At 68.5% G+C, this 55,111-nt stretch carries 59 protein-coding genes, 1 tRNA gene and 1 other RNA gene (2 of these 61 running past the window's edge); 31 read left to right on the top strand and 30 right to left on the bottom strand.

The features are described from left to right. From G020_RS0100580 to G020_RS0100555, 6 genes are all read right to left on the bottom strand, one after another. Positions 1-781, bottom strand: the 5' portion of a protein-coding gene (locus G020_RS0100580) for a sulfotransferase (protein ID WP_024328243.1). Its footprint begins 119 nt before the window's first position; only the first 781 of its 900 coding nucleotides appear in the window; its start codon is at positions 779-781; the stop codon falls past the left edge of the window. Continuing rightward, on the bottom strand, positions 778-1,617 hold the full coding sequence (locus tag G020_RS0100575; protein ID WP_024328242.1) for a sulfotransferase domain-containing protein: 840 nt from the start codon (positions 1,615-1,617) through the stop codon (positions 778-780). The genes G020_RS0100580 and G020_RS0100575 overlap by 4 nt, the downstream gene beginning before the upstream one ends. A 2-nt stretch (positions 1,618-1,619) precedes the next feature. Beyond that, entirely contained in the window at positions 1,620-2,354 is a 735-nt protein-coding gene (locus tag G020_RS0100570; RefSeq protein WP_024328241.1) for a sulfotransferase family 2 domain-containing protein, read from the bottom strand. Between the two features lie 64 nt (positions 2,355-2,418). Next, entirely contained in the window at positions 2,419-3,564 is a 1,146-nt protein-coding gene (locus tag G020_RS0100565; RefSeq protein ID WP_024328240.1) for a glycosyltransferase, read from the bottom strand. Then, the gene (locus G020_RS0100560) at positions 3,557-4,651 is read right to left on the bottom strand and encodes a glycosyltransferase family 9 protein (RefSeq protein WP_024328239.1); all 1,095 of its coding nucleotides are present in this window, start codon (positions 4,649-4,651) and stop codon (positions 3,557-3,559) included. Before G020_RS0100560 ends, G020_RS0100565 begins: the two co-directional genes overlap by 8 nt. After that, a complete protein-coding gene (locus tag G020_RS0100555; RefSeq protein WP_024328238.1) occupies positions 4,641-5,672 on the bottom strand; it encodes a lysophospholipid acyltransferase family protein in 1,032 nt (343 codons plus the stop codon). The genes G020_RS0100560 and G020_RS0100555 overlap by 11 nt, the downstream gene beginning before the upstream one ends. Before the next feature lie 140 nt (positions 5,673-5,812). Between G020_RS0100555 and G020_RS0100550 the strand changes: the two genes are divergently transcribed. The 3 genes from G020_RS0100550 to G020_RS0100540 are packed head-to-tail and all read left to right on the top strand — an operon-like array spanning position 5,813 to position 8,237. Beyond that, a complete protein-coding gene (locus G020_RS0100550) occupies positions 5,813-6,388 on the top strand; it encodes an SIS domain-containing protein (RefSeq protein ID WP_024328237.1) in 576 nt (191 codons plus the stop codon). Next, positions 6,385-6,957, top strand: coding sequence for a D-glycero-beta-D-manno-heptose 1,7-bisphosphate 7-phosphatase (gmhB, locus tag G020_RS0100545; RefSeq protein ID WP_024328236.1), 573 nt, complete (start codon positions 6,385-6,387; stop codon positions 6,955-6,957). Before G020_RS0100550 ends, gmhB begins: the two co-directional genes overlap by 4 nt. Continuing rightward, entirely contained in the window at positions 6,957-8,237 is a 1,281-nt protein-coding gene (locus tag G020_RS0100540) for a 3-deoxy-D-manno-octulosonic acid transferase (RefSeq protein ID WP_024328235.1), read from the top strand. Before gmhB ends, G020_RS0100540 begins: the two co-directional genes overlap by 1 nt. A 246-nt stretch (positions 8,238-8,483) precedes the next feature. Here G020_RS0100540 and msbA read toward each other — a convergent pair whose 3' ends face one another. Continuing rightward, entirely contained in the window at positions 8,484-10,277 is a 1,794-nt protein-coding gene (gene msbA, locus G020_RS0100535; RefSeq protein WP_024328234.1) for a lipid A export permease/ATP-binding protein MsbA, read from the bottom strand. A 104-nt stretch (positions 10,278-10,381) separates the two neighbouring features. Then, on the bottom strand, positions 10,382-10,879 hold the full coding sequence (locus G020_RS0100530) for a SprT-like domain-containing protein (RefSeq protein WP_018947449.1): 498 nt from the start codon (positions 10,877-10,879) through the stop codon (positions 10,382-10,384). Positions 10,880-11,019: 140 nt separating this feature from the next. On the opposite strand from G020_RS0100530, the gene G020_RS0100525 reads away from it, so the two are divergent. After that, the gene (locus G020_RS0100525) at positions 11,020-11,466 is read left to right on the top strand and encodes a hypothetical protein (RefSeq protein WP_024328233.1); all 447 of its coding nucleotides are present in this window, start codon (positions 11,020-11,022) and stop codon (positions 11,464-11,466) included. A gap of 68 nt (positions 11,467-11,534) precedes the next feature. Here G020_RS0100525 and rnd read toward each other — a convergent pair whose 3' ends face one another. The 5 genes from rnd to G020_RS0100500 form a co-directional block, all read right to left on the bottom strand. Then, positions 11,535-12,695 (bottom strand): ribonuclease D, encoded by a 1,161-nt coding sequence (gene rnd / locus G020_RS0100520; protein WP_024328232.1) that lies wholly within the window; start codon positions 12,693-12,695, stop codon positions 11,535-11,537. Then, positions 12,688-12,993, bottom strand: a complete 306-nt coding sequence (locus G020_RS0100515) for a DUF1244 domain-containing protein (protein ID WP_024328231.1) — start codon at positions 12,991-12,993, stop codon at positions 12,688-12,690. The genes rnd and G020_RS0100515 overlap by 8 nt, the downstream gene beginning before the upstream one ends. 83 nt (positions 12,994-13,076) lie before the next feature. Further along, positions 13,077-13,568: a rod shape-determining protein MreD gene (gene mreD / locus G020_RS0100510; protein WP_018947445.1), complete on the bottom strand. Its 492-nt coding sequence runs from the start codon at positions 13,566-13,568 to the stop codon at positions 13,077-13,079. Continuing rightward, positions 13,565-14,428, bottom strand: a complete 864-nt coding sequence (gene mreC, locus G020_RS0100505) for a rod shape-determining protein MreC (RefSeq protein ID WP_255349523.1) — start codon at positions 14,426-14,428, stop codon at positions 13,565-13,567. Before mreC ends, mreD begins: the two co-directional genes overlap by 4 nt. Before the next feature lie 81 nt (positions 14,429-14,509). Then, positions 14,510-15,556, bottom strand: coding sequence for a rod shape-determining protein (locus G020_RS0100500; RefSeq protein WP_018869798.1), 1,047 nt, complete (start codon positions 15,554-15,556; stop codon positions 14,510-14,512). A gap of 153 nt (positions 15,557-15,709) precedes the next feature. Between G020_RS0100500 and gatC the strand changes: the two genes are divergently transcribed. The 4 genes from gatC (at position 15,710) to hslO (ending at position 19,901) form a co-directional block, all read left to right on the top strand. Further along, positions 15,710-15,997 (top strand): Asp-tRNA(Asn)/Glu-tRNA(Gln) amidotransferase subunit GatC, encoded by a 288-nt coding sequence (gene gatC / locus G020_RS0100495; protein ID WP_024328229.1) that lies wholly within the window; start codon positions 15,710-15,712, stop codon positions 15,995-15,997. 78 nt (positions 15,998-16,075) lie between these two features. After that, positions 16,076-17,530, top strand: coding sequence for an Asp-tRNA(Asn)/Glu-tRNA(Gln) amidotransferase subunit GatA (gene gatA / locus G020_RS0100490; RefSeq protein ID WP_024328228.1), 1,455 nt, complete (start codon positions 16,076-16,078; stop codon positions 17,528-17,530). An 11-nt stretch (positions 17,531-17,541) separates the two neighbouring features. Beyond that, on the top strand, positions 17,542-18,978 hold the full coding sequence (gene gatB, locus G020_RS0100485) for an Asp-tRNA(Asn)/Glu-tRNA(Gln) amidotransferase subunit GatB (RefSeq protein WP_024328227.1): 1,437 nt from the start codon (positions 17,542-17,544) through the stop codon (positions 18,976-18,978). Next, a complete protein-coding gene (gene hslO, locus G020_RS0100480) occupies positions 18,975-19,901 on the top strand; it encodes an Hsp33 family molecular chaperone HslO (RefSeq protein WP_024328226.1) in 927 nt (308 codons plus the stop codon). Before gatB ends, hslO begins: the two co-directional genes overlap by 4 nt. A gap of 117 nt (positions 19,902-20,018) precedes the next feature. Here the strand turns inward: hslO and G020_RS0100475 are convergent, their stop codons facing one another. Continuing rightward, positions 20,019-20,765 (bottom strand): molybdopterin-synthase adenylyltransferase MoeB, encoded by a 747-nt coding sequence (locus G020_RS0100475; RefSeq protein ID WP_024328225.1) that lies wholly within the window; start codon positions 20,763-20,765, stop codon positions 20,019-20,021. Positions 20,766-20,922: 157 nt separating this feature from the next. Here G020_RS0100475 and G020_RS0100470 point away from each other — a divergent pair, with 157 nt between their 5' ends. Further along, the gene (locus tag G020_RS0100470) at positions 20,923-21,372 is read left to right on the top strand and encodes a hypothetical protein (protein WP_029681156.1); all 450 of its coding nucleotides are present in this window, start codon (positions 20,923-20,925) and stop codon (positions 21,370-21,372) included. Between the two features lie 84 nt (positions 21,373-21,456). Here the strand turns inward: G020_RS0100470 and prmC are convergent, their stop codons facing one another. The 3 genes from prmC to hemA are packed head-to-tail and all read right to left on the bottom strand — an operon-like array spanning position 21,457 to position 24,766. Beyond that, positions 21,457-22,323 (bottom strand): peptide chain release factor N(5)-glutamine methyltransferase, encoded by an 867-nt coding sequence (gene prmC, locus G020_RS0100465; protein WP_024328223.1) that lies wholly within the window; start codon positions 22,321-22,323, stop codon positions 21,457-21,459. Beyond that, positions 22,323-23,408 (bottom strand): peptide chain release factor 1, encoded by a 1,086-nt coding sequence (gene prfA / locus G020_RS0100460; RefSeq protein WP_018947437.1) that lies wholly within the window; start codon positions 23,406-23,408, stop codon positions 22,323-22,325. Before prfA ends, prmC begins: the two co-directional genes overlap by 1 nt. Beyond that, positions 23,405-24,766 carry a glutamyl-tRNA reductase gene (gene hemA / locus G020_RS0100455; protein WP_024328222.1) on the bottom strand — a complete coding sequence of 454 codons (1,362 nt, stop codon included), beginning with the start codon at positions 24,764-24,766 and terminating at the stop codon, positions 23,405-23,407. The genes prfA and hemA overlap by 4 nt, the downstream gene beginning before the upstream one ends. A 157-nt stretch (positions 24,767-24,923) precedes the next feature. Here hemA and G020_RS0100450 point away from each other — a divergent pair, with 157 nt between their 5' ends. The 10 genes from G020_RS0100450 to grxD all read left to right on the top strand — a co-directional run bounded on the left by G020_RS0100450 (position 24,924) and on the right by grxD (position 32,429). Further along, the gene (locus G020_RS0100450) at positions 24,924-26,645 is read left to right on the top strand and encodes a tetratricopeptide repeat protein (RefSeq protein WP_024328221.1); all 1,722 of its coding nucleotides are present in this window, start codon (positions 24,924-24,926) and stop codon (positions 26,643-26,645) included. Between the two features lie 5 nt (positions 26,646-26,650). Then, entirely contained in the window at positions 26,651-27,274 is a 624-nt protein-coding gene (gene lolB / locus G020_RS0100445) for a lipoprotein insertase outer membrane protein LolB (RefSeq protein WP_029681155.1), read from the top strand. Then, positions 27,274-28,149 carry a 4-(cytidine 5'-diphospho)-2-C-methyl-D-erythritol kinase gene (gene ispE / locus G020_RS14735; RefSeq protein WP_024328219.1) on the top strand — a complete coding sequence of 292 codons (876 nt, stop codon included), beginning with the start codon at positions 27,274-27,276 and terminating at the stop codon, positions 28,147-28,149. Before lolB ends, ispE begins: the two co-directional genes overlap by 1 nt. Beyond that, positions 28,140-28,214: transfer RNA gene (locus G020_RS0100435), tRNA-Gln, on the top strand. The genes ispE and G020_RS0100435 overlap by 10 nt, the downstream gene beginning before the upstream one ends. Before the next feature lie 30 nt (positions 28,215-28,244). Further along, positions 28,245-28,374, top strand: a non-coding RNA gene (locus G020_RS14840) — RtT sRNA. Positions 28,375-28,463: 89 nt separating this feature from the next. After that, positions 28,464-29,420, top strand: a complete 957-nt coding sequence (locus G020_RS0100430) for a ribose-phosphate diphosphokinase (RefSeq protein WP_018947433.1) — start codon at positions 28,464-28,466, stop codon at positions 29,418-29,420. Positions 29,421-29,549: 129 nt separating this feature from the next. After that, entirely contained in the window at positions 29,550-30,248 is a 699-nt protein-coding gene (locus tag G020_RS0100425) for a 50S ribosomal protein L25/general stress protein Ctc (protein WP_024328218.1), read from the top strand. Between the two features lie 23 nt (positions 30,249-30,271). After that, positions 30,272-30,868 carry an aminoacyl-tRNA hydrolase gene (gene pth / locus G020_RS0100420; protein ID WP_024328217.1) on the top strand — a complete coding sequence of 199 codons (597 nt, stop codon included), beginning with the start codon at positions 30,272-30,274 and terminating at the stop codon, positions 30,866-30,868. 31 nt (positions 30,869-30,899) lie between these two features. Beyond that, positions 30,900-31,994: a redox-regulated ATPase YchF gene (gene ychF, locus G020_RS0100415; RefSeq protein WP_024328216.1), complete on the top strand. Its 1,095-nt coding sequence runs from the start codon at positions 30,900-30,902 to the stop codon at positions 31,992-31,994. A 96-nt stretch (positions 31,995-32,090) separates the two neighbouring features. Next, complete coding sequence (gene grxD / locus G020_RS0100410; protein ID WP_018935295.1) at positions 32,091-32,429, top strand: Grx4 family monothiol glutaredoxin; 339 nt, start codon at positions 32,091-32,093, stop codon at positions 32,427-32,429. Between the two features lie 63 nt (positions 32,430-32,492). Here grxD and rnt read toward each other — a convergent pair whose 3' ends face one another. Continuing rightward, positions 32,493-33,179 carry a ribonuclease T gene (rnt, locus tag G020_RS0100405; RefSeq protein ID WP_018869815.1) on the bottom strand — a complete coding sequence of 229 codons (687 nt, stop codon included), beginning with the start codon at positions 33,177-33,179 and terminating at the stop codon, positions 32,493-32,495. Between the two features lie 229 nt (positions 33,180-33,408). Here rnt and aceE point away from each other — a divergent pair, with 229 nt between their 5' ends. The 12 genes from aceE (at position 33,409) to G020_RS0100345 (ending at position 47,028) form a co-directional block, all read left to right on the top strand. Then, entirely contained in the window at positions 33,409-36,072 is a 2,664-nt protein-coding gene (gene aceE, locus G020_RS0100400; RefSeq protein WP_024328215.1) for a pyruvate dehydrogenase (acetyl-transferring), homodimeric type, read from the top strand. A 27-nt stretch (positions 36,073-36,099) separates the two neighbouring features. Then, positions 36,100-37,464 carry a dihydrolipoyllysine-residue acetyltransferase gene (gene aceF, locus G020_RS0100395; RefSeq protein ID WP_018947427.1) on the top strand — a complete coding sequence of 455 codons (1,365 nt, stop codon included), beginning with the start codon at positions 36,100-36,102 and terminating at the stop codon, positions 37,462-37,464. Positions 37,465-37,480: 16 nt separating this feature from the next. Beyond that, positions 37,481-39,262 carry a dihydrolipoyl dehydrogenase gene (gene lpdA, locus G020_RS0100390; RefSeq protein WP_024328214.1) on the top strand — a complete coding sequence of 594 codons (1,782 nt, stop codon included), beginning with the start codon at positions 37,481-37,483 and terminating at the stop codon, positions 39,260-39,262. Positions 39,263-39,292: 30 nt separating this feature from the next. Further along, a complete protein-coding gene (locus tag G020_RS0100385) occupies positions 39,293-40,285 on the top strand; it encodes an OmpA family protein (protein WP_024328213.1) in 993 nt (330 codons plus the stop codon). A gap of 86 nt (positions 40,286-40,371) precedes the next feature. After that, entirely contained in the window at positions 40,372-41,595 is a 1,224-nt protein-coding gene (locus G020_RS0100380) for an argininosuccinate synthase (RefSeq protein ID WP_018947424.1), read from the top strand. Positions 41,596-41,638: 43 nt separating this feature from the next. Then, on the top strand, positions 41,639-42,406 hold the full coding sequence (locus G020_RS0100375; RefSeq protein WP_024328212.1) for a VacJ family lipoprotein: 768 nt from the start codon (positions 41,639-41,641) through the stop codon (positions 42,404-42,406). Next, positions 42,403-42,921, top strand: coding sequence for a hypothetical protein (locus G020_RS0100370; RefSeq protein WP_024328211.1), 519 nt, complete (start codon positions 42,403-42,405; stop codon positions 42,919-42,921). The genes G020_RS0100375 and G020_RS0100370 overlap by 4 nt, the downstream gene beginning before the upstream one ends. Further along, positions 42,918-44,318, top strand: coding sequence for a UDP-N-acetylmuramate:L-alanyl-gamma-D-glutamyl-meso-diaminopimelate ligase (gene mpl, locus G020_RS0100365; protein WP_024328210.1), 1,401 nt, complete (start codon positions 42,918-42,920; stop codon positions 44,316-44,318). Before G020_RS0100370 ends, mpl begins: the two co-directional genes overlap by 4 nt. After that, a complete protein-coding gene (locus G020_RS0100360; protein WP_024328209.1) occupies positions 44,315-44,950 on the top strand; it encodes a flavin prenyltransferase UbiX in 636 nt (211 codons plus the stop codon). Before mpl ends, G020_RS0100360 begins: the two co-directional genes overlap by 4 nt. Then, complete coding sequence (locus G020_RS0100355; protein WP_024328208.1) at positions 44,947-45,549, top strand: LON peptidase substrate-binding domain-containing protein; 603 nt, start codon at positions 44,947-44,949, stop codon at positions 45,547-45,549. Before G020_RS0100360 ends, G020_RS0100355 begins: the two co-directional genes overlap by 4 nt. A 57-nt stretch (positions 45,550-45,606) precedes the next feature. Beyond that, positions 45,607-45,999: a thioredoxin gene (gene trxA / locus G020_RS0100350; RefSeq protein ID WP_024328207.1), complete on the top strand. Its 393-nt coding sequence runs from the start codon at positions 45,607-45,609 to the stop codon at positions 45,997-45,999. A 96-nt stretch (positions 46,000-46,095) separates the two neighbouring features. After that, positions 46,096-47,028, top strand: a complete 933-nt coding sequence (locus G020_RS0100345) for an AEC family transporter (protein ID WP_024328206.1) — start codon at positions 46,096-46,098, stop codon at positions 47,026-47,028. A 3-nt stretch (positions 47,029-47,031) separates the two neighbouring features. Here G020_RS0100345 and G020_RS0100340 read toward each other — a convergent pair whose 3' ends face one another. The 12 genes from G020_RS0100340 to G020_RS0100285 all read right to left on the bottom strand — a co-directional run. Continuing rightward, entirely contained in the window at positions 47,032-47,304 is a 273-nt protein-coding gene (locus G020_RS0100340) for an HPr family phosphocarrier protein (RefSeq protein WP_024328205.1), read from the bottom strand. After that, on the bottom strand, positions 47,276-47,701 hold the full coding sequence (locus G020_RS0100335; protein WP_018869829.1) for a PTS sugar transporter subunit IIA: 426 nt from the start codon (positions 47,699-47,701) through the stop codon (positions 47,276-47,278). The genes G020_RS0100340 and G020_RS0100335 overlap by 29 nt, the downstream gene beginning before the upstream one ends. Positions 47,702-47,705: 4 nt before the next feature. Continuing rightward, entirely contained in the window at positions 47,706-48,593 is an 888-nt protein-coding gene (gene rapZ, locus G020_RS0100330) for an RNase adapter RapZ (protein WP_024328204.1), read from the bottom strand. Positions 48,594-48,598: 5 nt separating this feature from the next. Further along, positions 48,599-49,639 (bottom strand): HPr(Ser) kinase/phosphatase, encoded by a 1,041-nt coding sequence (gene hprK, locus G020_RS0100325; protein WP_024328203.1) that lies wholly within the window; start codon positions 49,637-49,639, stop codon positions 48,599-48,601. Between the two features lie 2 nt (positions 49,640-49,641). After that, entirely contained in the window at positions 49,642-50,106 is a 465-nt protein-coding gene (locus tag G020_RS0100320; protein ID WP_018947414.1) for a PTS sugar transporter subunit IIA, read from the bottom strand. Between the two features lie 4 nt (positions 50,107-50,110). Further along, the gene (hpf, locus tag G020_RS0100315) at positions 50,111-50,449 is read right to left on the bottom strand and encodes a ribosome hibernation-promoting factor, HPF/YfiA family (protein WP_024328202.1); all 339 of its coding nucleotides are present in this window, start codon (positions 50,447-50,449) and stop codon (positions 50,111-50,113) included. A 3-nt stretch (positions 50,450-50,452) separates the two neighbouring features. Beyond that, the gene (locus G020_RS0100310) at positions 50,453-51,976 is read right to left on the bottom strand and encodes an RNA polymerase factor sigma-54 (protein ID WP_024328201.1); all 1,524 of its coding nucleotides are present in this window, start codon (positions 51,974-51,976) and stop codon (positions 50,453-50,455) included. Between the two features lie 84 nt (positions 51,977-52,060). Continuing rightward, positions 52,061-52,801, bottom strand: a complete 741-nt coding sequence (lptB, locus tag G020_RS0100305) for an LPS export ABC transporter ATP-binding protein (protein WP_024328200.1) — start codon at positions 52,799-52,801, stop codon at positions 52,061-52,063. After that, entirely contained in the window at positions 52,798-53,340 is a 543-nt protein-coding gene (lptA, locus tag G020_RS0100300; protein WP_018947410.1) for a lipopolysaccharide transport periplasmic protein LptA, read from the bottom strand. Before lptA ends, lptB begins: the two co-directional genes overlap by 4 nt. Next, complete coding sequence (gene lptC, locus G020_RS0100295; protein WP_024328199.1) at positions 53,337-53,915, bottom strand: LPS export ABC transporter periplasmic protein LptC; 579 nt, start codon at positions 53,913-53,915, stop codon at positions 53,337-53,339. The genes lptA and lptC overlap by 4 nt, the downstream gene beginning before the upstream one ends. Continuing rightward, positions 53,912-54,448: an HAD family hydrolase gene (locus G020_RS0100290; RefSeq protein WP_018947408.1), complete on the bottom strand. Its 537-nt coding sequence runs from the start codon at positions 54,446-54,448 to the stop codon at positions 53,912-53,914. Before G020_RS0100290 ends, lptC begins: the two co-directional genes overlap by 4 nt. After that, positions 54,448-55,111, bottom strand: the 3' portion of a protein-coding gene (locus tag G020_RS0100285; RefSeq protein WP_024328198.1) for a KpsF/GutQ family sugar-phosphate isomerase. It continues 314 nt past the right edge of the window; only the last 664 of its 978 coding nucleotides appear in the window; its start codon lies beyond the right edge, outside the window — the gene reads right to left on this strand; its stop codon occupies positions 54,448-54,450. Before G020_RS0100285 ends, G020_RS0100290 begins: the two co-directional genes overlap by 1 nt.

Raw genomic sequence — 55,111 nt, 5'->3', positions numbered from 1 at the left:
GACGAAAAGCCGCGGCCGCTGCGGCCACCCGTTCGGCATCGGGGGGGCAGCCGCAGAACTCCAGGGCCTGCGGCAGCAGTCGCGCCGGATCCGTCAGCAGGTCCTCGTAGGCGATCTCCATCGCATTGGGGCCCAGGGCCCGGACATGCTCCCGGGCCCGCTGCAGGTAGCTTTCCCACAGGGAGAAGCCGCCTTCCAGCGTGCGGCACCGTACCTGTGGAGCGAAGCCGCGCCGCGCCGGGGCGCCGGGGTGGTTGCGATACCAGCCCCGCAGGGATCGATAGCGGCGCACGCGCCGGTCGAACACCCCGCGGCGGCGGGCGCGCAGGCTTGCCGCCACATCCACGCCGTGCCGCGTGATGTGCAGCACGCGGGCCTGCGGAAAGAGCTCCAGCCACAGCGGCAGGGTGTAGGTGTTGCGCGGGTCCTTCCAGCCCCAGGGCCGGTTCTGTCCGGGCATGCCGCCGCCGCGCAGACCGCGGCGGAACCCGAGGAAGCGCAGACTGGCGGGCCCGCGCACGACCCCTTCCATGTAGTCCAGCAGCCACGGCCTGAGTGTTTCGTCCTCCAGTAGCCAGTCGAACGACTCCGGGCGGTCCCAGGTCGCGGAGGCCTCGCGGAAGAGCCAGGCGTTGATCGCGTTGGTGAAGGCCGCCTCTTCGTTGCGGCTGGCACCGACCCCCATGAAGAATCCGGCTTGTTGCAGCACCCGGGTCAGCAGGCTGGTGCCCGAGCGGTGCATGCCGATGATGATGACGGGGGGGGTCGCACGGGTGGTCATGATGCAGCGCTGTAATAGCGGTAGCCCGCGTACCAGGGGTCCAGGCGCTCGTTGATGATGGCCTCGACGTATTCGAGGCTCTCGCCGTCGAGGTATTCGCGGTAGCCGCCGACTTCGCCCTTGCGGGTCTTGTAGCTTTCGGTGTCGTCGGCGTCGCGGGCGGCCAGCGAACTGCTCCCCATCGCGTTGCGGGATTCCAGCTGGCGCATGTTGTCGAAGCGGCCGAAGTCTACCGCGGCCCGGAGTGTTTCCGTGGATACGTCCTGCATGCCGATGAATTCGAGCACCCGCCGGAGCTGGCCAGCGGTGTCGGCGTGCAGGTCTTCATAGCGCAGCAGCAGGAAATCGCCCGGCACGTCACGGTTGCGCGCCCAGATGTTGTAGAAATCGACCAATGTCTCGATCCCGCCGCGCCGCTCCCTGACATAGTCTTCCATTCGGCCCTGGTAGTTCGCGTTGCGGCGGGTCTTCTGGAAATAGGACGAAACAAGGACATCCCGGGGGTCGCGGACCATAAAGACGACCTTGCGCCCCGCATAGTCACTCTTGTCCTGCTCCAGCTCCTCCGGGAGCAGAAACTCCGGACCGCCGTCGTGGTGCTGCAGGATGTAGGGGATGTCGCGCCAGGGGCGGGCATAGCCCCGCAGGCGCAGCGGCTTGCGCAGACGGATGCCGTAATGCAACTCGAGGGACTTGCTGAGGAGCACGACCAGCCAGGTCCTCCCGCATTTGGGGTAGGAGATCAGGTGGACGTCCGCACGCCGGCGCCGCCAGCGACGCCGGATATGCTGGATGCCGCGGCGCAGCGGGCCGCGATTGCGGGAAATGGCCGCCATGTTCAGCCGTCCTCGAAACGGTAGCCGAAGGCGGCGATCTCGCGCCGGCAGACGCGGTCAATGACCGCTCGGTCGGCATCACTCAGGATCTCGCGGTAGTCTTGCCGCCCCTGGCGAAAGCCGCTCTTGGCCCGCTGCTCGGGCAGCCGGATGTCGGTGCCGAGGCCCAGTTCCTGCTGCAGTTCCGTAAGTTCGTCATTCAGTTTTTCGTAGCGCAGAACCCGGTCCACGGCGATCTCGTCATCGATGGTGTAGTGATCCCAGTTGCTGAGCCAGTGCGGCTTGTGTTCCTCCAGCCAGGCGAGGTATTCGCTCAGGCTCGGGAAGTTATCGCGCCCCTTCTCTTCCCAGCGGTGTTTCTGCCACCAGTAGCGCGACAGGGCCCGGTCCCAGGGGTTGCGCTCGATGGTGAAGCGGAAATAGGAGTGCCAGATTCCGGGTCCGATAAAGGAACGGATCTGTGGCGCGCGAGCATGCTGTGGGTACTCGGTGCGCCGTCCCCGGAAGAGCAGCCGTCGCCATTCCTTCCATCCTCGGTGTTCGAGGGGGCGCTTGTGGCAATTAGTGGGGCCCTGACCGCCTTCGGCCCGGCGCAGCTCTTCCTCGCCGCGATTGGCGCTCAAAGGGGTGATGATGTCCTCGGGCCCGCAGGCGCGCGAAAGCCCGACTTCCAGGCTGGAGCCGGCGGTCTTGCGTGTCTTGATGAAGATGAAGCGATTGCGGTGCGAGATGATCACGATGAAGGGCCTTGTCGGGCGACTGGCTGGGTGGATTAGATCACAGGCGCGACAACGCGACCAATCAGTGGTCGGAGGATGCCGGCGGGTGAGCGAGTTCGAGTGCGGCCAGATACGCGCGGGCGGAGCGCGCCGCATCGAACGGGGCGGTGGCCTGTCGCAGGGTGTCCGCCAAGGGGGGGCTGTCCAGCAGCTGCTGCAGCGCATCGGCGAGGGCCGCGTCGTCGCCCATGGGCACGACCGGGCCGTGTTGGCCATGGTCGAGGATGTCGGCCGGGCCGGTGGGGCAGTCGGTAGTAACGGCCGGGGTGCCGCAGGCGAGGGCCTCCACCAGCACTGCGCCGGAGCCCTCGCGTCGCGAGGTCAGGGCGAAGGCATCGGCGCGGGCCATCCAGGCGTAGGGGTTGTCCTGAAAGCCGGGCAGGCACAGGTCGTCCATGATGCCGAGTTCGCGTGCCAGTCCTTCCAGGGCCGGGCGTTCGCGGCCTTCGCCGAGGATGATCAGACGGGCCGGGCGTTGTTGGCGGAGGTGCGCGAAGGCGCGCAGCAGGGTGGCGAAATCCTTGCGCGGCTCCAGGGAGCCGGTGCCCAGGATGACGGGGACCGCCGGGTCGCGGTTTTCCCCCAGCCATGGGTGATCGGGGTCCTCGCTGGCCTGCTGCAGCAGGTCCGGGGTCACGATCGGGTTGGGGATGACGTGCAGATGCGGTTGAACCACGCCGGCGAGTCGCCGCAGGTCCTCGCCGACACCGGCCGACGGGGCGATCACGGCATCCGCACGGGGATACCAGCGTTGCATGGAGCGCTGCAGGCGCCGGGCCCGGCGCCGGGGCAGGGCCTCCAGCGTGGCGGCGACCGACATGCCCATGCGGATCGCGACCGGCATGCGCGGTCGGGCCAGTGCGCGCGCGAGCAGCGCCGCACGATTGAGCCGGTGGCTGGCGGTGTACAGGGCGCGGGGGCGGTGGCGCAGGAGATATGCGATCAGCGCGGGCAGCACGGTGTTGCGGTGGGCAGCCCGCAGCGGGACATGGCGGACGTTTTCCGGCAGCTCGTCGATATACGGTCCGTGTCCGCGGATCGTCACCAGGTCGAATGGCCGGTCCACGTCCGCGAATTCCCGGACCAGGTTGGCCACCACGCGATCCACCCCGCTGTGTCCGGAGGTCGCGAAGAACAGGGCGACGGGGTGTTTGGCGCGATTACGCATCGAAAGATGTCGCCTGCCTCAGTGCATCCAGGCGCTCGGTGACCTCGGCCACCGTGATGCGCTCCATCACGTTCGGTTCGCGCACGCGCCGGCCCCAGCGCAGGTCTTCGGGCGGCTTGCCGAACGCGGCCCGGCAGGCCTCGGGGTACTGGTTGACCACCCATTGCCGGCTGCAATAGGGGCCGGTGCGGTCGGGGTTCGAGCCGGCGTACAGGCCGATCACCGGGGTGCCCGTGGCGTTGGCCATGTGGGCGGGGCCGGAGTCGGGCGAGACCAGCACCCGAGCGCGTTCGAGCACGGCCAGCAGCTGCTTGAGGTCGGTCCGGCCGACCAGGTTGGTGACGGGGTGCCGGCATTGCGCGGCGATGGCCTCGCCGTATTCGCGTTCCAGGTCGGTGGGGCCGCCGGTCAGCACGATGTCCATGCCATGGCGCTCGGCGGCGTGGTCGGCGACCGCCGCGTAGCGTTCCGGGGCCCAGTTGCGGAAGTTGCGAAAGCGCGCGCTGGAGCACGGGTTGATGGCGAGCCAGGGGCGGTCCGCGGGCAGGTAGCCGGCGGCCCAGGTCCGGGCTGCATCCGGCACCGGAATGTCCCAGCGCAGAAGGCGTTCGCGCACCCCGAGCGCCTCGGCGAAGCCGAAGAAGCCGTCGAGTACGTGTTCGCGCGGGCGATGGGCGATGCGGTGGCGGGTGAACAGCCACTGGAAGTCGCGCGCGCGCTGGCGGTCGAAGCCCAGGCGCTGGCGCGCGGGGACCTGCAGGCCCAGCAGGCTGGCGCGCAGCGAGACCTGCATCTGCAGCAGGACGTCAAAGCGGCGTCCGCGCAGGGCGCGGCGCAGGTCGCCGTAGGCGCGGCGGCCGCGGTTCTTGTCCACGACCACGAATTCGACCCCGGGCAGTCCTTCCAGCAGCCGGTGTTCCAGCCGCCCGATGATCCAGGTGATGCGGGTCTGCGGCCAGGCGGCCTGCAGGCTGCGCACCACCGGGACGACGTGGGTGCAGTCACCCAGGGCCGACAGCCGTAGCAGGCACAGCTCGTCCGGCGGGGCATTGATCAGCGGGCGGTCGGCCGAATACTCAGGAGGCATCGTCCGGGCCCTGTTCGCGGGCGGCCTTCTTGCGCTTTTTCTTCAGGGCCTTCTTTTTCTTGTTATTCTGCCAGGGCATGCGCCCGATATGCTTGGTGCGCAGGCCGGGATACGGGTCGGGTGCGTCCTCGGGCTGGGTCTTGAACCGCCGATGGGCCCAGAAATACTGCTGCGGCGCGTGCCGGACCGCGTCTTCCAGCACCGCGTTCATGCGGGCGGCGTCGCGGGCGCGATCCTCGCTCGGGTAGTCCTCCAGCGGCGGCCCCACCACGAACTCGTAGCCGTCGCCGGCGTCGTTTACGTAATAGAACATCGGCAGCACCCGCGCCCGGCCCATGTGTGCCAGCCGCGACAGGCCGGTGGTCGTGGAGGCCTGCATGCCGAAAAACGGCGCGAACACCTGCTCGGTGCGCCGCATGTTCTGGTCGCCGGCGTACCAGATGGTCCCGCCCTTTTTCAGCTTGCGCAGGATCCCGCGGATGTCGTCCTTGGAGATCACGCGTTCCAGCTTGCGTTCGCGGCCGTAACGCAGGGCACGTTCCAGCACCGGTTTCTTGTCCATGGGCTTGTAGATCGCGGCCATCGGTACCTGTGCGCCGAACAGCCGACCGGCCATCTCGATGCAGGAGAAATGCCCGGACAGCAGGATCACCGGGTCACCGGCCTCGTGCGCCGCCTTCAGGTGCTCCATCCCGTGGAAGCGGCACGGCACGCGATCCACCGCCGGTCCGCCGAACCAGCCCAGTGCCACCTCGGCCACCCCGCGACCGGTGTAGCCGAAGTTCGCGCGCACCCAGCGTTCGCGTTCTTCCGGGGCGAGGTCCGGGAAACACAGCTCGAGGTTGCGGCGCACCACGTAGCGCCGGTCCCGCGCCAGGTAGTAGAGCAGGTGGCCCAGCCCGGTGCCCAGGCGGATCGCCCAGCGCCAGGGCAGGCGGGCGAGCAGCCACAGCAGGGCGGTGGCCAGGGCCTGTCCCCAGTTGGCCGGATGCCAGGCTTGTTCGCGGCGTTGCGATGTCATCGTTGGTCGAAGTCGGGTGTCGAGTAGATAATGTTGCGCATTGTACATTCGGGACCGCCGGGACGGGGCGTCGCCGGTGGCCGTCTCCGGGGTCGCCCCCCGAAAGTGAGGAACGCGTGCAGGAAGGGATCGCAGCAGAGTTGCAGGCCGCCAGCCGGCTGTTCGGACAACTGGCCGAGGATGCGGAATTCCTCGGGGAGGTGGAGGCCGTCGCGCGGCGCTGGCTGGCCAGCCTGGATGCCGGCGGCCAGATCCTGCTCGCGGGCAACGGCGGCAGTGCGGCGGATGCCCAGCACATCGCGGCCGAGATCGTGTGCCGTTACCGCGTGGTGCGGCCGGGCGCGGCGGCGGTTGCGCTGACCACCGACACCTCGGTGCTGACGGCCATCGCCAACGACTTCGGTTACGAGCATGTGTTCGCGCGGCAGGTCGAGGCGCTGGGGCGTCCCGGCGATGTACTGGTCGGCTTCACCACCTCGGGCGAGTCGCCCAATGTGCTGCGCGCGCTGGAAACCGCCGGGCGCCAGGGCCTGACTACGGTCGCGCTGACCGGCGCGCGGGGGCTGCCCGCCGGCCCCGCGGTGGACCACCTGCTGGCGGTGCCGGACGCCGCGACCGCGCGGGTGCAGGAGGTGCACGGGCTCATCGGGCACCTGTTGTGCGCCGTGGTGGAAGATGCCCTGGTCGCCCGCGCGCAGGGCGATGCGGCCCCGTGAGCCGGCCGGCGCTGTTCCTCGACCGTGACGGCGTGATCAATGTGGATCATGCCTATGTGTACCGACCCGAAGACTTCGATTTCATGCCCGGGATCTTCGAGCTGGTGGCCCGGGCCGGTGCAGCCGGCTACCCCGTAGTGGTGGTCACCAACCAGTCCGGAATCGGCCGCGGGTACTACGGCGAGGACGACTTCGAGCGGCTGACGCAGTGGATGCGGGCCCGTTTTGCCGAACGCGGCGGACGTCTGGATGCGGTCTATCATTGCCCGCACCATCCGCGCGATGCGCTGGAGCCCTGGCGGCGCGACTGTCCGGACCGCAAACCCGCCCCGGGCATGCTGTTGCGGGCGCGGGACGCGCTGGACGTGGATCTGGCGCATTCGGTACTGGTGGGAGATCGCCCCTCCGACCTGGAGGCCGCGCGCCGTGCCGGTGTGGGCACGCGGCTGCTGTTCGCTCCGGAGCCCCCGGATGCGGAACAGGCGGCTGCGCTGCAGGCGGATCCGCAGGCACGCCGGATCCGTTCCCTGCAGGAGGCGGCGGCGCTTCTGGAGACGGAACGCTCCTGATGCGGCGCGCCGGCTACGCGGTCCTGTCGCGCCTGCTGGCGCTGGTCATGGGCGCGGTCCTGTGGCGGCGTGCCGCGCGCAATAACGTACCGGCGGCGCGACGCCTGGAATGGTTCGGCCGGGGTGCCACCCCGCCGTCGGGGGCGTGGTGGGTGCATGCCGCCTCGGTGGGCGAGGTGGAGGCCGCCCTGCCGCTGATACGGGGGCTGCGCGAGCGATTCCCCCAGGTGCCCGTGCTGGTGACCACCACCACGCCCGAGGGCGCGGCGCGGATCACGGCGGCGGGCATCGAGGACGTCCACCATCGTTTTCTGCCGCTGGATCTCCCCGGTGCCGTCCGGCGCTTCGTGGTCGCGGCCCGACCGCGTGCCGGGGTGATCGTGGAGACCGAGCTGTGGCCGCATCTGTTCGCGGCCTGCGAGCGCGCCGGGGTGCCCCTGGTGCTGGCCAGCGGCCGGCTCTCGGATCGTGCGTTCCGGCGCTATCAGCGCCAGCAGCCGCTGATCGGCGAGGTACTGGGCGTGCCCATGCGAATCCTTGCGCAGGATTCCACGGCCGCCGGGCGGTTCCGGGCACTGGGCGCGCCGCCCGGGCGGGTGGAGATCGGCGGCAACCTGAAGTTCGATCGCGATCCGCCTGCGGGCGCCGAGGGGGGCGCGGCACTGCGTGCCGCCCTGTGTTCCGCGGAGGTGCCGGTGTGGGCGGCGGTCAGTACCCGCGAGGGCGAGGACGAGGCCGTGCTGGCGGCTCATGCCGCCTTGCGCAGGCACCATCCGGACGCACGGCTGATCTGGGTACCGCGCCACCCGCAGCGTTTCGATACCGTGGCGCGGGCGGCCGCGGACGCGGGCCTGTCGGTGGCGCGACGCTCGCTGCAGGCGGACGCCCCCGGGCGCGCGGACCGCGAGGCCGACGTACTGCTGGGGGATACTCTCGGCGAGATGGGGCTCTATCTCGCGGCGGCCGACGTGGCCTTCGTCGGTGGCAGTCTGGTGCCGCTGGGCGGACAGAACCTGCTGGAGCCGGCGGCCCTGGGGCGACCGGTGCTCACCGGCCCGGACGTGTCGAATTTCGCCGCTGTCGCCCGCGCCCTGGATGCCGTGGATGCCCGCATCGAAGTCGCCGATGGCGACGCGCTGGGCGCGGCTCTGGTCGGACTGTTCGGCGACCCGGAACGAGGGCGGCGCATGGCCGTAGCCGGCCAGGATGTGGTGGCCTCCGGGCGCGGTGCCGTGGCGCGGGTCCTGGGTGTGCTGGAGGAGACGGTGGCGGCAGGCTGATTCCGCGCGGGTGCCGCCTGGCTTCCTGGCACAGAACCTGCCGATCGGTTATGGCTGGATCGAGGGCGTCGACCGGCCCTGTTCGCGTGCGAGCACGCTCCCACCTGTCTGTTCGCATCACCCCGCCTGTGGGAGCGTGCTCGCACGCGAATCGGCAGGGTCCGGGTGACTCCCCGGAATCGCCGCATGACTTGCTCTCCGACTGCATCCGTTTGAATCGCAGCCAGCCCGGTCAGCGCCGGAGGATCACTCTTCGGGGCTGGCCTGTTCTTCCTCGCCGAACGGACCCTTCTGCAGCCCGGCGTAATGTCCGCCGGCCTCCATCAGCTCGTTGTGCGTACCGGATTCCACCACCCGGCCGTCGTCCAGCACCAGGATGCGGTCGGCGTCCTCCACCGTGGACAGGCGATGCGCGATCACCAGCGTGGTGCGTCCGCGCATCAGCTGTTCCAGGGCGTCCTGGATCTTCTGCTCGGACTCCGAGTCGAGTGCCGAGGTGGCCTCGTCGAGGATCAGGATGGGTGCGTCCTTGAGCAGGGCGCGGGCGATTGCCAGCCGTTGCCGCTGCCCGCCGGAGAGCATCACGCCGTTCTCGCCCACCACGGTGTCGAAGCCGTCGGGCAGGTCGTCGATGAACTCCAGGGCGTTGGCCGCGCGCGCAGCCTCGTGCAGCTCTTCGGCGGATGGTTCGCGCGCCAGGCCGTAGCCGATGTTGTTGGCCACGGTGTCGTTGAACAGCACCACCTGCTGGCTGACCAGCGCCATCTGCCCGCGCAGGTCGCGCAGTGGATATTCCCGCACCGGATGGCCGTCCAGGCGCACTTCCCCGTGTTCGGGTTCGTAGAAGCGTGGAATCAGACTGGCCAGGGTGCTCTTGCCGCTGCCGGACCGTCCGACCAGGGCCACGGTCTGCCCCGGCCGGATCTCCAGCGAGATGTCGCGCAGCACCCAGTCCTCGGTCTGCGGATAGCGGAACCAGACATGGTCGACCTCGAGATGTCCCTCGGCCCGTTCCAGGCGGCGTTCACCGTGGTCCGGTTCCGGGGAGGTGTCCAGCACCTCGAAGACGCTCTCGCCGGCTGCCAGCGCTTTCTGGATCTCCGAGTTGACCTTGACCACCCGTTTGAGCGGGGGCAGCAGCAGAAGCATGGCCGCAATGAAGGAAATCATGCCGCCGGGGGTGATCGTCTCCATCACCATGTCCATGGTGGCCAGATAAACGATGATGGCCAGCGCGATGACCGCACCGAACTGCGACAGGGGCTGACTGGCGGCCTCCACCGTCTTGTAGCGCATGAACTGTCGGTGGTGGCGCTCGTTGATCTTGCGGAAGCGGCTGGATTCATAGTCTTCGGCGCCGAAGATCTTGACCTCCGAATGCCCGCGAATGCTGTCTTCCGCGACCTGGGCATAATCCCCCACCGAACGCTGCATACGCCGGCTGAACTTGCGAAAACGCTTGTTGGCTGCGGTAATGACCAGGGCTACCGCGGGTGCCAGTCCGAACACGATCAGCATCAGCCAGCCGCTGAGCCAGGTCATGTACATCAACAGGAAAAGGATGGTGAAGCTGTCCTTGACCAGGATCAGGATGGCCTTGGAAGCGGCCGCACTGATCTGATTGACGTTATAGGTAAGCTTGGCCAGCAGGGTGCCGGAGGAATGCCGGTCAAAGAACCCTGCCGGCAGCCGCAGGTACTGATCGAATACGGCCTGGCGGATGTCCTTGACCACTTTACGGCCGACCCAGGCCACCGTGTATTGTGCGGCGAAGGTGGTGAATGCATAGAAGAAAAAGATGCCCACCAGACCCAGCGGCACCCAGATGCGGGCATCCGGATCCTGCTGGATGAACGTGCCATCCACCAGCGGCTGGATGATCCAGGCGAAGGCGGCCTGGCCAGCGGCGGCCAGGATCATTGAGATGATCGCCACGATGCCCATGCGCCAGTACGGCTTGATGAACTGGAAGATCCGGCGGAACAGATTCCAGGATTCGCCGGCGCTGGGGTGGGTGGCGTCGAGTGCTTTTCTCTTCATGCGATTGCGGGGTCCTGGTCGGAACGCCGGCTGCGGGATTGGCTGCGAAGCCGGGCAGGCATGATAACAGACCTCCCCGGGCGCCTCCGGGGCGCGGCGGTGCGTCATTCGTTCGGGCGCAGCCAGCCCCCGCATTGCCGGCACTGGTAGCGGTAACCCTTGTTGCGAATCAGGGCGTGGCGCTGCGGGCTCAGCGCATGGTGCCTGCAGTCGCAGACATAAGCATAGGTGCGCTGGCGGCGTGCGGGTGTGAGCGGTGTGGCATGACGCACCCGGGGCGTGGCGCCGAGGTGGTGCATGATGGCCTGCCATTCCGCGCCGTGGGGGCGTACCCGGCGTCCGCGATAAAGGGCGTAAACCGCGGCATGGGCCACTTCGTGTGCAATGGTTTCCGGGAAATGCGCATCCCAGTCGTGAACAAAGGCCTCGGGGTTGAAACGGATGGCCTCCTGACCCCGGTGCACTCGGAATTGCCCTGCGGCGCGGCCGCGCAGATCAAAGCGTATCTCCGGCGTGGCGGTCGCGGGCTGACCGGTGGCCTCGATGTAAAAGGAACGCGTACGCCGACGGATGCGATCCCGCGATTCGGTGTCGAGATTCATGCAGAATTTTGGTTTCTTTCGGGGATTCGTGGCATATTTGTCAAAAGATGGCGCGACCGCAATATTTTATGCGTCGTTATCTTCCGGAATTCGCATTGAGGCGGATTCTGCAGACATCGAAACGAATATTGGAGTGAGTAATGGCTGTGGATGACAAGAAGGCTTCCGAACTGTCGGCCGAGGAACTTTATGCCCTGGCACGGGAACGCGAGCGCGAGGAAGAGGAACGCAAGGAAGCCGAGCGCAAGGAAAAACGCGAGGCGCTGAAGGAAAAGCGCCGCGAAATGGTCGCCCGGCACAAGGCCGAACTGCGCGAACTCGACCGCCAGATCGAGGAACTGGGCGGGCGCGTCGGGGGCCGGCGGAAGGCCTCGTCCGCACGCGGCGGGCGTCGCGGTGGCGGTGGTTCCATCAGCCAGAAACTGTGCGACATCGTGGCCTCTCAGCCCGAAATGAGCGTGAAGGACATCAAGGCCGAGGCCGAGAAGGCCGGGCTTGATACCCGTAACATCAGCCAGACGCTGGCCTACCTCAAGCGTCAGGGTCGTCTGACGTCGCCGCGTCGCGGCGTTTACAAGGCCGCCTGAGAAAGGGGCGCGCGGGAGCGGGCGGTCCGCCCCTCCCCCTCCCGTCCCGCGGGAGAAAGCCGACGGCCTCATCCGGCCGTGGATTTCAGCTCGAGTCCGTTTGCGGGGTCGCGTGACAACGCGGTTTCGCCGTTCAGCCAGCGCTGAATCTCGGCGCCCGCCACGTGATGGCGCCAGCCGCTGCCGAGGCGACTGTCCTGCGCGCGTCCGCGCACTAGTTCCACAACATCCTTGCGCTGGGCGATGGCCGCGGGCGTGATCTCCTGTCGGCGGGCGAGTTCGCGCAGCAGGGCCATGGCCATGTCGGCGAGCACCTCGTCGGCCTCGGACAGCGGCTTCTGCTTCGGCAATGCCGGCCATTCCGACTGCGGACGTTCGCGTCCTGCCCGAATCGCCTCCAGCAGGCCCTGCACCCGGTCGTCATTCATGCCCGAGGGGAAACCGCGCAGCCCGCGCAGTTGTGCTCTCCCTGCGGGTGCCCGGCGGGCGATCTCCAGCAGCAGGTCATCGCTCAGGACCCACTTGCGCGGCCGGTCGCTGCTCTGCGCCGTGCGTTCGCGCCATGCGGCCACAGCCTGGAGTATGGAGAGTTCTCGTGGTTTCAGGCGCTTGTGTCCGGAGACCCGGCGCCAGGCCGCCTCGGGATCCGCGCGGTAGGCCTCGGGGTCGGCGAGGGCGTCCATCTCCGGCTGCAGCCATTCCAGGCGCCCGCTGCTCTCCAGTTCCGCGTGCATCTGCTGGTACAGGGCCGCGAGATAGCGCACATCGTCGGCGGCATATGCCAGCTGCTCCGAATCCAGCGGACGGCGTGACCAGTCGGTGCGGGTCTGGCTCTTGTCCAGTTCGTGATCCAGCACCGCGCGGACCAGATTGGCATAACCGATCTGATCGCCGTGGCCGAGCATCGCCGCGGCAATCTGGGTGTCGAATACCGGTGCGGGTACGTCGCCGGTCTCGCGCAGCAGGATTTCCATGTCCTGCCAGGCGGAGTGAAAGACCTTGGTGACCGACCGGTCATGCAGCATCGGCGCCAGACCCTTCACGTCCAGTGCCAGCGGGTCGAAGCTGGCGATGTGCTCGGGGGTGGCCGCCTGGATCAGGCAGAGCTTCGGGTAATAGGTCTTCTCGCGCAGGAACTCGGTGTCCAGGGCGATCCAGGGGGCACCCCGGACGGCCTGAAGGAATGCCTGCAGGCCGTCCGGGGTGTCGATCAGGCCGTGATCATGCATGGTCTTCGTCGGGACGGTTCTTTTCGAATGCCTCCAGCTGCTCGGTGCTGGCCGGTTTCTGATACCGCTCCTTCCATTCGGCGTAGGGCATGCCGTAGACGATCTCGCGGGCGGCCTCGTAGTCGACGGACTCGCCGCGTTCCTCGGCGGCCGCGACATACCATTTGGACAGGCAGTTGCGGCAGAAACCGGCGAGGTTCATCAGATCGATGTTCTGGACGTCCTTGCGCTCGTCCAGATGCTGAAGCAGGCGGCGGAAAACCGCGGCCTCGATCTCGGGCTGCTTGTTCGGATCCATGGGGCCTCCGGTCGAATGGGGATTGTATGGCTCGGGGAGTATGCCGCAGGCCGGCGGCCGAGTGCGACGGCCCGCGTGCCGGTTCAGGTGAGATGCAGCAGCCAGCGTTTGCGCACGTCGCGCAGCAGCACGAAGATCAGGGGCCACACCAGCGCGCTGCTGAGCACGGGGGCCCAGTACCACGGGGTGCCCGGCGGCAGGCCGGTCAGGCCCTGCGGCCACAGCGCCACCAGTTTGTACAGGGCGATCAGGCCGATTACCACGATCATCTGCTGCCATACAGGATAAACCCGCAGGCGTGAATGCAGCTGGATGGTCAGATAGGCCACCAGCGCCATGGCCACGGCGTTCTGGCCGAGCAGTTGTCCCAGCAGGACATCCAGCAGCAGTCCGGACACGAACGCGGTGAACACCCCGATGCGCTGGGGAAAGGCCATGGCCCAGTAGATCAGGACCAGTGCCACCCATTCCGGACGTAGCAGCGCGAGGCCCTCGGGCATCGGCACGATGGCCAGCGCCAGCGCCGCCAGCAGGCTCAGCGGCACCGGCCAGGGGATGCCCGCGCCGCCGCTCATGATGCCGGGCCGGTTTCGGTTTCGTCTTCGGTGGGCAGCGGAGTCGGGATCGCGTCGCGTTCATGGTCCTCCATCCACAGCAGCAGGACTTCGCGCGAGCGGTCCAGCGCGGCCAGGGGTTCCGCCTCGATGGCCAGGAACGGCTCGCCCGGCGGGCGTTCCACCGAGGTGACCCGCGCGACCGGGTAGTCTGCGGGGAAGCGCCCGCCCAGCCCCGAGGTCAGCAGCAGGTCGCCCTCGACGATGTCCTCCTGCGGCGGGACGTGGCGCATGTGCAGGCGCTGGGGGTTGCCGGTGCCGACGACGATGCCGCGCAGGCCGGTGCGGGCGCTGACTACCGGCAGTGCATGTCCGGGATCCGAGATCAGCAGGGCCGTGGCGCTGGAGTATTCGGCGGAGAGGATCTGACCGACAACGCCGTCGGCGTCGATCACCGGTTGTCCGGCATACACCGCATCGCGCTGTCCCTTGTCGAGCACGATCTGTTGGCGGAACGGGTCCAGGTCCACTGCGAGGATCTGCGCGACCTGGACTTCCTCGTCGGCCTGGCGGGCGGTGTTGAGCAGGGCGCGCAGACGGTCGTTCTCCGCCTGCAGTGCCTCGAAGCGGAGCTGGCGGGCGCGCAGCTCGCTGTTTTCGCGACGCAGGATGCGGTTCTCCACTACCAGGTCCTCGCGGCTGGAGAACGATTCCAGGACCCGCGAGCCCGCGCGGATGGGCGCATCCACCGCGACCTGGATCGGGTAGGCCACGGTGGCGAGTACGCTGCGCACCGTCTGCAGTTCGTTCAGGCGGTGGTCGAGCACCATCAGCGCGACCCCCACCAGGACCACGACGAGCAGGCGAAGCGTGGGCGAGATGCCCAGTCTGAACAGGGGCTTGCTTATAACCGAACCTCCGGAACGCGGGGCGACTCCCGGGGACGCGCCCGGGCCCGGAGTTTACTCCATGGAAAGGAAGTCGACCCGTTTCTCGTCGAGCATTTCCAGGACCCGGCCGCCTCCGCGGGCAACGCAGGTGAGGGGATCATCGGCCACGACCACCGGGATGCCGGTTTCCTCCATCAGCAGACGGTCGATCTGCTGCAGCATCGCCCCGCCACCGGTCAGCACGATGCCGCGCTCGGCGACATCGGAACCCAGCTCCGGCGGGGTCTGTTCCAGTGCCGTGCGCACCGCCGACACGATCCCGTACAGCGGATCCTGCAGGGCCTCGAGGATCTCGTTGGAGTTCAGGGTGAACGAGCGCGGCACGCCCTCGGACAGGTTGCGCCCCTTGACCTCGATCTCCAGCAGCTCCTTGCCGGGGTAGGCCGAGCCGACCGCATGCTTGATGCGCTCCGCGGTGGCCTCGCCGATCAGTACGCCGTAGTTGCGGCGCACGTAGGCCATGATGGCCTCGTCGAAGGTGTCGCCGCCGATGCGCACGGACTCGGAGTAGACGATCCCGTTCATCGACAGCACGGCGACCTCGGAGGTCCCGCCGCCGATATCCAGCACCATCGAGCCGACCGCCTCGTCCAGCGGGATGCCGGCGCCGATGGCCGCGGCCACAGGTTCCTGCAGCAGGTAGACCTTGCGCGCCCCGGCGCCGAAGGCGGATTCGCGGATCGCGCGGCGTTCCACCTGGGTGGCGCCGCAGGGCACGCAGACCAGCACGCGCGGGCTGGGCCGGAAGATCCGCCGCTCGTGCACCTTCTTGATGAAGTACTGCAGCATCTTTTCGGTGGTGGTGAAGTCGGCGATCACGCCGTCCTTCATCGGCCGGATGGTCACCACGTGCTCCGGTGTGCGCCCGAGCATCTTCTTGGCCTCGATGCCGACGGCCTCGATGGAACGCGGTCCTCCGGGGCCCCGGTCCTGACGAATGGCCACGACGGAGGGTTCGTTGAGCACGATGCCCTGGCCGCGCATGTAGATCAGCGTATTGGCCGTGCCGAGGTCGATGGAGATGTCGTTGGAGAACAGCCCCAGGAGGCGTTTGAGCATGGGGTACGAACCTGCTTGCATGGTCGGCGGGAAAGCCACGGACTCTAGCAACCGCCCCGGGTTTGGGCAAGGTCGGGGTTGTGGTAAGTTTGCGCTCCGTCTCAGCGTATCCCTGAGTATTCCGTTATCGCCCGCAGCGAGGGTCCGCAAGCCATGTCCGTAGACACCGAACACGTCCAGCGCATCGCCGAGCTTTCGCGTCTGGCGATGGATGACGACCAGGCCCGCGAGTTTGCCGGCGGGCTGAGTGACATCTTCGACTTCGTCGAGCAGCTCGGCGGTGCCGACATCGAGGGGGTGGAGCCGATGGCCCATCCGATGGACGCGGCCCAGCGCATGCGCCCGGACGCGGTGACCGAGCCCGACCGGCGCGACGACTACCAGGCCATTGCCCCGGCGGTGGAAGGGGGTCTCTATCTGGTGCCGCGCGTCATTGAATGACGCGTCATCCGCCGAATCGCCTGCGGCGCGCCCTGTGCGCCGCTTTCAGCCACGCTTGAAGGAAAGAGTCCCGAGTCCATGACCCAGGAAACCCTCTCCGACTGGGTACGCAAGCTGCGCGCCCGAGAGATCAGCTCGCGCGAGCTCACCCGCCTGTACCTGGACCGCATCGAGCGTCTGGATGCGGATCTCAACAGCTTCGTCACCGTAACCGCCGATTCCGCGCTGGAGCAGGCGGATGCCGCCGATGCGCGTCTGGCGAAAGGCGAGGAGGCCTCGCTGCTGGGCGTGCCGGTGGCGCAGAAGGACATCTTCTGCACCCGCGGCGTGCGCACCGCCTGTGGCTCGCGCATGCTCGACCCGTTTGTCTCGCCCTACGACGCCACGGTGGTCGAGCGCATGCACGCCGCCGGCGCGGTGATGCTGGGCAAGACCAACATGGACGAGTTCGCGATGGGTTCGTCCAACGAGACCAGCTTCTACGGTCCGGTGCGCAACCCCTGGGACACCGCGCGGGTCCCGGGCGGCTCCTCCGGCGGTTCCGCGGCCGCGGTGGGCGCACGTCTGGCGCCCGGCGCCACCGGCACCGACACCGGTGGCTCCATCCGCCAGCCGGCCGCGTTCTGTGGGATCACCGGCCTCAAGCCGACCTACGGTCGGGTCTCGCGCTACGGCATGATCGCCTTCGCCTCCAGCCTGGACCAGGGCGGGCCGATGGCGGCCTCGGCCGAGGACTGCGGGCACATGCTCAACGCAATGGCCGGGTTCGACGAGCGCGACTCGACCAGTCTCGAACGCCCGGCCGAGGATTTCACCGCGGCGCTGGACGCCGACCTCACCGGGCTGCGCATCGGCCTGCCGCAGGAGTTCTTCGGCGAAGGCCTGGATGACGGCATCCGCGCCGCGCTGGACGAGGCGATCCGGGTGCTGCGCGAGCGCGGCGCCGAGATCCGCGAGGTCAGCCTGCCCAACAGCCACCTGTCGGTGCCGGCCTATTACGTGGTGGCCCCGGCCGAGGCCTCGTCCAACCTTTCGCGGTTCGACGGCGTGCGCTACGGCTATCGCTGCGAGGATCCGCAGGATCTGCTGGACCTGTACACCCGTTCGCGCGGCGAGGGCTTCGGCGCCGAGGTCAAACGGCGCATCATGGTGGGCACCCATGTGCTGTCCGCCGGCTACTACGACGCCTACTATCTCAAGGCGCAGAAGGTCCGCCGGGTGATCGCCGACGACTTCCGCCGGGTGTTCGCCGACGTCGACCTGCTGCTGGGCCCGACCACGCCGGAACTGCCGTTCGAACTGGGGGCCAAGAGCGCCGACCCGGTCAAGATGTACCTCTCGGATATCTACACCATCGCCGCCAACCTGGCGGGGCTGCCGGCGATGTCGCTGCCGGCGGGCGAGGTGCAGGGGCTGCCGGTCGGGCTGCAGCTGATCGGCAACTACTTCGACGAGGCGCGCATGATCGGCGTCGCACACCAGTTTCAGCAGGAGACCGACTGGCACGCCCGCGTGCCGTCGGCCTTTGCCTGAGGGGTCGCAGCATGGAATGGGAAACCGTCATCGGGCTGGAGATCCACGCCCAGCTCAATACCGTCTCCAAGATCTTTTCCGGGGCGCCCACCGCCTACGGCGCCGAGCCCAACCGTCAGGCCTGCCCGGTGGACCTGGGCATGCCCGGCGTGCTGCCGGTGCTCAACCGCGGGGTGGTCGAGCGTGCGGTGATGCTGGGGCTGGCGCTGGACGCCGAGGTGGCCGGCCGCTCGGTGTTCGCGCGCAAGAATTACTTTTACCCGGACCTGCCCAAGGGCTACCAGATCTCGCAGTTCGAGCTGCCGATCGTAGCCAGCGGGCATCTGGACATCGAGCTGGAGGACGGCTCGACCAAGCGCATCGGCGTGACCCGTGCGCACCTCGAGGAAGACGCCGGCAAGAGTCTGCACGAAGGTTTCGAGGCGATGACCGGCATCGATCTCAACCGCGCCGGCACCCCGCTGGTGGAGATCGTCTCCGAGCCGGACCTGCGTTCGGCGAAGGAGGCGGTCGCCTACATGAAGAAGCTGCACTCGCTGGTGCGCTACCTCGACATCTGTGACGGCAACATGCAGGAGGGCAGCTTCCGCTGCGACGCGAACGTCTCCATCCGGCCGAAGGGGCAGGCGGAGTTCGGTACCCGCGCGGAGCTGAAGAACCTCAACTCCTTCCGCTTTGTCGAGCGTGCGATCAACTTCGAGATCGAACGCCAGATCGACGTGATCGAGGGTGGCGGCCGCGTGGTGCAGGAGACCCGCCTGTACGATCCGGACCGCGACGAGACGCGTTCGATGCGTACCAAGGAAGAGGCCAACGACTACCGCTACTTCCCCGATCCGGATCTGCTGCCGGTGGAGGTCGATCAGGACTTCATCGAGGAGATCCGCGGCCGCCTGCCGGAGCTGCCCGATGCCAAGCGCGAGCGTTTCGTGCGCGAGTACGAACTGCCGGAATACGATGCCGGGGTGCTCACCGCGACCCGCGAGACGGGGGATTTCTACGAGGCGGTGGTGCGGGGCTGCAATGCGCCCAAACTGGCCGCCAACTGGGTGATGGGCGAGTTCTCCGCCGCGCTCAACCGCTCCGAGGTGGAGCTCGCCGAGGCCCCGGTGGATGCCGGGGCGCTGGCCGGACTGCTGGCGCGCATCCAGGACGAGACCATCTCCGGCAAGATCGCCAAGGAAGTGTTCGAGGCGATGTGGAACGGCGAGGGCGATGCCGACAGCGTGATCGAGGCCAAGGGGCTGAAGCAGATCACCGACACCGGCGCGATCGACACCATCATCGACGAGGTGATCGCGAACAACCCGAAGCAGCTCGAGCAGTACAAGGGCGGCAAGGACAAGCTGTTCGGGTTCTTCGTCGGCCAGGTGATGAAGGCCACCCAGGGCAAGGCCAATCCGGCCCAGGTCAACGAGCGGCTGAAGGAACGCCTGGATCAGGCATGAGTGATGCGGGCATGGGCGCGGCATCCGCGCGCGAAGCCGATACCCTGCACCGCTTCATGCTGGAAAACACCGGGGTGCGCGGCGAATGGGTGCACCTCGACCAGGCATGGCAGGCGGTGCTGGAGCGCCACCCCTACCCGCCGGTGGTGCGCGACCTGCTGGGGCAGGCCTGCGCCGCGGTCACCCTGGTCGCCGCCACGCTCAAGTTCAAGGGCTCCCTGATCCTCCAGGTCACGGGTTCCGGTCCGCTGCACATGCTGGTGGCGCAGGCGGACGGGCAAGGGCATCTGCGCGGGGTGGCCCGTTATCACGAGACCCCGGCGGAAGACGGCACACTGGAGGCGATCCTGGGCGAGGACGCGCGGGTGATGATGACCCTGGACCCCGGGGACGGCGGCGAGCGCTATCAGGGTGTGGTGGAGCTGCGCGGGCAGACCCTGGCCGCGGCCCTGGACGGGTATTTCGAGCAGTCCGAGCAGCTCCCCACGCGGGTCTGGCTGGCCGCCGATGGCCAGCGCGCCGCGGGCATGCTGCTGCAGGGGCTGCCGGATGACAGCGGGCAGCCGCTGTCACGCGACAGCGAGGACTGGAACCGCGCGACCACCCTGGCCGCGACCACCACGGCGGCCGAGCTGCTGCAGCTGGACGCCGGCTCGCTGCTGGGCCGGCTGTTCGCCGAGGAGCGCGTGCGCCTGTTCGACGGCTCCACGGTGGAATTCCACTGCCACTGCTCGCGCGAGCGCGTGGCCACCACCCTGCAGAGCCTCGGGGTGGACGAGATCCGCTCGATCCTGGCCGAGCAGGGCCGCATCGAGGTCACCTGCGAGTTCTGCAACGCGCAGTACGTGTTCGATGCGGTGGATGCCGAGGCTCTGTGCCGTCCGGGCAACGCGCAGCCGCCGGGGCCCGATACCTCGCAATAGGGGGCGGATCGGCCGGTCGGTCGACCCCCTGCGAACAGGGGGCGCCCCGTGCCCCGCAGGAGGCCAGCCCTCCGGCCGATCGGGCCTGGCGCCGTAATCGGCCAGGGGGCTGGCCTCCTACGGGGGATCCCCGCAGACCGGGCAGGCCGGGTCGCGCTGCAGGCCGATCTCGCGGAACTGCATGTGCAGACCGTCGATCAGCAGCAGGCGCCCCGCCAGGGTCGGCAGGCCGGCCAGCAGCTTGAGGGCCTCGGTCGCCTGCAGGCTCCCGACCACCCCCGGCAGGCTCGCCAGCACCCCGCTGGTCGCGCAGGTGTCCTCGTCCGCGCCTTCGTCGCCGTACAGGCAGTGGTAGCAGCCGGTCCGCGGGTCGCGGAAATCGAAGGTGGTGAGCTGGCCCTCGAAGCGGATCACCGCGCCGGAGACCAGCGGCGTGCCGGTGGCGACCGCCGCGCGGTTGATCGCGCCACGCGCGGCGAAATGGTCGGTGCCGTCCAGCACCACGTCGGCCCCGGCGAAGAGCGCGCGCATCGCGTCGGCGTCCAGCCGTTCGGCGCGGGTCTCCACCCGGCAGGCGCTGTTCAGCGCCGCGATGCGCCGCGCACCGGAGGCGACCTTGTCCGCGCCCAGGTCGGCCTCGCCGTGCAGGATCTGGCGCTGCAGGTTGCTCGCCTCGACGTGATCCGGGTCCACCAGGGTCAGCCGGCCGACCCCGGCCGCGGCCAGATAGGCCGCCACCGGCGAACCCAGCCCGCCCACGCCCATCACCACGGCATGTGCCCGATGCAGGCGTTCCTGCCCCTCGATCCCGATGGCCGGCAGCATGATCTGGCGCGCGTAGCGCAGGAGTTCGTCGTCATTCATGGGTGGATTGTAACTCCGTCACATGGCCGCGCGGGCAGCGTGCCGGAACTGCGGCGGGCTTCACGCAATGCGCCAGGCGGTTCAAGGGGCGTTCAGTCGGAAGGGCTAGTCTGGTTCCCGGCAATTCGGCCAGAAGAGAAAGGGAAGGAGGCGTCCCATGAACCCCGAACAGAAATCCATCCTGCAGCGTCTGACCGCCGTGGTCGTCCCCGCCGCACTGCTCGCCTTTGTGGTCGCGGCACCGGCCCAGGCCGCGACGCCGGTCAAGGGGGCAGCCGGCGGGGCCACGCTGCAGTTCTCGGTCGAGGGCCTGCAGGAGGTCCGCCATGATCGGCGCTCGGGCAAACGCGGTTACAAGCACAAGCGCGGGCATCCCGGGAGTCGTGGCCACAAGTACAAGCGCGGGCATCCGGGCGCGCGCGGGCACAAGCAGTCACGCCGCGGCCATTCGCGCGGGCGTGGGCCGGGCCACCGCTCCTCGCGGGGGGCTGAACACCATCACCACTACTATGGTCGTTCAAAGCGTTCCGGGTGGCGGGATCGTCGTGACCGGCGTTCCTCCGGCAGTATCCACCTCAAGCTGCCACTGCCGCTGCCGCGTCCGTGATGTGCAGTCGGGCCGCGCGCCGGTCCGGAGCATGGCACGCAGGGCCCCCGGTGCATGCGCCGGGGGCTTCGGCATGTCTGTCAGTCAGCGCCGGGCCCGCAGGCGCGCCCCGGTCACGCGGGGATGACCGGCGGTGTCCGGCCAGGTCGTGATGTCCGTCCACGGCCCGGTCTCCAGTCGTGCCCGTACCGCCGCGTCCTGGTCGAATCCGTGTTCCAGCAGCAGCCAGCCGTCGTCCGTCAGGTGATCGGGTGCGGTGGCGATCAGTTCATGCAGGTCCGCCAGTCCCGTTTGCGCCGCGACCAGCGCATCCCGTGGCTCGAAGCGCAGGTCGCCGCGTTGCAGATGCGGGTCGTCCGCGGCGATGTACGGCGGATTGGAGACGATCAGGTCGAAGCGTGCCGCGGGCGCCAGCGGATGCAGCCAGGCCCCGGAGAAGAAGCGAATGTCCAGGTTCAGTTCGCCGGCGTTGGCGCGGGCACGGGCCAGGGCGTCGAGGCTGGTGTCGCTGGCGAAGCCGTCGACCCCGGGCCGTTCGGCCTTGAGCGCAAGGATGATGGCCCCGGAGCCGGTGCCCGCGTCCAGCACCCGGGGGTGTTCTTCCGGCGCCGCGTCGATGACCCCCAGCGCGGCCTCGACCAGCACCTCGGTCTCGGGGCGCGGGATCAGGCAGGCCGGGGAGACCCCCAGATCCAGGGTCCAGAAGCCGCGCCGGCCGAGGATGTGGGCGATCGGTTCGCCCCGCAGGCGGCGCCGGCACAACGCCTCGGCCGCGGCTGCCTGCGCGGGGTCGGGGGCATCGCCGCCGCGCGCGACGAGCTGCGCGGTGCTCAGGCCGGTGGCCATGCCGAGCAGCAGGCGTGCCTCCAGGCCGGCGGCCTCCACGTCGGCCTCCTGCAGCCGGTTGCGCAGGCTGGCCAGCAGGGCGTCCAGCGTGACCGGGTGGTCCATCAGGCGTCGGCGAGGGAGGCGAGCTGTTCCGCCTGGTACTCGTGGATCAGCGGGTCGATCACCGGGTCGAGGTCGCCGGCCATCACCTGTTCCAGCTTGTACAGCGTCAGGTTGATGCGGTGGTCGGTGACCCGCCCCTGGGGGAAGTTGTAGGTGCGGATGCGTTCCGAGCGGTCGCCGCTGCCCACCAGACCCTTGCGCTCGGCACTCTGGGCCTCGGCCTGCGCGGCGCGTTCGTCCTCGTACAGCCGCGCGGCGAGGAAGTTCATCGCGCGGGCGCGGTTCTTGTGCTGGGAGCGTTCTTCCTGGCATTCGACCACGATGCCGGTGGGCAGGTGGGTCAGGCGCACGGCGGAGTCGGTCTTGTTCACGTGCTGGCCGCCGGCACCGGAGGAGCGGAAGGTGTCCACGCGCAGGTCGGCCGGGTTGATCTCCGGCATCTCGACCTCCTCCAGTTCCGGGAGGATCGCGACCGTCGCCGCCGAGGTGTGGATGCGGCCCTGGGACTCGGTCTCGGGTACGCGCTGCACGCGGTGTGCGCCGGATTCGAATTTGAGCCGCGAATAGGCCCCCTGGCCGGCGAGTCGGGCGATCACCTCGCGGTAGCCGCCGTGTTCGCCCTCGCTGGCCGACAGGATCTCCAGCTGCCAGTGGCGCTGTTCCGCGTAGCGGCTGTACATGCGCAGGAGGTCGCCGGCGAACAGTGCGGCTTCGTCCCCGCCGGTGCCGGCGCGGATCTCGAGGAAGACGTTGGCGTCGTCGTGCGGGTCCTTCGGGATCAGGTGGCGGTAGAGTTCGGCCTCCAGTTCCTCGTTGCGCGCATTGAGGGTCTCGATCTCGCCCTCGGCCATCGCGCGCAGTTCGGGGTCGTCGTCCTCGAGCATCGCGCGCGCCTCGTCCAGCGCGGCGCGGTTTTCGTTCCATGCCTTCCACGCCTCGGCCACCGGTTCCAGCTGGCTGTATTCCTGCGACAGCCGGCGCAGCTGCTCGGGGTCCTCGGCGGCATCCGGCGTGGCGAGCAGGCCGGCGATCTCGGCGTGCCGTTCGGCCAGGCCCTCCAGTTTGGCGCGAAAGGAATCCTTCACGCGTCGTCCCTGGTGTCGTCGGGTTCCGCGCCGTGGCCATGCCCCGGGGCATGACCGTGCTCAGGCCCGTGATCACGCCCGCGATCATGTCCGGGGTCATCCTCGCGTTCGGGCAGCTGAAACAGCTGATGCGCGGCTTCCAGCAGGCGGGCGTCGCCCTCGTGGGCCGCGGTGTTGAGGCTCTTGCAGGGATGGTGCATCAGCTTGTTGGTCAGGGTGTGGGCCAGCCAGGGCAGGACCTCGTCGGGCGACCGACCGGCGCGGATCATTGCCAGGGCACGCTCCACGGTCTCGTCCTTGACCGTCTCCGCGCGCTCGCGCAGCTGGCGGATGCTGTCGATGGAGTCGCGCGCCCGCAGCCAGCGCATGAACTCCCCGGCGCGCTGGTTGATGATCTCCTCGGCCTGTTCCGCGGCGGCCTGACGCGAGGCCATGTTGTCGTCGATCACCTCCTGGAGGTCGTCGACCGTGTATAAATAGATGTCCTCAAGTTGCCCGACCTCGGGTTCGATGTCGCGCGGGACCGCGATGTCGACCATGAACATCGGCTTGCGGCGGCGCTTGCGCAGCGCGCGTTCCACCGCCCCCTTGCCGAGGATGGGTACCGGCGCGGCGGTGGAGGAGATCACGATGTCGGCCTCCGGCAGGCGTTCGCCCAGATGGTCCAGGCCGATGGGCTCGCCGTCGAAGCGTTCGGCCACGCTGCGCGCGCGTTCCTCGGTCCGGTTGGCCACGATCACCCGGCCGATGCCGAGGCCCCGCAGGTGCTGCAGGGCCAGTTCGATGGTCTCGCCCGCGCCCACTACCATGGCGGTCAGCGGCTTGAGGTCGCCGAAAATCTGCCGGCCCAGCGATACCGCGGCGAAGGCCACCGAGACCGCGCTCTGGCCGATCGCGGTCTCGGTGCGTACGTCCTTGGCGGTGGCGAAGGCGTGCTGGAACAGCCGCTCCAGCGACAGCCCGAGGGTGCCGGCGTCGTGGGCGTACTGGTAGGCGGTCTTCATCTGCCCCAGGATCTGCGGTTCGCCCAGCACCATCGAATCCAGACCGCTGGCGACCCGCAGGGTGTGGCGCACGGCCGAGCCGTCGTGGTGCAGGTAGAGATAGGGCCTCAGTTCGGAGCGGTCGATGCCGTGGTAGCCACCCAGCCAGTCCACCACGCGATGTTCGCTGTCCTCCCCGCTCTCGCGGAAATAGACCTCGGTGCGGTTGCAGGTGGAGAGGATCGCACTCTCCGGCAGCCGCACGCCGGAGCGCAGCGAATGCAGCGCATCGTCCAGTTCGTGCTGGCTGACCGACAGCCGTTCGCGGATCTCGACCGGTGCTGTCTTGTGATTGATTCCGAGTGCGAAGAGCATAACCTGCGTATTGTGCCGCAAAACGTCCCCTGCGGGTCAGTAGTGTACGCGGTGAAAGGGTTCGGTACAGTGCGCAGGAATCCGGATGCCGGGCCCGAAGGAACCTGGCGCGGCCCGGTGCCGTCTCACTGAAAGCTGACATGCATGGAATGCCTCTATGACCCGAACCCTGCTGGCCGCGGCCGTTGCCCTCCTTGTCAGCGGTTGTGCGCACCATTCGCTCGGTGCCGGCGAGCCGCTGGAAACCGACGCCCCGGAGATCGTGACCCTGCCCGAGAGCGGATTGCAGGAGGATCCCGAGGCGGCGCTGATGTTCAGCGTGCTTGCCGGCGAGATCGCCGTGCGTTCCGGGCAGACCGCCGATGCGGCGGCCTTCTACGGTGCGGCGGCGGCGCTGAGCCACGACCCGGAAATCGCCGAACGGGCCACCCGTATCGCCCTGTTCGCGCGCGATCGTGAGCAGGCCCTGCGTTCCGGGGAGCGCTGGCTGGCCCTGTCGCCCGAACACATGGAGGCGGTGCAGATCGTTGCGCTGCTGCGCATCGACGCCGGGCAGGTCGAGGCCGCCGCGCAGCAGCTGGATGAACTGATGCAGCGGCGCGCGGGGGAAGGCGCCAGTCCCTATTCATCGCTGGTCTCGTTGATGGTGCAGGCCGACAACCGGGACTACGCGCTGGAGACCCTGGACCGCCTCGCCACGCGGCGAGCCGGGGATCGCGACACCTGGCGGGTGTATGCCGAACTCGCCCTGCGGTTCGACGCGACCGGGGCGGCCCTGCAGGCCACCGAGCGGGGTCTCGAGCTGCATCCCGACGCCATCAGTCTGTACCTGTTGCGGGTGCAGGCGCTGGAACGCGACGAACGCGGGGACGAGGCCCTGGCCCTGATGCGCGAGGCCGTCGCCGCTCACCCGGACAGTCGCGACGCCCGCATCGGCTATGCCCATGCACTCACCGACCATGCCGACGACGACCGGGGCCCGGAGGAGATCGCGCGGCTGGCCGAGCTGGCCCCCGACGATTACGAGGCCCGCCTGACGCTGGCCCTGCTGAGCCTCGAGAGCGGCTGGCACGAGGCCGCGCGCGAGCAGCTGGAGGCCCTGGAGGCCCGCGGCGTGCGCGAGAACGAGGTGGCCTATTATCTGGGTCGTCTGCACGAGCTGGAAGGGGATGCGGTCCGGGCCCGGACGTTCTTCGAGCGGGTCGGCGAGGGCGAGTTTCGCGCGGATGCGCGGCTGCGCCTCGCGGCCCTGACCCTGCGCGAAAACGGTGCCGGGGCGGCGCGCGCTGCGTTCGACGAACTGCAGACGCACGACGACGCCGACGTGGCACGCGAGGCCTGGGTCGTGGAGGTCAACACCCTGCGCGAGGAAGAGGCCTACGAACGTGCGCTGGAACGCGCCGATGCGGCACTGGATGCCTTCCCCGAGGAGAGCGACCTGCTGTATCTGCGCGGGCTGATCCACGAGCGCCTGGACCGGGTGGACGCGGCGCTGCAGGACTTTCGCGCAATCCTTGACAACGACCCGGACAGTGCCACGGCGATGAACGCGCTGGGGTACACCCTGGCCGACCGGACCGACCGCTACGAGGAGGCCTACGAGCTGATCACGCAGGCCCTCGAGCAGCGTCCCGATGACGCAGCCGTGGTCGACAGCTACGGCTGGGTGCTCTACAAGCTCGGGCGGCTGGACGAGGCCGAGGAACAGTTGCGGCGGGCCTGGAGCATGATGGAGGACGGCGAGATCGCCAGTAACCTTGCCGTCGTGTTGTGGGAGCAGGGCGAGCGCGAACAGGCGCGCGAGCTGCTCGATAAGGCGCTGGAGCGCGAACCCGGGCACGAGCGGCTGCAGCGGGTCCGGCGCGAGCTGCTCGAATGACCCGAATGAGGGGGCCAGGTGTGCGCGCGGCACTCGCGCTGATGACCGTGATGCTGCTCGCCGGGTGTGCGGCCCTGCCGGAGGTGGACCGGGGCGACGCCGCGCAAAGGGCCTTCGAGGAGCGCAGCGAGCGGCTCGCCGCCATCGAAACCTGGCGCCTGGTGGCCCGCCTGGGGCTGGATACCGAGCGTGAATACTGGTCCGCACAGCTCAACTGGCGGGTGCAGGAGGGTACGCATATCCTCGATCTGTCCGGTCCGATGGGGCGGGGTGGCGGCCGATTGACCCTCGCCGAGGGACAGCCGGCGCGGCTGGTGACCCGTGATGGCGAACATCACAGCGCACGCGATCCGGACGCCCTCGCGCAGCGTCTCACCGGCGATGCGATTCCGGTGTCGGGGATGATCTACTGGGTACGCGGCCTGCCGGATCCCGCCCGTCCGTTCGAGCACGAGGTGGACGCCGAAGGGCGTCCGATCCGCATCCGTCAGGCCGGCTGGGAGATCGAATACGGCGAGTACGAGGAATTCGACGGCGAGTCCATGCCGGTGCGCATGGAGCTGCAGCGCGATGCGCTCACGCTGCGTGCCGTGATCCGCCAGTGGCAGATGGGAGACGGATCCGCCTGATGGACAAGCCCTTTGCGCAGGTCTTCCCCGCGCCCGCGAAGATCAACCGCTTCCTGCACATCACCGGTCGGCGCGCGGACGGCTACCACGAGCTGCAGACCGTGTTCCAGTTCCTCGATCTGGAGGACCGGCTGCGCTTCGAGCCGCGCCCCGGCGGGGAGGTGGCGATGGCCTCCGCGGATGCCGTGGACGGGGCCGAAAACCTGTGCGTGCGCGCCGCCCGCATGGTCTTTGCGGCCGCCGGGCGACACGAAGGGGTGACGATCCACCTCGACAAGCGCCTCCCGGTCGGTGGCGGGGTGGGCGGAGGCAGTTCCGACGCTGCCACCACCCTGGTTGCGCTGAATCATCTGTTCGAGCTTGGCCTGGACGAATCGACGCTGGCCGACCTCGGCCTGCGTCTCGGCGCGGACGTGCCGGTCTTCGTGCGCGGCCGCGCCGCATGGGCCGAAGGCGTGGGCGAAACCCTGGTCCCGGTGCGGCCCGACTGCCCCTGGGCGCTGCTGATCGACCCCGGTGTCCCGGTCGCCACCGGAACCATGTTCGGGTCAGGAGAATTGACACGCGACTGTCCCACCGAGAGAATCTCGCACGCGGTCGACGGCGCGCCATTTGGAAACGTCTTCGAACCGGTGGTCCGGACGCGCCATCCGGACATCGCCCGGGCGCTGGACTGGCTGGGCTCGCAGACCGACCGGGCCCGCCTGAGCGGAACCGGCGGTTGCGTGTTCGGGCTGTTTCGCGACCGCGCCGAAGCCGAGAGGGCACGCGAGGAACAGCCGCTGCCCTGGAGCAGCCGGGTCACCCGGCTGCGCAACGAGTCGCCCCTGCGGGCGTGGTTGCCCGAGTCGGGCGGCCATTCTACTGGGCCGTAGCCAAGCGGTAAGGCAACGGGTTTTGATCCCGTCATGCGCAGGTTCGAATCCTGCCGGCCCAGCCATACAATCGCCCCGCGCCGCAGGCGAGGGGCACCTGACAACCGGGCGGCAGGATGAGAACCGTGAAAGGTTCGACTCGAGCGGCGCAGCCGCGAGAGAACGCCGCCGAAGGCGGCGGCCCGGAGGGCGGCGCGCAGCGCCGTAATCCTGCCGGCCCAGCCATATTTCCGAACCCCGGCCCCGGCCGGGGTTCCTTACTGGAGACCGCGCCATCCGGGCGCGGTTCCGCACCACCCAGACCGGGACAAGTCGTGGTCGACAAGAGTCGCATGATGATCTTCGCGGGGAACGCCAACCCGCGGCTGGCACAGGGCGTTGCCGAGCACCTCGGCCTGCCGATGGGGAAGGTGACCGTCGGCCGGTTCAGTGACGGCGAGGTCCAGGTCGAGATCCTGGAAAACGTGCGCGGACGCGACGTCTTCCTGATCCAGCCCACCGGGCAGCCCACCAACGAGAACCTCATGGAGCTCGTGATCATGGTGGATGCCCTGCGCCGCGCTTCGGCTGGCCGCATTACCACGGTGATCCCGTATTTCGGCTATGCCCGGCAGGACCGCCGGGTGCGCTCGGCGCGGGTGCCGATCTCGGCCAAGGTCGTGGCCAACATGATCGAGGCGGTAGGCGCGGACCGCGTGCTGACGATCGACGTGCACGCCGATCAGGTGCAGGGCTTCTTCAACGTCCCGGTGGACAACATCTATGCCTCGCCGGTGCTGCTGGGCGATGTCTGGCGTCACGTCTCCGGTGATCTGACGGTCGTGTCGCCCGACGTCGGCGGCGTCGTGCGCGCCCGAGCGATCGCCAAACGGATGGATGACGCCGACCTGGCGATCATCGACAAGCGCCGCCCGCGCGCCAACGAATCCGAAGTGATGCACATCATCGGGGACGTGCGCGGCAAGTCCTGCATCATCATCGACGACCTGGTGGATACGGCCGGTACCCTGTGTCAGGCAGCGAAGGCGCTGAAGGAGCATGGCGCCTCCTCGGTCAGCGCCTATGCCACCCACCCCGTGCTTTCCGGCGCGGCGATTGATAACATAAACGGTTCGGCGCTGGACGAGCTGGTGGTGACCGACACCCTGGCCCTCCAGCCCAACGCGCAGGCCTGTCCGAAAATCCGGCAGCTCTCGGTCGCAGAGATGCTCGCGGAGACCATCCGCCGCATCAATCGCGAGGAGTCCGTGAGCTCGCTGTTCGTGGACTGAGCCCGGGCCGGCGGAACCCGGTCTGCGTCGCCGGCGATCGCCGGCTGCCCCGAATCCGGGAGGAAGGGCCTCCCGCTTTACGCCTCACCTGGTCGCGGGTGGGGCGCGTTCATTCTGGAGAACGTCATCATGAGCATGAGCTTTACCCTTGAAGCCGAGAAGCGTGACGAACAGGGTTCGAGTGCGAGCCGCCGCCTGCGTCGCGCCGGCAAGCTGCCCGCCATCCTGTATGGCGGCGACGATCCCGCGGTGCCGATCACGCTGGATCACAACGCGATGGTGCACAACCTGAAGGAAGACGCGTTTTATTCGCACATCCTGACGGTCAAGCTGGACGGCCAGTCGCAGAAGGCCATCCTGCGTGACGTGCAGCGCCATCCGTTCAAGCCCACCATCTACCACGTGGACCTGCTGCGCGTGAGCGCCAACCAGCCGATCCGCGTGAACGTGCCCATCCACTTCCTCAACGAGGAGACCTGCAAGGGCGTGAAGCCCGGCGGTGGCATGATCAACCGTCAGGTCAACGAGATCGAGGTCGAGTGCCTGCCGGACGACCTGCCGGAATCCATCGACGTCGACATGGCCGACGTGGACGTGGGCGAGACCCTGCACCTGTCCGACCTCAAGGCCAGCATGCCGAAGGGTGTCGAGATGGTCGCGCTGATGCAGGGCGACGAATACGACTACGCGGTCGTGACCGTGCAGCTGCCGCGTTCCGCCAAGGGTGGCGGCGGTGGTGGCGCGGCTGCCGCCGAGGGCGCCGAAGGCGAGGAAGGTGGTGACGAGGCCGCGGGCGAGGAAGCCGGCGGCGAGGAAGACAACGGCTGAACGCCGCGGTCACGACCTCCCGCATGACCAGCCGACCTGCGCCGATTCGCCTGGTGGTCGGGCTGGGCAACCCGGGCCCGCGTTACGCCGAAACCCGGCATAACGCGGGCTTCTGGTTTGTGGATGCCCTGGCCCGTGATCACGGCGTCCGCTTTCGCCCGGAGAACCGCTTCGATGGCGAGGCGGCCCGGCTGACCCTCCCCGAAGGTGATGCCTGGCTCCTCAAGCCGATGTCCTTCATGAACAAGAGCGGCCTGCCGGTGCGCAAATGCGCCGATTTCTATCGCATCGCTCCGGAGGAGATCCTGGTCGTCCACGACGAGCTGGATCTCGAGCCCGGGGTGGTCCGCCTGAAGCATGGCGGCGGGCATGGCGGGCATAACGGTCTGCGCGACCTGCACCGGCACCTGGGCGGTCCCGCCTACTGCCGCCTGCGTGTCGGTATCGGTCATCCCGGCGAGCGCGATCAGGTGGTGCCCTTCGTGCTCGATCGTCCCGGCCGCGACGATACGCGGGCGATTGGCGAGGCACTGGACGACGCTGTTCGCCAGATCCCGGCCCTGCTGGCGGGACGCTGGGACGAGGCCGTGCGCAATCTGCACGGGCGCGAGTCCGGTTGAACAAGCCCCGAGCAATACCCGAGGAAACCCCATGAGCCTGAAATGCGGCATCGTCGGCCTGCCGAACGTCGGCAAATCGACTCTGTTCAACGCCCTGACGCGCGCGGAGATCGCCGCGGAGAACTACCCGTTCTGCACCATCGATCCCAACGTCGGGGTGGTGGAGGTGCCGGACCCGCGGCTGGCAAAGCTGGCGGAGCTGGTATCGCCGGAGCGGGTGCTGCCGACCACGGTGGAGTTCGTCGACATCGCCGGGCTGGTGTCCGGGGCGGCCCAGGGCGAGGGGCTGGGCAACCAGTTCCTGGCGCATATCCGCGAGACCGACGCCATCGCCCAGGTGGTTCGCTGTTTCGAGGACGATGACATCGTCCATGTAGCCGGCCGGGTGGACCCGCTGGCCGACATCGAGACCATCAGTACCGAGCTGATGCTGGCGGACCTGGAGACGGTCAACAAGGCGCTGACCCGTCTGACGCGTGCCGCCAAGTCCCAGGACAAGGAGGCCATCGCCCGGCTACGGGCCGCCGAGAAGGTGGCCGAGGGCCTGGGTGAGGGCATCCCGGTGCGTGCCCAGGATCTGGAGGCGGAAGAGCTCGAGCTGCTGCGCGATCTCCACCTGCTGACCATCAAGCCGCTGATGTACATCGCCAACGTCAACGAGGCGGGTCTCACCGAGGATAACGAACAGGTGCGCGCCGTGCGCGCGAAGGCCGCCGAGGAGGGGGCTCAGGTGGTCAGCGTGTGCGCGGCCATCGAGGCCGAGATCGCCGTGCTCGAGCCCGGCGAGCGCGCCGAATTCCTCGCCGATCTGGGCCTCGAGGAACCCGGTCTGGACCGCGTGATCCGCACCGCCTATGAGCTACTGGATCTGCAGACCTTCTTCACCGCCGGCGAGAAGGAGGTGCGGGCCTGGACCGTGCGCCGGGGCTCCACCGCGCCACAGGCGGCGGGCGTGATCCATACCGATTTCGAGAAGGGTTTCATCCGCGCCGAGGTGGTCGCCTACAACGACTACGTGGAGCACGGCGGTGAGCAGGGGGCGAAGGATGTCGGCAAGTGGCGGCTCGAAGGCAAGGAATACGTCATGCGCGAAGGGGACGTTGTACATTTTCGCTTCAATGTCTGAGTATAATACTCGGACTTTGTCGCGGGGGCGGCACCCCTGCGCCCGGCACGTTTCCTTATCGCAATCAACCATCAGGCCCGTATCAGGAGTACAGCAATGGATGTAATGGACCGTATCCGCCAGCAGGTGGAAGAGAACCCGGTCGTGATCTTCATGAAGGGGAGCCCGCAGTTCCCGATGTGCGGCTTTTCGAGCCGCGCGGTGGAGGCGCTGAAGCGCTGCGAGCGCGAGTTCGGCTACGTGAACGTTATCGCCGATCAGGAGGTCATGCAGAACCTGCCGCGCTTCGCCGACTGGCCGACCTTTCCGCAGGTCTATATCGACGGCGAGCTCATCGGCGGCTGCGACATCACCCTGGAGATGTTCGAAAGCGGCGAGCTGAAGAAGATGGTCGACGAGGCCCACGACAAGCACGCCCAGCGCAACGCCGGCTGAAGCGACCGGCCCGCGGCGTGCCCGGCCCGTCATCGCGATCGCGGTGGCGGGCCTTTTTTGTGGTCAGCTACCCGGCGGGAGTTCTTCCGGGTCAGGCAGCTGCAGCGCGGCCTGCGGCACGCCGATGTGGTCCTGCCAGTGGTTGGCGACCGCGCAGAACAGGTCGGCGGTCTTTTCGGCGTCGAAGGCCGCGCTGTGCGCGGAATCGTTGTCCCACTCCAGCCCGGCGGCGCGCGCCGCGCGCGCGAGTACGGTCTGGCCGTATGCCAGTGCAGCCAGCGAAACGGTGTCCAGGCTGCTGAACGGGTGGAAGGGGTTGCGCTTGATCCCGCAGCGGTCCGCCGCCTTGTGCACGAACCCGAGGTCGAAATGGGCGTTGTGTCCCACTAGAATGGCGCGCTTGCACAGGTTCAGCTTGACCTCGCGGCGCACCTCGCTGAAGAGCCGGCCCATCGCCTGATCCTCCGGCCACGCCGCGCGCAGCGGGTGGTACGGATCGATCCCGTTGACCTCCAGGGACTTCGGGTCCATCTCGGACCCTTCGAACGGCCGTACGTGGAGGCTCACGGTGTGGGCGCGCTCCAGGCGATCCTGCTCGTTGCGGCGCAGGAAGACTGCGGCCACCTGCAGCAGGGCGTGGCGTTCGCAGTCGAAACCCCCGGTTTCCACATCGACGACCACGGGCAGGAAGCCGCGGAAGCGATGAGCCATGGGGCGGTGCGACGGATCGAGCTGGGCGGGTGCGGCCATGCGGTTACCTTGGTTCGAATCGATTCCGGGAAGATCTTTGCGTATCCCTGCCAGTTTGCGCCAGATCGGCGCCATAGGACGCTTTCGCTTGACCTGTCGGCAACACAGTCGGGATACTTGCGCCTTTCTGTCCGCCCGGACCGCGGCATGGTAGCAGAACCGTCCCGCGCCCGGTGGTACGGCCCCGCGCCCGCGAACCGTTTCCCAACCCGTTTTCAGGGGTAGACGCATGGACCTGAACGCCATCCCGAACGACATCGATCCGCAGGAAACCCAGGAGTGGATCGACGCCCTTGCCTCCGTGATGGAGGCCGACGGGCCCGAACGGGCGCACGCCCTGCTGGAGGCCCTGGTGGACAAGGCCCGGCGCAGCGGTGCCTATCTTCCGTATTCGGCCAATACCGCGTACGTGAACACCATCCCGCCGCATCTCGAGCCGGTGTACCCCGGTGATGGCGCGCTGGAGCACCGCATCCGCTCTTACATCCGCTGGAACGCGATGGCGATGGTGGTCAAGGCTAACCGGGTGTCGCCGGAACTGGGTGGACACATCGCGTCCTTCGCCTCCGGGGCCACGCTCTACGACGTCGGCTTCAACCATTTCTGGCGCGCCCCGTCGCACGAGCACGGCGGTGATCTGGTGTTCGCTCAGGGACACTCCTCGCCGGGGATCTACGCCCGTGCGTTCCTCGAAGGGCGCCTGACCGAGGAGCAGCTGGATCATTTCCGCCGCGAGGTGGACGGCAAGGGGCTGTCCTCCTACCCGCACCCCTGGCTGATGCCGGACTTCTGGCAGTTCCCGACGGTGTCCATGGGGCTGGGCCCGATCATGAGCATCTACCAGGCACGGTTCATGCGTTACCTGCAGGATCGCGGGCTGGCGCAGACGGAGAACCGCCATGTCTGGAGTTTCGTTGGCGACGGCGAGGTGGACGAGCCCGAGACCATGGGGGCGATCACCCTGGCCTCGCGCGAGAAGCTCGACAACCTGACCTGGGTGGTGAACTGCAACCTGCAGCGCCTGGACGGTCCGGTGCGCGGCAACGGCAAGATCGTGCAGGAGCTGGAGGCGATCTTCCGTGGCGCCGGCTGGAACGTCATCAAGGTCCTGTGGGGGCGCTACTGGGAGCCGCTGCTGGCCAAGGACACCGACGGCCTGCTGCAGAAGCGCATGATGGAAGCGGTTGATGGCGACTACCAGAACTACAAGGCCAACGACGGGGCCTACGTGCGCGAGCACTTCTTCGGCAAGTATCCGGAGCTCAAGGCGATGGTCGCCAACATGTCCGACGAGGAGATCTGGCGCCTGAATCGCGGCGGGCACGACCCGGTCAAGGTCTACGCCGCCTACAAGGAGGCCATGGAGCACACCGGCCAGCCCACCGTAATCCTCGCGCATACCGTGAAGGGCTACGGCATGGGTTCGGCGGGCGAGGCCCAGAACCGCACCCACAGCCAGAAGAAGATGGACACGGAGGACATGAAGCACTTCCGTGACCGCTTCAACATCCCGCTGTCCGACGAGCAGGTGGAACGGGCCGAGTATCTCAAGCCGGATCCCGACTCCGACGAGATGCAGTACATGCACGAGCGGCGCAAGGCGCTCGGCGGTTACCTGCCGCAGCGGCGGCACATGACCACGCCGCTGGAGGTCCCCGGACTGGACGCCTTTTCCGGGCTGCTGGAGGACTCCGGCGACCGCGAGATGTCCACCACCATGGCCTTCGTGCGCATGCTGCAGATCCTCGCGCGCGACAAGAAGATCGGCCGGCACGTGGTCCCGATCGTCCCGGACGAGGCGCGTACCTTCGGCATGGAAGGCCTGTTCCGCCAGCTGGGCATCTATTCCTCGGTCGGTCAGCTCTATGAGCCGCAGGACAAGGACCAGGTGATGTATTACAAAGAGGACAAGGGCGGCCAGATCCTGGAGGAAGGGATCAACGAGGCCGGCTCGATCTCCTCCTGGATCGCCGCCGCGACGTCCTACTCCACCCACGGCGTGGCGACCATCCCGTTCTACATCTTCTATTCGATGTTCGGGTTCCAGCGCATCGGCGATCTGATCTGGGCCGCCGGCGACCAGCGGGCGCGCGGTTTCCTGATCGGCGGAACCGCCGGCCGCACCACCCTGGCCGGCGAAGGGCTGCAGCACAACGACGGCCACAGCCACATGATGGCCGCCAACGTGCCCAACTGCATCGCCTACGACCCGACGTTCGCCTACGAGCTGGCGGTGATCGTGCAGGACGGCATGCGGCGCATGTTCCGCGAGCAGGAGAGCGTCTTCTACTACATCACCGCGATGAACGAGAACTACCACCAGCCGGCGATGCCGGAAGGCGCCGAAGAAGGCATCCGCCGCGGCCTGTATCGTTTCCAGACCGGCGGGCGCAAGAAAAAGAAGGTCCGCCTTATGGGCTCCGGCACCATCCTGCGCGAGGCGATCGAGGCCGCGGTGCTGCTGGAGCAGGACTTCGGTGTGTCGGCCGAGGTCTGGAGCGCGACCAGTTTCACCGAGCTGGCGCGTGACGGTCGCGACTGCGAGCGCCATGCCAGGCTGCATCCGGACGCGAAGCCGCGCCGCAGCTGGGTCGAGCAGTGCCTGGGCGGTTCCGAGGCGCCGGTGGTCGCGGCCACCGACTACGTGTCGAACTTCGCCGATCAGATCCGCGCCTATGTGCCCGCCGACTATCGTGTGCTGGGCACCGACGGCTTCGGCCGTTCGGACCTGCGCTCCGCGCTGCGGCGCCACTTCGAAGTCGACCGCTACCACATCGCGGTGACCGCGCTGAAGGCCCTGGCCGATGCCGGGACCGTCGAGGCGAAGACCGTCCGCGAGGCGATCGACCAATACGAGATCGATACCGATCGTCCCAACCCCCTGCAGGCCTGAGGCCGGCGTCCCGAGGCAGGAGCAGACATGAGCGACACGATTACGGTTGAAGTCCCCGACATCGGTGACTTCAAGGACGTCGAGATCATCGAGGTGCTGGTCAAGCCGGGTGACACCGTGGCGCCCGAGGACCCGCTGATCACCCTGGAGTCGGACAAGGCCTCCATCGAGATCCCGGCACCGCAGGGCGGTACCGTGCAGGGCATGAAGGTCAAGGCCGGGGACCGCGTCTCGCAGGGAGATGCGATCCTCGAGCTGGCCCCCGCGGACGAGGCGGCCGCCAGTGGTGCCGGGGAAGCTCCCGCGGAGGCCGCCGCCGAGCCGGCCGCCTCCGCCGGAAGCGAAGAATCGGCACCCGCGGCAGCGGCCAGCGCGCCGGATACCGGGTCCACGCCGGCCAGGGCATCGGCCGGCGACTCGGGTAGTACCGGCGGGCGGGGTGGCCAGGGCGGCCCGCGGCCATCGCCCACCGCCCATATCGAGAACGAGTCCGCGTTCCGTCGCGCCCATGCCTCGCCCGTGGTGCGCAAGTTCGCGCGCGAGCTGGGTGTGGACCTGTCCAAGGTCGAGGGGAGCGGTCGCAAGGGGCGCATCCTGCGCGAGGACGTGCAGGCCTTCGTCAAGCGCGCGCTCAGCCAGCCCGCCGGTTCCGGACTGGGGGTCGAACCCATGCCGGAGATCGACTTCTCCGAGTTCGGTCCGATCGAGACCCGGCCGCTGTCGAAGATCAACCGGCTCACCGGGCAGAACCTGCATCGCAACTGGGTCACCGTCCCGCACGTGACGCAGTTCGACGAGGCCGACATCACCGAGCTGGAGGACTTCCGCAAGTCGCTGAAGGCCGAATACGAGAAGCAGGGGGTCAAGATCACCTTCCTGCCGTTCCTGATGAAAGCGGTGGTCTCCGCGCTCAAGGAATACCCGCGCTTCAATGCCTCGCTGGACGCCACCGGCGAGAATCTGGTGATCAAGCAGTATTACCACCTGGGCGTGGCCGTGGATACGCCGGATGGTCTGGTGGTTCCGGTCGTGCGTGACGTGGACCGCAAGAGTCTGGTGGACATCGCCTCCGAACTGATGGACCTGTCGAAGCGGGCGCGCGAGAAGAAACTCAAGCCTGCGGACATGCAGGGCGGCTGCCTGACCATCTCCAGCCTCGGCGGCATCGGCGGTACCCAGTTCACGCCCATCGTCAATGCCCCGGAGGTCGCCATCCTCGGGGTGTCGAAGGCCTCGATGCAGCCGGTCTGGAACGGCGAGGAATTCGAGCCGCGTCTGGTGTTGCCGATGGCCTTGTCCTACGACCACCGGGTGATCGACGGGGCCCTGGGCGCCCGCTTCACCACCACGCTGAGCGCGCTGCTGTCCGACATGCGGCGCATGCTGCTGTAATCACCGGAGCTTTGTCATGAGTCAGACCACCACCGTCGAAGTCCCGGATATCGGCGATTTCAAGGATGTCGAGATCATCGAGGTCCTGGTCCAGCCGGGCAGTACCATCGCCCCGGAAGACCCGCTGATCACGCTCGAATCGGACAAGGCGACCATCGATGTCCCGGCACCGCAGGCGGGTACGGTTAAATCCGTGCACGTGAAGACCGGCCAGCGGGTCTCTCAGGGGGATCCGATCCTGGAGCTGGAGGCCGGTGCGGAGGCCGCGGACAGCGAGGCTTCGCCCGCCCCGGCGGAGGATACCGAGGCGGCGTCCGCGGAACCCGCCGGCGCGGCCCGGGCGTCCTCCACCCCGGCGCCGCAGGCCGCGGCCGACCCGAACACCGACAGCCAGTGCCAGGTGCTGGTGCTGGGCTCCGGCCCCGGCGGCTATACCGCCGCCTTCCGTGCCGCGGACCTGGGCCTGGACGTGGTGATGGTCGAGCGTTATCCGCAGATCGGCGGGGTCTGCCTGAATGTCGGCTGCATCCCGTCCAAGGCGCTGCTGCACGCCGGCGAGGTGCTGCACGAGGCCGAGCGCTTTGCCGCCCTGGGCATCAAGTTCGGCGAGCCCGAGATCGACCTCGACGGCCTGCGCGGCTACAAGGACAAGACGGTCAAGAAGCTGACCGGCGGCCTCAAGCAGCTGGCCAAGCAGCGCAAGGTGCGCGTGGTGCAGGGCGTCGGCGAATTCACCGGGGCCCACAGCATCGCCGTCGAGGGCGACAATGGCCGCGAGGTGATCGGTTTCGAGCACGCGATTATCTCCGTCGGCTCGCAGGCGGTGAAACTGCCCGGCTTCCCCTGGGACGACGACCGGGTGATGGACTCCACCGACGCGCTGGATCTGGCCGACATCCCCGAGCGCATGCTGGTGGTCGGCGGCGGCATCATCGGCCTGGAGATGGCCTGCGTGTACGAGTCGCTGGGCACGAAGGTCACGGTGGTGGAGCTGTCCGATACCCTGATGCCGGGGGCGGACCGGGACATCGTGCGCCCGTTCGAGAAGCGCGCGAAGAAGCGCTTCGAGAACATCTTCCTCAAGAGCAAGGTCGCCGGGGCCGAGGCCACCGAGCAGGGCATCGTCTGCCGCTTCGAGGGCGAGGCGAAGGGCCTGCCGGAAGAGGACACCTTCGACCGCGTGCTGGTCGCCGTGGGGCGCAGCCCGAACGGCGCGAAGATCAACGCCGAGGCCGCCGGGGTGCAGGTCAGCGAGCGCGGCTTCATCGAGGTCGACAGCCAGCAGCGCACCAATGTCGGGCACATCTTCGCCATCGGCGACGTGGTCGGCCAGCCGATGCTGGCGCACAAGGCGACCCACGAGGGCAAGGTCGCGGCCGAGGTGATCGCCGGGCACAAGGTGCACTTCGACGCCCGCGCGATCCCGTCGGTGGCCTATACCCACCCGGAGGTCGCGTGGATGGGCGTGACCGAGGAACAGGCGAAGGCCGACGGCATCGAGTACACCAAGGGCGTGTTCCCCTGGGCCGCCTCCGGCCGGGCGATCGCGCTGGGCGCCGAGGACGGCATGACCAAGCTGCTCTTCGATGCCGAGGGCCGGGTGATCGGCGCCGGGCTGGTCGGGCCCTCCGCCGGCGACCTGATCGGCGAGGCGATGCTGGCGCTGGAGATGGGGGCGGAGATGGAGGACATCGGCCTGACCGTCCATCCGCATCCGACGCTCAGCGAGACGGTGGCCTTTGCCGCCGAGGCCGCGCACGGCTCGATCACCGACATCCTGCCGCCGAAGAAGGGTTAGAGGCGGGTGCGCCGCGAGTCACGTCCGGGGTTGCCGCGGGTTGCCGGGCGGCTGGCGGCCTGGCTGACCGGCGCCGCGCTGGTCCTGCTGGCCCCTCCGGCGCCGGGCGGCACGCTGTATCAGGAGACGCTCGAGCGCTCGGACTGGACCCGCGTCGAGATCGACGACCTGTGCCGCCTGGAACAGCGGGTGCGCCACGGCGGTTCGCTGCAGTTCGAGACCCGTCCCGGTCTGGCGGTCCGCGCGTTCTGGGATCCGCCCTATCCCGTGCCCGGGCGCTCGCAGGCGCCGCTGGAAACCGGGGCACCGGAATGGGTTCCCGGCGACGGCCCGGCGCCATTGTCGCTGATGCTGCGGGCGGGCCCGGACGACCGCTTCCGTGTGCCGGACGATCGCGTGCAGGCCCTCAAGGCCCGTCTGCTCGCCGGCCATGATGTGCGCATCGGGTTCCCCGACGGCGAGGACATCGTGCATTTCCGAGGCATCCGTTTCGGTCGCCGGGTCGAGGGCTTCCGCATCTGTCAGGCGGAGCAGGGGATGGCCGAAGGGGCCCCGGAGGCCGGTGATGGAACGGCACGCGAGCGCTGGGTGGTCTATTTTGATTCCGGGCGCACGGCTCTGGATGGTGAGGCCCGGGCGACGCTGGACCGGGTGGTGGCGGCCCTGGACGGGGTCGAAGGGCCGCGATTGCGGGTGATCGGCTTGACCGATGCCGAAGGCCCGGACAGAGTGAACCGGCGAATCAGCCAGCAGCGGGCCGAAACCGTGCGTGACGCACTTGGCGAGGCCGGCCTGGGCACAGCCGACATCGAAATCGAGGCCGGGGGCGTCGCTCCCGGGGTCGAGGACGAGTCACGCGATGCCCGTCGCGCCGAGATCTGGTGGGTGGGCGAGCGCGGCAGCAGCGGCTCCGGGCCTCAGGGTGAGGATCCGGCACCGGAGGCTGCCCGTGACGCCGACCCCGCCGGGGATGTCCCGGCCGCTCCGCAGCCGGTGGAACCCGGGGACGGTACGGCCTGGTAGCAGTCCCCGCCGCCATGGCTCGATACGCCCGGCCGACTGGCCGGCGTAAACATTGATTCAGTGTCTTTCCCAAGGATTGCATGCCCATGAGTTCGAACATCAAGCGCGTCGTCCTCGCCTATTCCGGCGGTCTGGATACCTCGGTCATCCTCAAGTGGCTGGAGGAGCAGTACGGCTGCGAGGTCATCACCTTCACTGCCGATCTGGGCCAGGGCGAGGAGGTCGAACCGGCCCGCGCCAAGGCCGAGGCCCTGGGGGTGAAGCAGATCTACATCGAGGACCTGCGCGAGACCTTCGTGCGCGACTACGTCTTCCCGATGTTCCGCGCCAACACGGTCTACGAGGGCGAATACCTGCTGGGGACGTCCATCGCGCGGCCGCTGATCGCGCGCCGGCTGGTGGAGATTGCCGAGGAGACCGGTGCCGACGCGATCGCCCATGGCGCGACCGGCAAGGGCAACGACCAGGTCCGCTTCGAACTGGGTGCCTACGCGCTCAAGCCGGGGATCGAGGTGATCGCTCCGTGGCGCGAATGGGACCTCAATTCGCGCGAGCGCCTGATGGCATACGCCGAACAGCACGGCATTCCGGTGGACTATGCCCAGGCGGGCAAGAAGTCTCCGTACTCGATGGACGCCAACCTGCTGCACATTTCCTACGAGGGCGGTCCGCTGGAGGATCCGTGGACCGACTCCGAGGAAGACATGTGGCGCTGGTCGGTGTCGCCCGAGGCCGCGCCGGACGAGCCCGAGGTCCTCACCATCGGCTTCGAGAACGGTGACCCGGTCTCCATCAACGGCGAGAAGCTGTCGCCGGCTGCACTGCTGTCGAAGCTGAACGAGCGCGGCGGGGCCCATGGCATCGGTCGGCTGGATATCGTCGAAAACCGTTATGTCGGCATGAAGTCGCGCGGCTGCTACGAGACTCCGGGCGGTACCATCCTGCTGCGTGCGCGCCGCGCGCTGGAGTCGATCACCCTGGATCGCGAGGCCGCCCACCTGAAGGACGAGCTGATGCCGCGCTACGCCAGCATCATCTACAACGGCTACTGGTGGAGCCCCGAACGGCGCATGCTGCAGGCGGCGATCGACGAGTCCCAGGGCGTGGTCAACGGCGAGGTGCGCCTGCGCCTGTACAAGGGCAACGTGATGGTGGCCGGTCGCCAGTCGCCGGACAGCCTGTTCGACGAGTCCATCGCGACCTTCGAGGACGACGCCGGCGCGTACGACCAGAAGGACGCCGAAGGCTTTATCCGGCTCAACGCGCTGCGCCTGCGGATCGCGGCCAGCCGCAACCGCAGCGGGACCTGAGGTCATGGGCTTCCCGGGGCGTCCGCGAGGGTCGGCGCGGGGCATGCTGCGGTGGCTGGTCGTGCCCGGGCTGGCGCTCGGTCTGCTGCTTGGTCTGGCCGGCTGCGCCAGCGTACCGTCCGAGGACCGCCATCCGGATGATCCCTGGGAGTCCTACAACCGCGCGATGTTCGCCTTCAACCAGGAGGTGGACCAGGCGATCCTCAGGCCCACGGCCGTGCAGTACCGCCGCCTGCCCGACCCGGTGCAGACGGGCGTCGGCAATTTCTTCTCCAACCTCAACGACGTGACGGTCCTGTTCAACAACCTGTTGCAGGGCAATCTGCACGCCGCGGCCTCGGATACCAGCCGGCTGATGTTCAACACCACGTTCGGTCTGGCCGGCCTGATCGACGTCGCCTCGCCGATGGGACTGGACAAGAACAACGAGGATTTCGGCCAGACCCTCGGTGCCTGGGGCGTGCCGTCCGGGCCCTATCTGCAGCTGCCGCTGCTGGGGCCCAGCACCGCGCGGGATGCGCCCGCCCGCCTGGTCGACAGTCAGACCGATCCGCGCAACGTCCGCAGCGTCCGGCGCGATCGCACGCCGCTGTGGGTCGGCCTGGTGGTGGTGGACGTGGTCGACATGCGTGCGGGGCTGATCGACACCGAGGCCATGATCGACCAGCTTTCCGATGACCCTTACATCGCCATGCGCAGGGCGTATCTGCAGCGGCGCGATTTTCTCACCGGTGGCGCCCAGGCCGACGAGCAGGCCGAGGAGATGCTGGACGAGCTTGAGGCTCTGGAAGCCATGGAGGCCGGGGAGTGAACGGCCTGCTGGTCATGCTGGACATCCTGCGCGCCCGCCGCGGACCGCAGGACCTGCCGGCGGATCCCGCGCTCGCGGTGTTCTGGACCGGGGTCGCGGTGGCCGTGGGGCTGGCCATCGGCGTGCCGATGTATGGCGCGACTGCGGCCCTGGTCATGAATCTGGTGGATGTGGCGGTGCTGTTCGGCTTCGTGGCCCTGGCACTGCGGTTTCAGGGCTTTGTCGGGCGCCAGGTGCAGAGCTTTACCGCGATGGTGGGTACCGGGGCGATCCTCGGGCTGCTGATGGCGTTGCTGACGCTGGTCGCTCCGATTGATCCGGAGGCCGGGGAGGCCCCGCCGCTGGCGGTACTGGGCGTGTTGCTCCTGCTGGGCTGGTTGCTGTTCGTGTATGGCCATATCCTGCACCAGGCCCTCGAACTGTCGAACCGCATGGCGGGGGTCGTGATCGCGCTGGGGTTCGTGCTGATCTCGTCGGTGATCACCCAGGGCGTGGCCGGGGTGGTGACGGCATGAACCGCTCCGCCGATCTGCACATCCTCGGGATCGGCGGGACCTTTATGGGCGGGCTGGCGCAGCTGGCGCGCGCCCGCGGCTATCGCGTGAGCGGGGCCGACGCGCAGACGCTTTATCCCCCCATGAGCGAGCAGCTGGCGGCCGCAGGCATCCCTTACCATGCCGGCTACGAGGCCGAAGCTCTGCCGGATGACGTCCCGGTGGTGGTGGGCAACGTGATGACCCGTGGCACGCCCGCGGTGGAAGCGATGCTGGACCGCGGGCAGGCGTACACCTCCGGTCCCCAGTGGCTGGCGGAGCACGTGCTGCACGACCGCTGGGTGCTGGCGGTCGCGGGGACCCACGGCAAGACCACCACCAGCTCGCTGTTGGCCTGGATCCTGGAATACGCGGGCATGGCGCCGGGGTTCCTGATCGGCGGGGTCCCCGGCAACTTCGGCGTGAGCGCGCGTCTCGGCGAGTCGCCGTTCTTCGTGATCGAGGCGGACGAATACGACAGTGCGTTCTTCGACAAGCGCGCCAAGTTCGTCCATTACCGGCCACGGACCCTGGTGCTGAACAACCTCGAGTACGATCACGCCGACATCTACCCGGATCTGCAGGCGATCGAGCGTCAGTTTCATCATCTGGTGCGCACCGTGCCGGGCCAGGGCAAGATCCTGATGCCCGCCGGGGACGCCGCACTGGAACGCGTGCTGGAGTCCGGTTGCTGGACACCGGTGGAGCGGCTCGCGACCGGCGAGGACGGCCCCGCAGACTCGGCGGTCGCGCTGAGCGCTCGCTCGCTGTCGGCCGACGGTCGCTGCTTCGAGGTCCTGGAAAACGAACAGCCGTGTGGTCGCGTTGAATGGTCGATGTGCGGTCGGCACAATCAGGCCAATGCGCTGGCGGCGCTGGCCGCGGCCCGCCACGCCGGCGTGCCGCTCGCCACCGGGCTGGCGGCGCTGCCGGAGTTTCGCGGGGTCCGTCGACGCCAGGAGCTGCGTGCGGAGATCGCCGGGGTCCGGGTCCTGGATGACTTCGCCCATCACCCGACCGCCATCCGCATGACCCTCGAGGGCCTGCGCGGCGGACTGGACGAGGGCGGGCGCCTGCTGGTGGCGCTGGAGCCCCGGTCCAACACCATGCGCATGGGGGTGCACGCGGGTGCGCTGGGCGATGCCCTGGATCGCGCTGATGGCGTGCACCTGTACCGGCCGCCCGACCTGGACTGGGCCATCGGTCCGCTGCGCACCCGTCTGGAAGAGCGCCTGACGGTGGCGCCGTCGGTGGACGAGCTGCTGCAGGGGCTGCTGGACGGCCTGCGACCCGGCGACACCCTGGTGATCATGAGCAACGGCGGTTTTGGCGGGCTGCATCAGCGCCTGATCGACCGCCTGCGGGAGGAGCGGTCATGAGTCGGCGCATCGCCTTGGCCCTGACCGGCGCGTCGGGGGCACCCTATGGCCTGCGCCTGCTGGAGTGTCTGGTGCAGGCCGGGGTCGAAGTGCATCTGATGGTGTCGAAGCCGGGACAGGTGGTGCTCGGGATGGAGACCGACCTCGGCGTGCCCGGGCGGCCGGTGGAGATCGCCCGGTTCTTCAGTGAACGCTACGCTGCCGCGCCGGGTCAGATTCACTGTTACGGCCCGGACGAGTGGACCGCCCCGGTGGCCAGCGGCTCGGCGGCCCCCGAGTCCATGGTCGTGTGCCCCTGTACCACGGCCACGGTATCGGCGGTGGCGACCGGGGCCTCGCGCGGGTTGATCGAGCGCGCCGCCGACGTGGTCCTGAAGGAGCGCCGCCGCCTGATCCTGGTGGTGCGCGAGACCCCGTTCTCCGAGATCCATCTGGAGAACATGCTGCGTCTGACCCGCATGGGCGCCGTGGTGATGCCGGCCAATCCGGCGTTCTACCATCGCCCCGAAGGTCTGCAGGACCTGATCGATTTCATGGTGGCGCGGGTCCTGGATCACCTGCAGATCGAACACGCACTGGGTCCCCGCTGGGGGACCGGGCACCGCCAGGGTGGAGAGGACGGCCCCGAATGAAGACGCTTCCGCTGTTTCCGCTGAACACCGTACTGTTCCCGGGTGGTCTGCTGCCGTTGCGGATCTTCGAGACGCGCTATCTCGACATGGTGCGTGGCTGCCTGCGCGACGACAGCGGCTTCGTGGTGGTGGCGATCGAACCGCCCGCCGAGGGCGAAGAGCCGCCGTCCGAATCGGATCCGACGGTGGGGTTCCATGCGGTGGGCACCGAGGCGCGCATCATCGACTGGGACCAGCGCTCCGACGGTCTGCTGGGAATCCTCGCCAAGGGGGCGCAGCGCCAGCGGGTCCACAACCCGCGGCGGGGGGAAGACGGACTGTGGCTGGGCGATGTGGAGCCGCTGGACGAATGGCCGGCGGTCAGCCTGCCGGTGGACTATGCATCGCTGGCCGATCTGCTGGAGCGTCTGCTGGATCAGCTGGGCACGCCCTGGTCGCATCTCGAGCGCCACCTGGATGATTCGGCCTGGGTGGCCGGGCGTCTCGCCGAACTGCTGCCGGTGGATCTCGCGATCAAGCAGTCGCTGCTGGAATCCGATGATCCGATCGATCGTCTCGAGCGTCTGCGGGCGGCCATGCTCGCGCAGTCGTCTCCCTGACAGCATCCGGGCGGCCTGTTAAGGTAAAGGGCCGTAATTTCAAGCCGGAGCCCGATCATGGCCGTTCAGGAACTCACGCAGGACAACTTCGAATCCACCATCACCGGGAATGACATCGTCATCATGGATTTCTGGGCGCCGTGGTGCGGCCCGTGCCAGCAGTTCGCGCCGACCTTCGAGGAAGCCTCGAACAAGCACGACGACGTTGTCTTCGCCAAGGTCAACACCGACGAGGAGCAGGGCATCGCCGGGGCCTTCCAGATCCGCTCTATCCCGACCCTGATGATCTTCCGCGAGCAGGTCATCGTGTTTTCGCAGCCGGGCGTCCTCTCCGCGGCGCAGCTGGACGAGGTGCTGGGCAAGGTGCGCGAGCTGGACATGGAGGCCGTGCGCGCTGACATCGAAAAGCAGCAACAGGAACAGGAGCAGCAGGCCGGCGGCAACGCCTGAGCCCGGCTCCCGCCGTAACCACCTCCCGCGGCCCGTTTCCGGGTCGCCCCGTCTGCCACTCGCACCGACCCTGACAAGCCGACGAGGTCCCCCCCCGTGCTCAGCGTGATGACCCAGATGGGGGCCCTGATCGTTGCCGGGGTCGGCTGGCGGATCCTGCAGCCCGGCGGTCTGGATGCCGAAACCACCCGCCGGGTCCTCACTACGCTCGTCTATTACCTGCTGCTGCCCGCGCTGGTGCTGCAGGTCCTGTGGACTGCACCGCTGGGCCTGGACTCGGTGCGCATCGCCCTGGTCGCCGGGGCAACGGTCCTGATTACCCTGGCCGTTACCGCTGGTGCGTGCCGTGCATGCACCGCCGACCGAGCCGCAGTGGGCGCGATGCTGCTGGCCGCCGCCTGGCCCAACGCGACCTATCTGGGCCTGCCGATCCTCGACAGTCTGTTCGGCGAGGCGGGGCGCGCGGTTGCCATCCAGTACGACCTGTTCGCCTGCCTGCCGCTGGTGCTGACCTTGGGCGTGGTCCTCGCGCGCCGCTACGGCGACGGCCGCATGCCGCCGGTGCATCCGCTGCGCGGCCTGTTGTCGGTGCCGTCGATCTGGGCCGCCCTCGTCGGTGTCACCCTGAACCTGGGCGGGGTGCCGCAGACGGTCTGGCTGGAGGAGTGGCTGGGGCTCCTGGCAGATTCGGTGTCGCCGCTGATGCTGTTCGCTCTGGGCCTGGCACTGGTCTTCCACCGCTTTCACGGGCGCGACGCCCGCCCGCTGGCGGTCGTCGTGGTGATCCAGCTGCTGTTGGCGCCGGCGGTGGCGCTGGGACTGGTGTGGCTGCTGGGCATGGAGGGAATCCCCGCGACCGGGACGGTGCTGGAGGCGGCCATGCCGGCGATGGTGCTGGGGCTGGTATTCTGTGACCGCTTCGGGCTGGATACCGGGCTGTACGCGGCCGCGGTGACCCTGACCACGGCCCTTTCGCTGATCACCCTGCCGCTATGGTTCGCCCTGGCCGGTGGTCTTCTGGCGGGATGAGCCTCAGGATTCCTCGCCGAAGCGGTCCGCGACCAGGTCGGTCAGGGCATCCAGCGCCGCCTCGGCATCCTCCGCGCCGTCGGTGCGGATCGTGATCTCCGAGCCCTGCGCGGCGGCCAGCATCATCACCCCCATGATGCTCTTGCCGTTCACTTCCTGTTCGTTGCGTGCGACGGTGACATCGGCGGTGTACTGGCTGGCGAGGCCGACGAACTTCGCGGCGGCCCGGGCATGCATGCCCAGCCGGTTAACGATGGGAACTGCGCGCTGCGGCATCGCTGGATTCCTGGTCGCAGAGAAGGATTCCGTCATGGCCCCCGGACAGCGCCTTGTTGACCAGTTCGCTCAGGGGCAGATGGCGGTAGTTGAGTACGCGGACGAGCATCGGCAGGTTGACGCCCGCGATCACGCGCGCATTGTGTCCGCGCGCCACGCGGCTGGCCACGTTGGCCGGCGTGGAGCCGAACATGTCGGTCAGGACCAGCACACCGGCACCGCTGTCGAGGGTTTCCATGCGGGCGCGCGCCTGCGCCTGAATATCGTCCGGATCGTCGCTTTGCGACATCGCCATGGACTCGCAGTCCTCGGGCAGGTCTCCCAGCATGCTCTGCGCGGTCTGCAGGAGTGTGTCGCCCAGGTTTTGATGCGTGATCAGGATCAGACCGACGCCCATGGAACTACTCCGTTTCAGGGGAGAGAGAATCGAGCTCGCGATGACGGGTGCTAACAGTAACATGTTCCCGCTCGCGCCACGCAGCCGCCAGCCGTTCCACCAGGTAGACCGAGCGGTGGCGCCCGCCGGTGCAGCCGATGGAGACCGTGGCATAGCTGCGATGGTCCGCCACCAGCCGCGGGATCCAGGTGTCGAGGAAGCCGTGGATGGATTCGAGCATCGCCCCGACCTCGCCGTGGCTGTCGAGGAAACCCGCCACCGCCGGATCCAGCCCGGTCAGCGGCGCCAGTTCACGCTCGTAGTGGGGGTTGGGCAGACAGCGCACGTCGAACACGAAATCGGAATCCAGCGGCGAGCCGTGCTTGAAGCCGAAGGACTGGAACAGCAGGGACAGGCCGGCGGTCTCGCGGCTGCCGACCCGGGCCCGGAGCGTGCGCGCGAGGTCGTGCATCGACAGCCGGCTGGTGTCCACGGTCAGGTCGGCCTCCACCGCCACGTGCCCCAGCCAGGTCCGTTCCATGCCGATCGCTTCCACCAGCGGGATGCCGTCGCGAGCCAGCGGATGCCGCCTGCGGGTCAGGTGGTAGCGGCGCAGCAGGACCTCGTCGGAGGCATTGAGGAACAGCACCTCGACCTCCAGGCCCGATCCGCGCAGCTCGCCCAGCAGCTTGCCGAAGCCGCTGAGGGCGTCGAGGCCCGAACGGACGTCCACGCCCACGGCCAGGTGGCGGTCACCGCCGGTGTCGTAATGGCCGCTGCGGACCTTCTCCACCAGTTCCGGCAGCATCGGCAGCGGCAGGTTGTCGACACAGAAGTAGCCGGCGTCCTCCAGGGTATGCAGGGCGACGGTCTTGCCGGAACCCGACAGACCACTGACCAGCAGCAGACGCATGTCGGTCAGCCCTCGGGGTCGGGGTTGGGGACCGTGGTGCTGGGCCCGCCGATGTGGAAGATGGACTCCTCCTGCTGATCCTCGCCCATCTGGCGCCGCTGGCGGGCGCGCAGGTCGTCCCCGGCGATGTAGCCCTGCATGTGCAGCAGGTGATTGCGGACCGCGGCCTCGATCATGACCGCGATGTTGCGTCCCGGCGCCACCGGCAGGCTGATCAGCGGGATGCGCAGGCCGAGGATCTCGCTTTCGCCGCGACGCCCGTTCAGACGATCGTCCGGCACCGGCGAGGGCTCGTTGTGGTCGCGCAGATCGATGATCAGGCGCAGATATTTGCCGCCCTTGATCGCCGAGTCGCCGTACATCGCGCGGATGTTGAGCACGCCCAGGCCGCGCACCTCGAGCAGGTCCTGGAGCAGGGCGGGGCAGTGTCCGCGCACGATATCGGGGGCAATGCGCGCGAATTCGGGGGCATCATCGGCGATCAGCCGATGGCCCCGCGAGATCAGTTCCAGCGCTACCTCGCTCTTGCCGACGCTCGACGCCCCCGAGATCAGCACGCCGATCCCGAGGATCTCCATGAACACCCCGTGGCGCACCTCGAAATGAGCGAGGCGCTGCTGCAGGAAATAGCGCAGCAGGGCGATGACTTCGTGCGAGGATGTGCGTGTGCACAGGATCACCGGCAGCGGGTCGTCACCTGTCTGCGGCATGCGCGGGAACGGGCAGGTGTCCTCGGCGAAAATCACCATGGTGGTGCCGGTGCGGGCCATCTCCAGCACAAGGTGGTCACGCTGTTCGTCGGACAGGCCGGCGATGTAGCGGGCCTCGTAGTCGCCGATGACCTGGATGCGGTTGGGGCGGATCAGGTTGAGATGGCCGGCCAGCGGCAGGTCGCCATCGCCGAGTCCCAGGAGTTCGCGGTCGCCCGCGGCCTCCTCCCCGTGGACGTAGCGCAGGTCCAGACGGCTCCCCATCGCCCGCGTGAGCGCGGCGATGGTGATGTTGCTCGCGGTGCCGTCGCCTGCCGCCTCCGCCCGGTCGGCCATGGTCAGGTGTCTCCCAGGGCCCGGGTGAGGGCCTGCTGGACCCCCGCGCTGTCCGCGGCGCGCCGGATGCCGGCGAGGGTGTCCGGCTGCGACAGGCCGCGTGCGAGCTGGGCCAGCAGGTCCAGGTGTTCGCTGGTGGCCTCTTCCGGCACCAGCAGGGCGATCAGGATGTCCACCGGTTCGTGGTCCATGGCCTCGAAATCCACGCCCTGATCCAGACGCAGGACCGCGATGCGGGGCGTATCCAGCTCGGCCAGACGGCCGTGCGGAATCGCCACGCCATGGCCGAGCCCGGTGGAGCCCAGTTTTTCGCGGGCCGACATGGCTTCGAACGCGGCGCTGGCCGCCAGCCCGTCCGCGGCCCCGTCCACCAGCAGATCGGCGAGGGTTTCCAGCGCTCGTTTCTTGCTGGAGCAGTCGGCTTCCAGTCCGATGCGCTCCGGGGTGATGAGCTCGGCCGGGTTCATCGGTTTACGGGGTCTGTTCGCGGTTGCGCTGGTGGCCTTCGGCGCGATGATGGTCCTTGACCTTCTCCTTGTGCTTGATCAGCTGGCGGTCGACCTTGTCGATCAGGCCGTCGATGGCGGCGTACATGTCGTCGTGGCTGGCCTCGGCGTGGATGTGGTTGCCGCTGACCTGCAGATTCGCTTCCGCCTTGTTGTGCAGCTTCTGCGTCTTCTCGTGGGTTAGCACCACGTGCACGTCGATCACCTTGTCGAAGTGGCGTTCCAGCTTCTCGAATTTCTCGTTGACGTAGTCGCGCAGGGCGTCGGTGATTTCGACGTGGTGTCCGGTGAGGTTGATCTGCATGGGTCAGGCTCCTTTCGGTTTGCTTCCGGTCGGCATGGCGGCCATCTGGCGGCGTTCGCTGGAGGATGGCAGGTTCATGCCCTCCCGGTATTTGGCCACGGTACGTCGGGCCACGTTGATGCCCCGATCCGCGAGGATCCGGGCGAGGCGGGAATCGCTGAGCGGTTTGCCCGGCGTTTCCTCTTCGATGAGTTCGCGGATCATGGCACGAATCGCGGTCGCGGAGCATTCCCCGCCGTCGCTGGTGCCCACGTGACTGGAGAAGAAATACTTGAATTCGAACACTCCGCGGGGGGTATGCATGTATTTCTGCGTGGTCACCCGCGAGATCGTGGACTCGTGCATCTCCAGGGCTTCGGCGATGTCGCGCAGGATCAGCGGCTGCATCGCCACCTCGCCGTGTTCCAGGAACCCCTGCTGGCGTTCGACGATCGCTCGCGCTACGCGCAGCAGGGTGTCGTTGCGGCTGTGCAGGCTCTTGATGAACCACCGCGCCTCCTGCAGCTGGTCGCGCATGAATGCGCTGTCGCGGGCATCGGAGACCTGGCGGACCATGCCGGCGTAGAGGTCGTTGACGCGAATGCGCGGGGCGATCTCGGGATTCAGGTCGACCTGCCAGCCCTGGTCGGTATGACGCACGTAGACATCCGGGACCACGTATTCCGGCGGCGTCTCGCTGATCTGGGCGCCGGGGCGCGGGTTGAGCGTACGGATCAGGTCCAGGGCCGCGGCCAGCTCGTCGGCATCGCGCACGCCGCTCTGGCGCTGCAGTGCCTTGTAGTCACGCCGGGCAAGGGCGTCCATGCCGTGTTCCAGGACCGCGCGCGCGGCTTCGCGCGAGGGCGCGTCCGGCGCCAGCTCGCCCAGCTGGACCTCCAGGCACTCGCGCAGATCCAGCGACCCGGCCCCGAGGGGGTCGCAGTGCTGCAGCCAGTGGCGCACTGCCTCCACCTCGTCGGTGCCGACCGGGGTGTCCTCGCCCTGACTGATGGTGTCGGCCAGGGTCTCGACGTCTCCCTCGAGGTAACCGTCGCCGTTGATGGTGTCGATCAGGGCGGCGCCGATGCGCTGGTCACGCGGGGTCAGGTGCGACAGATGCAGCTGCCACAGCAGGTGGTCCTGCAGGCCACCGCCATCGTCGTCCGAGGTGTTTTCCAGGGGATCGCGGTCGTCCAGTCCGCGCGGGCTGGCGCTGGCGTCGTAGATGTCTTCCCAGCGGGTGTCGGTCACCAGTTCGTCGGGGATGACATCCTCCGAACCGCCGGCGTCCACCGTTTCGCCGGTGCCGGCGGCGGCATCGCTGGCGGTCTCGTTCTCGCCCTCGGTGCCGGGGTCCGGGGTTTCTTCGCCATCGGCGCCGAGTTCGTCGTCCTCGGCCTGTTCCAGCATGGGGTTGCTTTCCAGCGCCTGCTGGATCTCGGCCTGGAGCTCCAGCGTCGAGAGCTGCAACAGCCGGATGGCCTGCTGCAGCTGCGGCGTCATGGTCAGCGTCTGACCGAGCTGCAGGTTCAGCCCGGGCTTCAGCATGAGTTGGGAGAGGCGTTGTTCACCATAAGTGAATAGTAATCCCTTGTTGTGGCCTTGTGCACCGGCCGGATGTGGCGATCGGTGTCACAGGCGGAAATTTTCGCCGAGGTAGACCTCGCGCACGCGGGCATCGTCCAGCAGTTCCTCCGGCGTTCCCGCGCTCAGAAGGTGCCCCTCGCTGAGGATGTAGGCGCGGTGGCAGATGCCCAGGGTCTCGCGCACGTTGTGGTCCGAGATTAGTACGCCGATGCCGCGTTCGGCCAGGTGGCGGATCACTTCCTGGATCTCGCTGACCGAGATCGGGTCGACCCCGGCGAAGGGTTCGTCCAGGCAGATAAACCGCGGATCACCGGCCAGCGCACGGGCGATCTCGGCGCGCCGCCGTTCGCCTCCGGACAACGCGATGCCGGGGCTGTGGCGCACGGTTTCGAGCTGGAATTCCTCGATCAGGGCATCGCCGATGCGGCGGCGCTCGTGGCGGTCCAGTCCGGGCCGCAGTTCCAGCACTGCCTGCAGGTTGTCCTGGACCGACAGGCGGCGGAAGATCGAGGCCTCCTGTGGGAGATAGCCCAGCCCGGCGCGGGCGCGTTCGTGGATGGGGGCCTGCGTGATGTCGCGCCCGCCCAGGGTGATGCGCCCGGTATTGGGCCGGATCAGGCCGACCAGACTGTAGAAACAGGTGGTCTTGCCGGCCCCGTTGGGTCCCAGCAGGCCGACCACCTCGCCGGGCACCAGGTCCACGTCCATTGCGTCCAGCACGGTACGCTGGCCATAGCGCTTGCTCAGCTCGCGGGCGACCAGATGGCCGTTGGCCGCGGGCCTCATGGATCGTCCTCGCGTGGCTGCAGGCGGATGTGCACGCGCTCGTCGTCGGTGTCGCCGCGTTCCGCGCGGATCACGTCGCGCTCGAGGTCATAGGTGATGCGCTGCCCGCGGGCATCCTCGGCGGCGGTGATGACGCGCGCCCGTTCGGTCAGGATCACGCGTTCCTCGTCGAGGAAATAGTCGATGCGCAGCCCTTCGGCGATGCGCATCTCGCCGGTCTCGGGATCGGGCGACTCCAGGCGTGCGGGCTCGCCGTGGGCCTCGATCTCGTAGGGGCGGCGCTCGCGCATGTGCACGATCACGCGGTCTGCTTCCAGCGTGGCATCGCCGCGCACCACGATCACGTCGCCGGTGTAGGTGCCGGTGCCCGCGCGTTCGTCCATCTCGGCGTGGTCCGCGGTGATCTCCACCGGCAGGGCATCCTCGCGGCCGGTCGCCGGCGGGGCCGCCAGGATCAGTGCGAGTACGCCCGCCACGGCAAGCAGCGGGGCCGGTCGGCGGATGCCCGCGCGGCGATGTTCGGTTGTGGCCGGGTTCATTCCGGGCGGTCCTCCTGCGGCAGGTCGCTGTACAGCGTGTAGACCTCGGCGAGCAGTTCAATGGTATCCGCTTGCGGGTCGGCGCGCAGGCCGGTACCCCGCTGGAACAGTCCCGGCTGTTCCAGAGTGCTCGACGCCGACGAGGTCGTCAGCCGGGTGTCCAGCGCCACGCGCACGTCGCGCGACTCGATCACCGTGCGCACGCGCTCGTTGCGTTCGGGGCGCACGCCGCGGGTGTGGCCGAAGGTATGCAGCAGTTCGCGATCGGGCTGATGCGCCGCGCGCGGGGCCCGCCAGGTCCAGTTCAGGCCCCGCTGGTCCAGCAGATCCAGCTCCGGGTCATCGATGAACTGGACCGCATCCCGGTCGTATTCGCGCAGCCGCGCCCCCTGCAGGCGGTGGGTGGGCCGCCCGTCCTCGCCAGTGACATGCGCGGTAAACCCCTCGATCTGCAGCGTGGGTTCGGCGTCGGCCGCGGGTTCGGCAGGCGGCTCGGCCGCTGTCGGCCCGGCGAGCAGGAGCCCGGTGGTCAGCAGCCAGGCGGCGAGCAGGGCGCGACGCGGATCCGGGCTCATGCGTGCAGGTAGCTTTCGAGCACGGCCTCGAGGCGGCCGCGCGCGGCCAGCAGGTCCTCGCAGACTTCGCGCACCGCGCCGCGCCCGCCACCGGCCGTGGTGACCCACTGCGCGTGCTGGCGCACGAACGGATGGGCGTCGCCGACCGCGATGCCCAGGGCAACCCTGCGCATCGCCGGCAGATCGACCACGTCGTCGCCCACGAACGCGGCCTCGGCGGCGCGGTGCCCGGTCTGCTCCAGCAATTGCGCCAGCGCGGCGCCCTTGTCCCGCCGGCCCTGGATGCAGTGACGGATGCCCAGATCCCGCAGGCGATGCTCCACGACCGCCGACTGCCGCCCGGTGAGGATTGCGACCTCCAGCCCGTCGTCCATGGCCATGCGCAGGCCGTGGCCGTCGCGGCTGTGGAAGGCCTTGTACTGTTCGCCACCGTCGCCGAGAAACAGCGCGCCGTCGGTCAGCACGCCGTCGACGTCCAGGATCAGCAGTCGGGTGGTCCGCTGCAGGGTGGAAAGGTCGGTTTCGGTGTTCATCAGGCCACCCCCGCGCGCAGCAGGTCGTGCATGTTGATGACTCCCTGCAGGCGGTGGTCGGCGTCGGCCACCGGCAGGGCGTTGATCCGGCGGCTCTCCATCATCTCCAGGGCCTCGGCCGCCAGCCAGTCGGCACCGGCGGTGTGGCCGTCGCGGGTCATGACCTCGCCGATGGTCAGGCTGTCGAGGCTGTGGCCGAGGTCCAGGGTGCGGCGCAGGTCGCCGTCGGTGAAGACCCCCAGGATTCGCGCGTCGGCGTCGCTGACGATCACCAGTCCCAGCCCCTTGCGGGTGATCTCGAACAGCGCATCCTTCAGCGGCGCGTCTGGTGCGATGCGCGGGATCGCTTCGCCGGTATGCATGATGTCGCCGACGTGGATCAGCAGGCGACGCCCGAGGCGGCCGCCGGGATGCGAGCGGGCGAAGTCGTTCGCGGTGAAGCCGCGCGCGTCCAGCACCGCCACCGCCAGGGCATCGCTCATCGCCAGGGCCGCGGTGGTGCTGGAGGTCGGCGCCAGCCCCAGCGGGCAGGCCTCGTGTTCCACGCTGACATCCAGGTGTACGCTGGCATCGGTGCTCAGGCGCGAGCCGGGGTTGCCGGTCATCGCGATCAGCGGGACGTCCAGGCGTCGGATCAGCGGCAGGATGGTGAGGATCTCGTCG

It is taken from the genome of Thioalkalivibrio sp. ALR17-21 (assembly GCF_000420185.1).
GTDB classification, from domain to species: Bacteria; Pseudomonadota; Gammaproteobacteria; order Ectothiorhodospirales; family Ectothiorhodospiraceae; genus Thioalkalivibrio; species Thioalkalivibrio halophilus.
The sequence above is the reverse complement of the archived record's forward strand: the minus strand, read 5'-3'. Positions and strand labels throughout refer to the sequence as shown.

Coding starts and splice junctions, on each gene's coding strand:
- mreD (WP_018947445.1), bottom strand. CDS start 13,568: ATGAGCGGCGGCGCGGGCATCCCCTGGCCGGTGCCGCTGAGCCTGCTG.
- trxA (WP_024328207.1), top strand. CDS start 45,607: ATGGCCGTTCAGGAACTCACGCAGGACAACTTCGAATCCACCATCACC.
- G020_RS0100380 (WP_018947424.1), top strand. CDS start 40,372: ATGAGTTCGAACATCAAGCGCGTCGTCCTCGCCTATTCCGGCGGTCTG.
- G020_RS0100555 (WP_024328238.1), bottom strand. CDS start 5,672: ATGACATCGCAACGCCGCGAACAAGCCTGGCATCCGGCCAACTGGGGA.
- G020_RS0100575 (WP_024328242.1), bottom strand. CDS start 1,617: ATGGCGGCCATTTCCCGCAATCGCGGCCCGCTGCGCCGCGGCATCCAG.
- G020_RS0100450 (WP_024328221.1), top strand. CDS start 24,924: ATGACCCGAACCCTGCTGGCCGCGGCCGTTGCCCTCCTTGTCAGCGGT.
- G020_RS0100500 (WP_018869798.1), bottom strand. CDS start 15,556: ATGCTCAAACGCCTCCTGGGGCTGTTCTCCAACGACATCTCCATCGAC.
- rnd (WP_024328232.1), bottom strand. CDS start 12,695: ATGCATGATCACGGCCTGATCGACACCCCGGACGGCCTGCAGGCATTC.
- hemA (WP_024328222.1), bottom strand. CDS start 24,766: ATGCTCTTCGCACTCGGAATCAATCACAAGACAGCACCGGTCGAGATC.
- G020_RS0100475 (WP_024328225.1), bottom strand. CDS start 20,765: ATGAATGACGACGAACTCCTGCGCTACGCGCGCCAGATCATGCTGCCG.
- msbA (WP_024328234.1), bottom strand. CDS start 10,277: ATGAAGAGAAAAGCACTCGACGCCACCCACCCCAGCGCCGGCGAATCC.
- G020_RS0100525 (WP_024328233.1), top strand. CDS start 11,020: ATGGCTGTGGATGACAAGAAGGCTTCCGAACTGTCGGCCGAGGAACTT.
- gatC (WP_024328229.1), top strand. CDS start 15,710: ATGTCCGTAGACACCGAACACGTCCAGCGCATCGCCGAGCTTTCGCGT.
- G020_RS0100470 (WP_029681156.1), top strand. CDS start 20,923: ATGAACCCCGAACAGAAATCCATCCTGCAGCGTCTGACCGCCGTGGTC.
- hslO (WP_024328226.1), top strand. CDS start 18,975: ATGAGTGATGCGGGCATGGGCGCGGCATCCGCGCGCGAAGCCGATACC.
- pth (WP_024328217.1), top strand. CDS start 30,272: ATGACCAGCCGACCTGCGCCGATTCGCCTGGTGGTCGGGCTGGGCAAC.
- G020_RS0100310 (WP_024328201.1), bottom strand. CDS start 51,976: ATGCTGAAGCCCGGGCTGAACCTGCAGCTCGGTCAGACGCTGACCATG.
- G020_RS0100515 (WP_024328231.1), bottom strand. CDS start 12,993: ATGGATCCGAACAAGCAGCCCGAGATCGAGGCCGCGGTTTTCCGCCGC.
- rnt (WP_018869815.1), bottom strand. CDS start 33,179: ATGGCCGCACCCGCCCAGCTCGATCCGTCGCACCGCCCCATGGCTCAT.
- lpdA (WP_024328214.1), top strand. CDS start 37,481: ATGAGTCAGACCACCACCGTCGAAGTCCCGGATATCGGCGATTTCAAG.
- G020_RS0100530 (WP_018947449.1), bottom strand. CDS start 10,879: ATGAATCTCGACACCGAATCGCGGGATCGCATCCGTCGGCGTACGCGT.
- G020_RS0100355 (WP_024328208.1), top strand. CDS start 44,947: ATGAAGACGCTTCCGCTGTTTCCGCTGAACACCGTACTGTTCCCGGGT.
- rapZ (WP_024328204.1), bottom strand. CDS start 48,593: ATGCGTCTGCTGCTGGTCAGTGGTCTGTCGGGTTCCGGCAAGACCGTC.
- ispE (WP_024328219.1), top strand. CDS start 27,274: ATGGACAAGCCCTTTGCGCAGGTCTTCCCCGCGCCCGCGAAGATCAAC.
- grxD (WP_018935295.1), top strand. CDS start 32,091: ATGGATGTAATGGACCGTATCCGCCAGCAGGTGGAAGAGAACCCGGTC.
- G020_RS0100560 (WP_024328239.1), bottom strand. CDS start 4,651: ATGCCTCCTGAGTATTCGGCCGACCGCCCGCTGATCAATGCCCCGCCG.
- lolB (WP_029681155.1), top strand. CDS start 26,651: ATGAGGGGGCCAGGTGTGCGCGCGGCACTCGCGCTGATGACCGTGATG.
- lptC (WP_024328199.1), bottom strand. CDS start 53,915: ATGAGCCCGGATCCGCGTCGCGCCCTGCTCGCCGCCTGGCTGCTGACC.
- lptB (WP_024328200.1), bottom strand. CDS start 52,801: ATGAGGCCCGCGGCCAACGGCCATCTGGTCGCCCGCGAGCTGAGCAAG.
- G020_RS0100340 (WP_024328205.1), bottom strand. CDS start 47,304: ATGCCGCAGCGCGCAGTTCCCATCGTTAACCGGCTGGGCATGCATGCC.
- G020_RS0100540 (WP_024328235.1), top strand. CDS start 6,957: ATGCGGCGCGCCGGCTACGCGGTCCTGTCGCGCCTGCTGGCGCTGGTC.
- G020_RS0100565 (WP_024328240.1), bottom strand. CDS start 3,564: ATGCGTAATCGCGCCAAACACCCCGTCGCCCTGTTCTTCGCGACCTCC.
- hprK (WP_024328203.1), bottom strand. CDS start 49,639: ATGGCCGACCGGGCGGAGGCGGCAGGCGACGGCACCGCGAGCAACATC.
- gatA (WP_024328228.1), top strand. CDS start 16,076: ATGACCCAGGAAACCCTCTCCGACTGGGTACGCAAGCTGCGCGCCCGA.
- hpf (WP_024328202.1), bottom strand. CDS start 50,449: ATGCAGATCAACCTCACCGGACACCACGTCGAAATCACCGACGCCCTG.
- G020_RS0100425 (WP_024328218.1), top strand. CDS start 29,550: ATGAGCATGAGCTTTACCCTTGAAGCCGAGAAGCGTGACGAACAGGGT.
- G020_RS0100335 (WP_018869829.1), bottom strand. CDS start 47,701: ATGGGCGTCGGTCTGATCCTGATCACGCATCAAAACCTGGGCGACACA.
- aceE (WP_024328215.1), top strand. CDS start 33,409: ATGGACCTGAACGCCATCCCGAACGACATCGATCCGCAGGAAACCCAG.
- G020_RS0100375 (WP_024328212.1), top strand. CDS start 41,639: ATGCTGCGGTGGCTGGTCGTGCCCGGGCTGGCGCTCGGTCTGCTGCTT.
- G020_RS0100360 (WP_024328209.1), top strand. CDS start 44,315: ATGAGTCGGCGCATCGCCTTGGCCCTGACCGGCGCGTCGGGGGCACCC.
- mpl (WP_024328210.1), top strand. CDS start 42,918: ATGAACCGCTCCGCCGATCTGCACATCCTCGGGATCGGCGGGACCTTT.
- gatB (WP_024328227.1), top strand. CDS start 17,542: ATGGAATGGGAAACCGTCATCGGGCTGGAGATCCACGCCCAGCTCAAT.
- prmC (WP_024328223.1), bottom strand. CDS start 22,323: ATGGACCACCCGGTCACGCTGGACGCCCTGCTGGCCAGCCTGCGCAAC.
- lptA (WP_018947410.1), bottom strand. CDS start 53,340: ATGAACCCGGCCACAACCGAACATCGCCGCGCGGGCATCCGCCGACCG.
- ychF (WP_024328216.1), top strand. CDS start 30,900: ATGAGCCTGAAATGCGGCATCGTCGGCCTGCCGAACGTCGGCAAATCG.
- G020_RS0100320 (WP_018947414.1), bottom strand. CDS start 50,106: ATGAACCCGGCCGAGCTCATCACCCCGGAGCGCATCGGACTGGAAGCC.
- aceF (WP_018947427.1), top strand. CDS start 36,100: ATGAGCGACACGATTACGGTTGAAGTCCCCGACATCGGTGACTTCAAG.
- G020_RS0100290 (WP_018947408.1), bottom strand. CDS start 54,448: ATGAACACCGAAACCGACCTTTCCACCCTGCAGCGGACCACCCGACTG.